Annotated in this window: 52 protein-coding genes, 4 tRNA genes and 1 riboswitch (1 of these 57 only partly in view); of the genes, 12 read left to right on the top strand and 44 right to left on the bottom strand. The window is 67.5% G+C overall.

Annotated elements, in window-relative coordinates:
• The 3 genes in view from AC1D1W_RS09345 to AC1D1W_RS09335 are tightly spaced (each overlapping or abutting the next) and all read right to left on the bottom strand, a layout consistent with a single transcriptional unit that may run on beyond the window.
• On the bottom strand, positions 1–23 hold the 5' end (the start) of the coding sequence (locus tag AC1D1W_RS09345; protein ID WP_476943515.1) for a class I SAM-dependent methyltransferase. Its footprint begins 1,378 nt before the window's first position; only the first 23 of its 1,401 coding nucleotides appear in the window; the start codon lies at positions 21–23; the stop codon falls past the left edge of the window.
• Complete coding sequence (locus tag AC1D1W_RS09340; protein WP_243177246.1) at positions 20–781, bottom strand: DUF1365 domain-containing protein; 762 nt, start codon at positions 779–781, stop codon at positions 20–22. Before AC1D1W_RS09340 ends, AC1D1W_RS09345 begins: the two co-directional genes overlap by 4 nt.
• Complete coding sequence (locus AC1D1W_RS09335) at positions 778–2,223, bottom strand: NAD(P)/FAD-dependent oxidoreductase (RefSeq protein ID WP_476943514.1); 1,446 nt, start codon at positions 2,221–2,223, stop codon at positions 778–780. The genes AC1D1W_RS09340 and AC1D1W_RS09335 overlap by 4 nt, the downstream gene beginning before the upstream one ends.
• Before the next feature lie 317 nt (positions 2,224–2,540).
• Between AC1D1W_RS09335 and AC1D1W_RS09330 the strand changes: the two genes are divergently transcribed.
• Complete coding sequence (locus AC1D1W_RS09330) at positions 2,541–3,461, top strand: LysR family transcriptional regulator (protein WP_476943513.1); 921 nt, start codon at positions 2,541–2,543, stop codon at positions 3,459–3,461.
• Positions 3,462–3,490: 29 nt separating this feature from the next.
• Here AC1D1W_RS09330 and AC1D1W_RS09325 read toward each other — a convergent pair whose 3' ends face one another.
• Positions 3,491–4,888 (bottom strand): aldehyde dehydrogenase family protein, encoded by a 1,398-nt coding sequence (locus AC1D1W_RS09325; protein ID WP_476943512.1) that lies wholly within the window; start codon positions 4,886–4,888, stop codon positions 3,491–3,493.
• A 112-nt stretch (positions 4,889–5,000) separates the two neighbouring features.
• Here AC1D1W_RS09325 and AC1D1W_RS09320 point away from each other — a divergent pair, with 112 nt between their 5' ends.
• On the top strand, positions 5,001–5,507 hold the full coding sequence (locus AC1D1W_RS09320; protein ID WP_026537142.1) for a DUF2004 domain-containing protein: 507 nt from the start codon (positions 5,001–5,003) through the stop codon (positions 5,505–5,507).
• 194 nt (positions 5,508–5,701) lie between these two features.
• Here the strand turns inward: AC1D1W_RS09320 and metE are convergent, their stop codons facing one another.
• Complete coding sequence (gene metE / locus AC1D1W_RS09315; RefSeq protein ID WP_476943511.1) at positions 5,702–8,044, bottom strand: 5-methyltetrahydropteroyltriglutamate--homocysteine S-methyltransferase; 2,343 nt, start codon at positions 8,042–8,044, stop codon at positions 5,702–5,704.
• A 58-nt stretch (positions 8,045–8,102) separates the two neighbouring features.
• The gene (locus AC1D1W_RS09310; RefSeq protein WP_476943510.1) at positions 8,103–9,092 is read right to left on the bottom strand and encodes a methylenetetrahydrofolate reductase; all 990 of its coding nucleotides are present in this window, start codon (positions 9,090–9,092) and stop codon (positions 8,103–8,105) included.
• Between the two features lie 429 nt (positions 9,093–9,521).
• Here AC1D1W_RS09310 and AC1D1W_RS09305 point away from each other — a divergent pair, with 429 nt between their 5' ends.
• Complete coding sequence (locus AC1D1W_RS09305; RefSeq protein ID WP_018773338.1) at positions 9,522–9,719, top strand: hypothetical protein; 198 nt, start codon at positions 9,522–9,524, stop codon at positions 9,717–9,719.
• Positions 9,720–9,737: 18 nt separating this feature from the next.
• On the opposite strand, the gene AC1D1W_RS09300 is transcribed toward AC1D1W_RS09305, so the two are convergent.
• From AC1D1W_RS09300 to AC1D1W_RS09205, 20 genes are all read right to left on the bottom strand, one after another.
• Positions 9,738–10,940, bottom strand: coding sequence for an ROK family transcriptional regulator (locus AC1D1W_RS09300; RefSeq protein WP_043436509.1), 1,203 nt, complete (start codon positions 10,938–10,940; stop codon positions 9,738–9,740).
• A 155-nt stretch (positions 10,941–11,095) separates the two neighbouring features.
• On the bottom strand, positions 11,096–12,241 hold the full coding sequence (locus AC1D1W_RS09295; RefSeq protein WP_243177241.1) for a class I SAM-dependent methyltransferase: 1,146 nt from the start codon (positions 12,239–12,241) through the stop codon (positions 11,096–11,098).
• Positions 12,242–12,356: 115 nt separating this feature from the next.
• Positions 12,357–13,472 carry an NAD(P)-binding domain-containing protein gene (locus AC1D1W_RS09290; RefSeq protein ID WP_243177240.1) on the bottom strand — a complete coding sequence of 372 codons (1,116 nt, stop codon included), beginning with the start codon at positions 13,470–13,472 and terminating at the stop codon, positions 12,357–12,359.
• A gap of 14 nt (positions 13,473–13,486) precedes the next feature.
• Positions 13,487–13,846, bottom strand: a complete 360-nt coding sequence (locus AC1D1W_RS09285; RefSeq protein WP_028277874.1) for a zinc ribbon domain-containing protein YjdM — start codon at positions 13,844–13,846, stop codon at positions 13,487–13,489.
• A 108-nt stretch (positions 13,847–13,954) separates the two neighbouring features.
• A complete protein-coding gene (locus AC1D1W_RS09280) occupies positions 13,955–14,752 on the bottom strand; it encodes an amino acid ABC transporter ATP-binding protein (RefSeq protein WP_476943509.1) in 798 nt (265 codons plus the stop codon).
• A complete protein-coding gene (locus tag AC1D1W_RS09275) occupies positions 14,739–15,404 on the bottom strand; it encodes an amino acid ABC transporter permease (RefSeq protein ID WP_018773344.1) in 666 nt (221 codons plus the stop codon). The genes AC1D1W_RS09280 and AC1D1W_RS09275 overlap by 14 nt, the downstream gene beginning before the upstream one ends.
• 36 nt (positions 15,405–15,440) lie before the next feature.
• Positions 15,441–16,262 carry an amino acid ABC transporter substrate-binding protein gene (locus AC1D1W_RS09270; protein ID WP_476943508.1) on the bottom strand — a complete coding sequence of 274 codons (822 nt, stop codon included), beginning with the start codon at positions 16,260–16,262 and terminating at the stop codon, positions 15,441–15,443.
• 219 nt (positions 16,263–16,481) lie between these two features.
• Positions 16,482–16,557 (bottom strand) — tRNA-Ala (locus AC1D1W_RS09265).
• Between the two features lie 156 nt (positions 16,558–16,713).
• A tRNA-Ala gene (locus AC1D1W_RS09260) sits at positions 16,714–16,786 on the bottom strand.
• A 162-nt stretch (positions 16,787–16,948) separates the two neighbouring features.
• Entirely contained in the window at positions 16,949–17,350 is a 402-nt protein-coding gene (gene rsfS, locus AC1D1W_RS09255; RefSeq protein ID WP_018773346.1) for a ribosome silencing factor, read from the bottom strand.
• 64 nt (positions 17,351–17,414) lie between these two features.
• Entirely contained in the window at positions 17,415–18,704 is a 1,290-nt protein-coding gene (locus tag AC1D1W_RS09250; protein ID WP_476943507.1) for a hypothetical protein, read from the bottom strand.
• Between the two features lie 7 nt (positions 18,705–18,711).
• The gene (gene nadD, locus AC1D1W_RS09245; RefSeq protein WP_476943506.1) at positions 18,712–19,395 is read right to left on the bottom strand and encodes a nicotinate-nucleotide adenylyltransferase; all 684 of its coding nucleotides are present in this window, start codon (positions 19,393–19,395) and stop codon (positions 18,712–18,714) included.
• Positions 19,396–19,450: 55 nt separating this feature from the next.
• Positions 19,451–19,690, bottom strand: coding sequence for a hypothetical protein (locus tag AC1D1W_RS09240; RefSeq protein ID WP_476943505.1), 240 nt, complete (start codon positions 19,688–19,690; stop codon positions 19,451–19,453).
• Positions 19,691–19,770: 80 nt separating this feature from the next.
• Positions 19,771–21,156 (bottom strand): glutamate-5-semialdehyde dehydrogenase, encoded by a 1,386-nt coding sequence (locus AC1D1W_RS09235; protein WP_476943504.1) that lies wholly within the window; start codon positions 21,154–21,156, stop codon positions 19,771–19,773.
• A gap of 26 nt (positions 21,157–21,182) precedes the next feature.
• Positions 21,183–22,400: a glutamate 5-kinase gene (gene proB, locus AC1D1W_RS09230; protein ID WP_476943503.1), complete on the bottom strand. Its 1,218-nt coding sequence runs from the start codon at positions 22,398–22,400 to the stop codon at positions 21,183–21,185.
• On the bottom strand, positions 22,390–23,979 hold the full coding sequence (gene obgE, locus AC1D1W_RS09225) for a GTPase ObgE (protein WP_028277867.1): 1,590 nt from the start codon (positions 23,977–23,979) through the stop codon (positions 22,390–22,392). The genes proB and obgE overlap by 11 nt, the downstream gene beginning before the upstream one ends.
• 117 nt (positions 23,980–24,096) lie before the next feature.
• The gene (rpmA, locus tag AC1D1W_RS09220; RefSeq protein ID WP_009372867.1) at positions 24,097–24,360 is read right to left on the bottom strand and encodes a 50S ribosomal protein L27; all 264 of its coding nucleotides are present in this window, start codon (positions 24,358–24,360) and stop codon (positions 24,097–24,099) included.
• 61 nt (positions 24,361–24,421) lie between these two features.
• Complete coding sequence (gene rplU, locus AC1D1W_RS09215; protein WP_018773353.1) at positions 24,422–24,730, bottom strand: 50S ribosomal protein L21; 309 nt, start codon at positions 24,728–24,730, stop codon at positions 24,422–24,424.
• A 402-nt stretch (positions 24,731–25,132) separates the two neighbouring features.
• Entirely contained in the window at positions 25,133–26,815 is a 1,683-nt protein-coding gene (locus tag AC1D1W_RS09210; RefSeq protein ID WP_476943502.1) for a bifunctional hydroxymethylpyrimidine kinase/phosphomethylpyrimidine kinase, read from the bottom strand.
• Positions 26,798–26,895, bottom strand: a riboswitch (TPP riboswitch). Its footprint overlaps the gene before it by 18 nt.
• Before the next feature lie 148 nt (positions 26,896–27,043).
• Positions 27,044–30,304 (bottom strand): Rne/Rng family ribonuclease, encoded by a 3,261-nt coding sequence (locus tag AC1D1W_RS09205; protein ID WP_476943501.1) that lies wholly within the window; start codon positions 30,302–30,304, stop codon positions 27,044–27,046.
• Between the two features lie 483 nt (positions 30,305–30,787).
• Between AC1D1W_RS09205 and AC1D1W_RS09200 the strand changes: the two genes are divergently transcribed.
• From AC1D1W_RS09200 to AC1D1W_RS09185, 4 genes are all read left to right on the top strand, one after another.
• Positions 30,788–31,459: a vitamin K epoxide reductase family protein gene (locus AC1D1W_RS09200; RefSeq protein WP_028277864.1), complete on the top strand. Its 672-nt coding sequence runs from the start codon at positions 30,788–30,790 to the stop codon at positions 31,457–31,459.
• Positions 31,460–31,624: 165 nt separating this feature from the next.
• Positions 31,625–32,170, top strand: a complete 546-nt coding sequence (locus AC1D1W_RS09195) for a flavodoxin domain-containing protein (RefSeq protein ID WP_243177232.1) — start codon at positions 31,625–31,627, stop codon at positions 32,168–32,170.
• A 64-nt stretch (positions 32,171–32,234) separates the two neighbouring features.
• Positions 32,235–32,957 carry a dienelactone hydrolase family protein gene (locus AC1D1W_RS09190; protein ID WP_476943500.1) on the top strand — a complete coding sequence of 241 codons (723 nt, stop codon included), beginning with the start codon at positions 32,235–32,237 and terminating at the stop codon, positions 32,955–32,957.
• 173 nt (positions 32,958–33,130) lie between these two features.
• Complete coding sequence (locus tag AC1D1W_RS09185; protein WP_476943499.1) at positions 33,131–33,619, top strand: hypothetical protein; 489 nt, start codon at positions 33,131–33,133, stop codon at positions 33,617–33,619.
• 139 nt (positions 33,620–33,758) lie between these two features.
• On the opposite strand, the gene ndk is transcribed toward AC1D1W_RS09185, so the two are convergent.
• The 4 genes from ndk to ileS form a co-directional block, all read right to left on the bottom strand.
• Entirely contained in the window at positions 33,759–34,172 is a 414-nt protein-coding gene (gene ndk, locus AC1D1W_RS09180) for a nucleoside-diphosphate kinase (protein ID WP_018773361.1), read from the bottom strand.
• 84 nt (positions 34,173–34,256) lie between these two features.
• Positions 34,257–34,712 (bottom strand): DUF4233 domain-containing protein, encoded by a 456-nt coding sequence (locus AC1D1W_RS09175; RefSeq protein ID WP_028277860.1) that lies wholly within the window; start codon positions 34,710–34,712, stop codon positions 34,257–34,259.
• Between the two features lie 3 nt (positions 34,713–34,715).
• Entirely contained in the window at positions 34,716–36,074 is a 1,359-nt protein-coding gene (locus AC1D1W_RS09170) for a bifunctional folylpolyglutamate synthase/dihydrofolate synthase (protein ID WP_476943498.1), read from the bottom strand.
• A gap of 3 nt (positions 36,075–36,077) precedes the next feature.
• The gene (gene ileS, locus AC1D1W_RS09165) at positions 36,078–39,452 is read right to left on the bottom strand and encodes an isoleucine--tRNA ligase (RefSeq protein WP_476943497.1); all 3,375 of its coding nucleotides are present in this window, start codon (positions 39,450–39,452) and stop codon (positions 36,078–36,080) included.
• A 480-nt stretch (positions 39,453–39,932) separates the two neighbouring features.
• Here ileS and AC1D1W_RS09160 point away from each other — a divergent pair, with 480 nt between their 5' ends.
• Complete coding sequence (locus AC1D1W_RS09160) at positions 39,933–40,955, top strand: endonuclease/exonuclease/phosphatase family protein (RefSeq protein ID WP_476943496.1); 1,023 nt, start codon at positions 39,933–39,935, stop codon at positions 40,953–40,955.
• On the opposite strand, the gene AC1D1W_RS09155 is transcribed toward AC1D1W_RS09160, so the two are convergent.
• The 3 genes from AC1D1W_RS09155 to AC1D1W_RS09145 all read right to left on the bottom strand — a co-directional run bounded on the left by AC1D1W_RS09155 (position 40,952) and on the right by AC1D1W_RS09145 (position 43,397).
• Positions 40,952–42,016, bottom strand: coding sequence for a glycerophosphodiester phosphodiesterase family protein (locus AC1D1W_RS09155; RefSeq protein WP_476943495.1), 1,065 nt, complete (start codon positions 42,014–42,016; stop codon positions 40,952–40,954). The two genes, AC1D1W_RS09160 and AC1D1W_RS09155, sit on opposite strands and share 4 nt — an antisense overlap.
• A gap of 171 nt (positions 42,017–42,187) precedes the next feature.
• Positions 42,188–42,979 (bottom strand): SDR family oxidoreductase, encoded by a 792-nt coding sequence (locus AC1D1W_RS09150; RefSeq protein ID WP_243177226.1) that lies wholly within the window; start codon positions 42,977–42,979, stop codon positions 42,188–42,190.
• Positions 42,972–43,397 (bottom strand): DUF488 domain-containing protein, encoded by a 426-nt coding sequence (locus AC1D1W_RS09145; protein WP_476943494.1) that lies wholly within the window; start codon positions 43,395–43,397, stop codon positions 42,972–42,974. Before AC1D1W_RS09145 ends, AC1D1W_RS09150 begins: the two co-directional genes overlap by 8 nt.
• Positions 43,398–43,503: 106 nt before the next feature.
• Here AC1D1W_RS09145 and valS point away from each other — a divergent pair, with 106 nt between their 5' ends.
• Positions 43,504–46,122 (top strand): valine--tRNA ligase, encoded by a 2,619-nt coding sequence (gene valS, locus AC1D1W_RS09140; protein WP_476943493.1) that lies wholly within the window; start codon positions 43,504–43,506, stop codon positions 46,120–46,122.
• Positions 46,123–46,212: 90 nt separating this feature from the next.
• Here the strand turns inward: valS and AC1D1W_RS09135 are convergent, their stop codons facing one another.
• Positions 46,213–46,506 (bottom strand): putative quinol monooxygenase, encoded by a 294-nt coding sequence (locus tag AC1D1W_RS09135; protein ID WP_243177223.1) that lies wholly within the window; start codon positions 46,504–46,506, stop codon positions 46,213–46,215.
• Positions 46,507–46,793: 287 nt separating this feature from the next.
• On the opposite strand from AC1D1W_RS09135, the gene AC1D1W_RS09130 reads away from it, so the two are divergent.
• Complete coding sequence (locus AC1D1W_RS09130; RefSeq protein WP_243177222.1) at positions 46,794–47,267, top strand: DUF6325 family protein; 474 nt, start codon at positions 46,794–46,796, stop codon at positions 47,265–47,267.
• A gap of 1 nt (position 47,268) precedes the next feature.
• Positions 47,269–47,415, top strand: coding sequence for a hypothetical protein (locus AC1D1W_RS09125; protein WP_155855732.1), 147 nt, complete (start codon positions 47,269–47,271; stop codon positions 47,413–47,415).
• Between the two features lie 496 nt (positions 47,416–47,911).
• On the opposite strand, the gene AC1D1W_RS09120 is transcribed toward AC1D1W_RS09125, so the two are convergent.
• The 6 genes from AC1D1W_RS09120 to AC1D1W_RS09095 form a co-directional block, all read right to left on the bottom strand.
• Complete coding sequence (locus AC1D1W_RS09120) at positions 47,912–48,517, bottom strand: mycothiol-dependent nitroreductase Rv2466c family protein (protein ID WP_243177972.1); 606 nt, start codon at positions 48,515–48,517, stop codon at positions 47,912–47,914.
• A 113-nt stretch (positions 48,518–48,630) separates the two neighbouring features.
• Positions 48,631–49,914 (bottom strand): ATP-dependent Clp protease ATP-binding subunit ClpX, encoded by a 1,284-nt coding sequence (clpX, locus tag AC1D1W_RS09115; RefSeq protein WP_243177221.1) that lies wholly within the window; start codon positions 49,912–49,914, stop codon positions 48,631–48,633.
• A 131-nt stretch (positions 49,915–50,045) separates the two neighbouring features.
• Complete coding sequence (locus AC1D1W_RS09110) at positions 50,046–50,705, bottom strand: ATP-dependent Clp protease proteolytic subunit (protein ID WP_026266422.1); 660 nt, start codon at positions 50,703–50,705, stop codon at positions 50,046–50,048.
• A gap of 38 nt (positions 50,706–50,743) precedes the next feature.
• Positions 50,744–51,382: an ATP-dependent Clp protease proteolytic subunit gene (locus tag AC1D1W_RS09105; protein WP_243177971.1), complete on the bottom strand. Its 639-nt coding sequence runs from the start codon at positions 51,380–51,382 to the stop codon at positions 50,744–50,746.
• Positions 51,383–51,689: 307 nt separating this feature from the next.
• Complete coding sequence (gene tig, locus AC1D1W_RS09100) at positions 51,690–53,084, bottom strand: trigger factor (RefSeq protein WP_243177220.1); 1,395 nt, start codon at positions 53,082–53,084, stop codon at positions 51,690–51,692.
• A gap of 68 nt (positions 53,085–53,152) precedes the next feature.
• Positions 53,153–53,227: transfer RNA gene (locus AC1D1W_RS09095), tRNA-Pro, on the bottom strand.
• A 132-nt stretch (positions 53,228–53,359) separates the two neighbouring features.
• Here AC1D1W_RS09095 and AC1D1W_RS09090 point away from each other — a divergent pair.
• A tRNA-Gly gene (locus AC1D1W_RS09090) sits at positions 53,360–53,430 on the top strand.
• Positions 53,431–53,546: 116 nt separating this feature from the next.
• On the opposite strand, the gene AC1D1W_RS09085 is transcribed toward AC1D1W_RS09090, so the two are convergent.
• The 4 genes from AC1D1W_RS09085 to AC1D1W_RS09070 form a co-directional block, all read right to left on the bottom strand.
• Entirely contained in the window at positions 53,547–54,464 is a 918-nt protein-coding gene (locus AC1D1W_RS09085) for an Fpg/Nei family DNA glycosylase (RefSeq protein ID WP_028277846.1), read from the bottom strand.
• Positions 54,464–54,955, bottom strand: coding sequence for a ribose-5-phosphate isomerase (locus tag AC1D1W_RS09080; protein WP_028277845.1), 492 nt, complete (start codon positions 54,953–54,955; stop codon positions 54,464–54,466). The genes AC1D1W_RS09085 and AC1D1W_RS09080 overlap by 1 nt, the downstream gene beginning before the upstream one ends.
• A 228-nt stretch (positions 54,956–55,183) precedes the next feature.
• The gene (locus tag AC1D1W_RS09075; protein WP_243177219.1) at positions 55,184–56,185 is read right to left on the bottom strand and encodes a hypothetical protein; all 1,002 of its coding nucleotides are present in this window, start codon (positions 56,183–56,185) and stop codon (positions 55,184–55,186) included.
• A gap of 234 nt (positions 56,186–56,419) precedes the next feature.
• A partial coding sequence (locus tag AC1D1W_RS09070; RefSeq protein ID WP_476943492.1) for an IS30 family transposase occupies positions 56,420–56,634 on the bottom strand: 215 nt, incomplete at its 5' end.

Here is a 56,634-nt window from a genome sequence, read left to right as displayed (position 1 = left end):
CCGGTCGCTTCGGTCATTGTCACTGAACTGCCTCCTGTGAAGGGTGGTGTGGTTTTTTGATGATGGGCAGGCGGCGCGCCCACAGCTTGATGCCTTGCCAGCGGATCTGTGCCGCGACACGCAGCGGGGCCGCGGGTACGGCGAGCGCCGCGGACACGATGTTCCGCACGCTCGCTTCGTGCCGGACGCCGTCCATGGTGGCGATGAAGGGCTGCTGTCCCTCCCGTTCCAGGACGATCGATACGGCGAGCCGTTCGCCGGGTTCGGGGAGCTTCATGCGGTACTCGCCGTCGACGTCGTTGAACGGCGAGACGTAGAACGCCTTCGGGACGCTCGCCCTGCCCGTGGCGTCGGTTTCGAGGAGGTAGCAGTGCCGCTCCCCGTACGTGTTGTGGACCTCGGCGACGACGCCGCGCAACTCACCGGAGGCGCTATGGCACCAGAACACGCTCAACGGGTTGAACACGTGCCCGAACACCCGGGCGCTGGCAAGCATGGTGATGCGTCCGCCGTCGAGCTTTATCCCCTGGGTGGCAAGGTAGCTTTCCACGTTGCCGCGCAGGGTGCCGTCCGGATCGCCGAGGTGGTCCTCCACCCGGAATCCCGCCAGCGGCCGCAGCAGGCGCGGCAGCTGCGGGAGATGGTCGACGTCGACATACCAGCTGTAGCTGCGGTAGGTGAACGCGTTGCGCAGCGGAGTCCGCCGCACATGGGCGATGGCAGTGCGGTAGATGGCCGCGCCGTGGAGGGCGGCCGGATGGATGGTGGCCGGCGCGCTCATGGCACCTCCACCGTGGCCGGCTGAGCTGTGGCCGGCTGGACTGCGGCCGGGGCGAGGTCCGGGTCTACGGCCCCTGCGTCGATGTTGACCGTGCCGATGTTAACAGCGTCGCTGTTGACCGGGTCCCAGTCGCGGCCGAGCCGGGCGGCGGCCTTGAGGCCGGACAGGGCGCCGTCCTCATGGAATCCCCAGCCGTGGTACGCGCCGGCGAAGGCCAGCCGCCCGTCGCCGAGTCCGAGGATCCGCTGCTGCGCCGCCAGCGACTCCGGGGTGTACTGCGGGTGTTCGTAGACCATCCGGTCCAGGACCGTGGCGTCGTCGATCAGCTCGGATTCGCCGAGGCTGACGATGTACCGGCCGCCGTCGACGGGTTCCAGCCGTTGCAGCCGCGTCATGTCGTAGCTGACCAGGACCTTGTCCGGCCGGGCGTCGCAGGACGGCAGCCGGTAGTTCCAGGAGGCCTGGGCGTTGGGGCTGGCCGGCAGCACGGCCTCGTCACGGTGGAAGAGCGTCTGGTTCACCGAATACGGCATGCCGCCAAGGGCGGCCCTCTCGGCAGCCGAGGCGTCGGTGAGCATGCGCAGGGCCTGCGCCGGGTGGGTGGCGATGACGACGGCGTCAAAGGTCTCGCGCACGGTCCCGGCACCGAGCGCGGACGTGACGTCGACGCCGTCGGCGTGCCGGTGCACCGTGGTGACCGGGTTGGCGAGCCGGATGTCCGGCAGGGTCGCGGCGACCTTGTCGACGTAGCTGCGCGAGCCGCCGGTGACAGTCCGCCATTGCGGGGAGCCCTTGACGCCGAGCAGGCCGTGGTGGCCCAGGAAGGTGAACAGGTAGCGGGCCGGGTAGGCCAGCGCGGTGGTGGGGTCGCAGGACCAAACGGCGCTGACCACGGGGGTCATGAAGTGCGAGATGAAGTAGCTGCTGAACTTCTCCTGGGCCAGGAACTCCCCCAGGGTGAGCTCGTGTCCGGCGGCTGCCGTGCCTGCGGCGGGTTCGGCCAGCAGTGCGCGGGCCCGGCGGTGGAACCGGGTGACTTCCAGCAGCATCCGCAGGTAGCGGCCACGCAGCAGGGTGGACGGCCGGGGAATGATCCCGCGCCCCTTGGCCCGTGCGCCGGCGTATTCCAGCCCGCAGCCGTCGCAGCGGACGGACATGCTCATTTCGGAGTCCTGGGTTTCGACGCCGAGCTCGGCGAACAGGCGCAGGAGCGTGGGATACGTCCGCTCGTTGTGGACGATGAAGCCGGTGTCCACGCCCAGCGTGGGTCCGTTCTGCTGCGTCACATCGTGGGTGTGGGCGTGGCCGCCGAGCCGGGAGTCGGCCTCGAAGAGCGTTACCCGGTCCTGCCCGTTCAGCACGTACGCGGCGGTCAGCCCCGCCACTCCGCTGCCGATGACGGCGACGCGCCGGCCTGCCGGTATCCCTGCTGCTTGCGACACTGATCTGCTCCTGTTGTCTGGCCCGAAGTCTCTTATGGGCAATTCGATGCTGTCGGGTGGCCGGATGAGTATGAATGTGGAATTTTTAAGTTTTGCTGTCAGACCGTCGCCAGTGACGCCGTCATCTGCCACGTGAGCTGGGTTCCTCGGATTCTCCTGCATGGGCCCGGCCGCGCAGCGCAGACTTTCCGTGCGGACATTCAGGCAGACACATCAGCACGCAGACCGGCACGGCCGCCGGAGGGCCGGATATGCCACAATGAAGCGGGAATTCCGGTCCCGTCTCCGTGGACCCGCAACCAGGCGAAGGGCAGCCTTTGATCAACCCCGTCCATCTCCGGACCCTTGTGGAAGTGATCCGGCTTGGCTCGTTTGCGGCCGCCGCCACCCGGTTGGGCTACACGGCTTCGGCCGTCTCCCAGCAAATGTCGGCACTGGAACGCGACACCGGCGTCACCTTGTTCCAGCGCGCGGCCCGCAGCATCCAGCCGACCGAAGCCGCCGTCGTCATGACCCGGCACGCCGCCAAGGTCCTGACGGACATCGAGACGCTGATGGCCGCCGCCTCCCGGGCGCAGGAGAGTCCCAGCCAGGAGCTGCGGCTGGGCATCTTCCCGAGCCTCGCCACCTATGTGCTGCCGCCGATCCTGCAGAACCCGGCCTGGAAGAAGCTCGGCATCGACCTGCGGGTCTCGGTCGCGGAGCCGGCCCAGACCATCCAGGGGCTGCGGACCGGCGGCGAACTCGACGTCGCCCTGGTGTACCAGGTGGGACAGTCCGGCCTCGCCTGGCCGCACACCGTGGACCGGCAGTGGATCGGCGACGACGACTTCCGCGTGGTGCTGCCGGCAGCCTGGGGCATCGGCACGGATTCCAAGGTCGCCGCGCCGCACCTATCGGACATGCCCTGGATCATGCACCACCCCGGCACGTCCGACGCCACGGTGATTGAACGGCTCTTCGCGAGCTGCAACCTGCACCCCCGCGTGGTGGCCTACAGCGATGACTTCCACGCGAGCCTGGAGATGGCCGCCGCCGGGCTCGGCGCCGCCTTGGTCCCCGACCTGGCCTTGCGGCACCGGCCTGCCGGGGTGGTGGTCCTCGATGTGCCGGAGATCCGGCTGGCACGGAATGTTTTCGCCCTGCTGATCAACGAGAAACGGACGGCCCAGGTCCAGCTCTTCGTGGAGCTGCTGGCCGAGACGATGCACCGGTCCGGGACCGCGCGAAAGGACTGAGCTGAAGCCCCCGTTAGCCCTGCGTGCGTTCAGCGCTTCCTGGCCCGCTTCCCGACCGGCGCCACCAGCGCGTCGATGATCCGGTGCTTGGTCCGGGTGTACGGCGGATAGATCAGTTCCAGCGTGTCCGGCCACAGCGGCTTGTCCAGGGTGGGGCGCTCATGCGAGAACGTCCGCACCGAATGTTCCCCGTGATAGGCCCCCATGCCGCTGCCGCCGACCCCGCCGAACGGCAGCCCGGGGACGGACAGGTGGGCCGCCGGAACGTCGAAGCACAGGGCCCCCGACGAGGTCCGCCCGGCGAAGGCGCGGCGCGTCTGCGGATCGTTGCTGAAGACGTAGAGTGCCAGCGGCTTGGCGCGCCCGTTGACCTCCTCGATGGCCTCGTCGAGCCCGTCCACGGGCACCAGTGGCAGCAGCGGTCCGAAGATTTCTTCCGCCATGACGGCGTCGCCGGGCGCCGGGCGCAGCAGGGTCGGCGCAAAGTAGCGGCTGGCGGCGTCGCGCTGTCCGCCGTGCACCACCGTGCTGGCGTCGGCGAGGGCCGCGAGCCGTGCGAAGTGGCGGTCATCGACTATCCGGCCGTACGACGGGCTCGCCGCCGGGTCCGGTCCGAAGAGCGCCGTAACGGCCTTGATCAGCTCGGCCTGCAGCGGCTCCAGGATCTCCTCCCGGGCCAGGACGTAGTCGGGTGCGACGCACGTCTGCCCGGCGTTCATGAACCGGCCCCAGGCGATGCGTTTGGCCGCCGTGGCCAGGTCCGTGGATGCATCGACGTAGGCCGGGGACTTGCCGCCGAGCTCCAGCGTCACCGGGGTCAGGTGCTCGGCCGCCGCGCGCATGACCACCTTGGCCGCGGCTTCTCCCCCGGTGAAGAAGATGTGGTCGAAGCGTTCGGCCAGGAGGGCGGTGGTCTCCGGGATGCCGCCCTCAACCACTTCGGCGGCGCCGGCCAGGTATTCGGGAATCCAGCGGGCCAGTACGGCCGACGTGGCCGGGGCATGTTCGCTCGGCTTGAGGACCACGGTGTTTCCCGCGGCCAGGGCGCCGGCGAGCGGGGCGAGCAGCAGTTGCAGCGGGTAGTTCCACGGCCCGATCACCAGCACCACGCCCAGCGGGGTGAGTTCGGTCCAGGCGCGGGCCGGCCGCACTGCCAGCGGCACCGGCACGCGGCGGGGCCGCAGCCAGCCTTCGAGGTGCCGCTCCAGGTGCGCCGCCTCGGCGTCCACGAACCCGATCTCCGCGAGCTGCGCCTCGGTGTGGTGCTTGCCCAGGTCGCGGGCGAGGGCTTCGGCGAAGTCCGCCTGCCGCTCCGCGAGCATGCGCCGAAGCCGGCGCAGCTGATCCAACCGCCAGGCGAGCGGGCGGGTGGTCCCGGCGTCGAACGCGGCCCGGGCACGGCCGACGGGTGAGATTACATGCTGCATCCGATCAATGTACAGTCATGCGGCCGTCCGCCGGTCCGGTACCGGATATTGCTCCGGTAGGGAAAACTCTTCAACGCTGGAATGGTCCGGTTTTCAGGACTATGTTGAAGATATGAACAAGGTAGCGAGCAAGCACTTCGGAGAGGTCGAGCTCAACCACGGACGGGAGCATAATCTCACCGCCACGCATGAGCTGGCGGGCCAGACCGTGGAGCTTGACCTGAACGTCAACGCGCATGACCATTTCGATGAAGCGGCCATGCATAAAGTTGACTACCGCCTGCGCTTTCTGCCCGAACTCGTGGACCAGGTCCGCGAAATGATCGCCGAGGAACTGGACCAGGAAGGCACCAGTCCCCAGGAGTACCGCCACTTCCATTGCAACGCGATCAAGGACGAACACCTCAAAAAGGTCTTCGGCGTCGAGGACAAGAGCCAGCTGACCGACGAGGTCTTCCTCAAGGCGCTCAAGCTCGGCCACGTGGGCATCTACCCCGGCCAGCCGGAACGCTACTTCGTCCTCGATTTCACGCTGGGCCAGCACTTCACCGACGAGGTCCTCGTCGCTTCCGCGGATGAGGACGGCGTCGTCGACGACGAAATCCTCTGGGAGTCCTGACCCGGGCATCCTGAGTCGCCGGTAGTCCTGCATCGACTGCTCCGTAGATGCCCTTCCGGGTGCTCAAAACGGCAGCTGCTCAGCAATCGATGATCAAGAAACGTACGACGCCGGCCGGTCACCTTGGAGGGTGACCGGCCGGCGTCGTTTGTGTGTGGAGCGGGCTCCTTGTCGGCTGCTTGCCTGGTGGCCTGTTACTTGGCGGCTGAGAGCAGTTCGGCTCGGACCGTCCTGGTGGCCGTGACGAGGTTGCGCAGGGACTCTTCAGTCTCGGCGTAGCCGCGGGTCTTCAGGCCGCAGTCGGGGTTGACCCAGAGCTGGCGGGACGGGACGTGCTTGACGGCGGTGCTGAGCAGTTCGGTGACTTCCTGTTCGCCCGGGACGCGGGGCGAGTGGATGTCGTAGACGCCCGGGCCAACGCCGCGGCCGAAGCCGTGGGACTCGAGGTCGTGGACGACCTCCATGCGGGAGCGGGCGGCCTCGATTGAGGTGACGTCGGCGTCGAGGCCGTCGATCGCGTCGATGATGGCGCCGAACTCGGAGTAGCACAGGTGCGTGTGGACCTGGGTGGCGTCCGCGGCACCTGCGGTGGAGAGCCGGAAGGACTTCACGGACCAGTCCAGGTACGCGGCCTGGTCGGCCTTGCGCAGCGGCAGGAGCTCGCGCAGCGCGGGCTCGTCCACTTGGATGACCTTGATGCCGGCGGCCTCGAGGTCGGCGATCTCGTCGCGGAGGGCCAGCGCCACCTGGTTGGCGGTCTCGCCGAGCGGCTGGTCATCGCGGACGAAGGACCAGGCCAGGATGGTGACCGGGCCGGTGAGCATGCCCTTCATCGGCTTGCTGGTCAGGGACTGCGCGTACTCGGCCCACTTCACCGTGATCGGGGCGCTGCGGGTGACATCGCCCCACAGGATGGACGGTCGGGTGCAGCGCGAGCCGTAGGACTGGACCCAGCCGTGGACGGTGACGTCGAAGCCTTCGAGGTTCTCGGCGAAGTACTGGACCATGTCGTTGCGTTCGGGCTCGCCGTGGACCAGGACGTCGAAGCCGAGCTCTTCCTGCAGCTCCACGACGCGCTTGATCTCGTCCTTCATGAGCTGCTCGTACTGCTCCGTGGTGAGGTCGCCGCGGTTGGCGCGGGCCCGGGCGGTGCGGATTTCGCCGGTCTGCGGGAAGGAGCCGATCGTGGTGGTCGGCAGCGGCGGCAGGTGCAGCGCCTTGTCCTGGGCTGCCTCGCGGACGGCGTAGGCGGAGCGGTTGAAGTCGGCGCCGGTCAGGGCGGCGGTGCGGGCCCGGACGTCGCCGCGGCGGACGCCTTCGGCCTCGGCGCGGGAGGCGATGACGCGGGTGGCCTCGTCGATGGCGGGCTGGACGGCTGCCTCGTCGGTCAGCAGACCGGCGAGGGTGACGACTTCAACGGCCTTCTGGTCGGCGAAGGCCAGCCAGCTGCGCAGCTGCTCGGAGAGCTGGACTTCCTCGTCGACGTCGTGCGGGACGTGCTGGGTGGAGGTGGAGGTGCTGATGGCCAGCTTGGCCACCGACTTTTTCAGTTCGGCGATCTTCTTCGCGGAAGCGGCGAGGTCGTTGCGCCAGATGTTGTGGCCGTCCACGACGCCGGCGACGAGGGTCTTGTTGCCCAGCGCGGCCAGGGCTGCGGCGGACGGGACCTCGCCCTTGAAGACGTCCAGGTGCAGGGCGTCGATGCCGGTGGCGGCGAGGGTTCCGAGCTGGCCGTTGAGCGCGCCGTACGGGGTGGAGACGAAAAGCTGCGGGCGCTGGGCCGCGGCGGCCAGGGCCTCGTAGGAACGGGCGACGGCGGCCTGGATTTCCACGGCCGGGGTGTCCTGGTCCACCACGAGGGCGGGCTCGTCGAGCTGGACCCAGCTGGCGCCGGCGGCGGCGAGCTTCTGAAGCAGCGCGGTGTAGACGGGGAGGATGTCCTCCAGGCGGGACAGCGGGCTGAAGCCGGCCGGGGCGTCGTCGGATGCCTTGCTCAGCAGCAGGAACGTGACCGGGCCGACGATGTACGGGCGGGTCTCGACGCCGTTGGCGAGGGCGTACTCGAATTCCTCGACGATCCGGTTCGAGGTCAGCGCAAAGTTGGTTTCCGGCCCGATTTCCGGCACGAGGTAGTGGTAGTTGGTGTCGAACCACTTGGTCATTTCCAGCGGCTGCTGGTCCTTGTTGCCGCGGGCCAGGGTGAAGTAGCCGTCGATGTCGAGCTGGCCCTGCGCGTTGAGGAGGTTCCCGAAGCGGGCCGGCACGGCGCCGAGGTGGGCGGCGGCGTCGAGCACCTGGTCGTAGTAGGAGAAGGTGCCGGGCACCGCGGCGGCTTCGGTCAGGCCCAGGCCCTGGAGCCGCTTGGCGCTGCCGAGCTGGATTTCCTTGGCGGCCGCGTCCAGGGCTGCGGCGTCGATCTTGCCGGCCCAGTAGGCCTCGACGGCCTTCTTGAGTTCGCGGCGGCGGCCGATGCGCGGGTAGCCCAGGATCGAGGCAGCCGGGAACGGAGTGGGGTTGGGGGTGTTCAGTGCAGTCATGGGAAGTCCTAAGTGTTGGTGGTGTGGTGCGGAGGGAAGTTGTGTTGTCTTGGCGCGGTCAGCTGGCGAGCTGGCGGCGGCTGGCCGTGTGCCGGTTTCCGCTGTTCTTGTTGCCACTGTGCCGGTTGCCGCGGTGCGGGCGGGGCAGCGCGAGTTTGTCCAGCACATCCAGTGCCGCGGCATGCTCATTGAACGTGTAGAGGTGGATGCCGGGGGCTCCGGCGTCCAGGGCTGCGTTGGCGAGATCAACGGTGGCGCTGACCCCGATCCGGGTCCGGTCGGCGTCGGTATCGGCAGCCGCGAGGCGTTCGATCAGTTCCGGGGCCGGTTCCACGCCGGTCAGTTCGCCGAGCCGGGCGAGCCGCCGGAGGCTGGTGAGCGGCATGACCCCGGGAATGATCGGGATGGTCACCCCGGCCCGGCGGGCCCGGGCGAGGAGGTCGGCGTACTGCTCGGTGTGGAAGAAGACCTGGGTGATGGCGAAGTCGGCGCCGGAGCGCTGCTTGGCCAGCAGGACCTCGACGTCGTGTGCCTCGCTCGGGGATTCCGGGTGCCGGGTCGGGTAGGCGGCGACGCCGACCGCGACCCTGCCGGCGCACAGCAGCGCCGAGCGGCGTTGCTCCACGCGGCGGATGAGTTCGATCAGGTCCTGGGCGTACCGGAGTGATCCCGGCGGCGGGGTTTCTCCATCCTTGGGCCGGTCGCCGCGGAGGGCGAGGATGCCGCGGACGCCGACGTCGAGCAGTTCGCCGATGATCTCCGCCAGTTCCTGCGGGGAATTCCCCACGCAGGTCAGATGGGCCAGGGGCCGGAGCGTCGTTTCCTGCACGAGCCGGTTGACGAGATCGACGGCGGTGCTGCGGTTCGAGCCGTTGGAGCCGTAGGTCACGGACACGTAGTCCGGGTCCGTGGCTTCCAGTTCGCCGATGGTGGTCCAAAGGGATTCCGCGGCTGCGGGAGACCTCGGCGGGAACAGCTCGTAGGACAGCGCAACAGGGGCCGCGCCGGCAAGATTGGGATGGGTATCGATAAGGCTTGGTGGTGACATTTGCGTCCTTGGCTTTGAACACTGCCGCCGGGAGATCCGGAATCCCGGAGGACCGGAACCAGAAACGGAAACTCCGTCGTCAGTGAATTGAGTTTGGGGAACACGGAGGGAACTTCAGCAGGGCGCAGCCGCGACTGTTACGCCTGATACGAAGTTGTCCGTGAGCAAATGTCAGGCCCACATGGGGGCACCCACACCCTCCTGGGCCGCCCGGGGGCAGCTTTCAGCGGAGGATCGCTGACACGTTACTGAGGTAACTTGTATAGAACTCTAAGGCCGGGCCGTGGGGCCCTTCAAGTCGGTCCCCGAATTAAGACGCACCTTTACGGCCGTTTGCGGCGCCGGGCAGAACAATGTTCGCCCAAGACGGCATTTTCGCCCCGCGCGGCTGCTCTCCCCAACGCACCCCGGCAGGACTATCCTGTTGCCATGATCCAGCTTCCAGCCAGCTACCAGCAGTACCTCGCCGGCAAGAGCGAGAGCTTCATCAACACCGTCCGGCCCGTGCTCATGCAGTCGGCCGCAGAGAGGTTGCACGGGGTCCGGATTCTCGTGCTTCCGCATGGCCACCAGGCGCATCTGGATGACACCATCCCGTATGGGACGGTGGTTGAGGACATCGACTGAGGCCCGGTTAGCCCCTGTCTAGTCGCCCAGGAGCAGCCGCTGGGAACGCGGGGCCAGCGTGTGTTCGAGCACCAGGCAGGCCGCACCGACGGCGCCGACGTCCTCGCCTACCCCCGTGCCCACGACTTCGATCCCGTGAATCCTCCGGGTGGCACTGTTCGCCTCAACCAGTCCGGGGACCAGCTCGAGGTAAGCCGCTGAGAGGCAGGTCCAGAACGGGCCGCCGAACACTACCCGGTCCACGTCCAGGGCGTTGGTGACGACCGACACCGCACGGGCCACGAGCACTGCGGACCCACGAATGATTTCCTTGGCTGCGTCGTTGCCGGCTTCGGCGATCGCGCACAACTCGGCGAAACGTTCCTGAACTGCCGGCGCGCTCCTGTCCTGGAGTGAACCATTCAATATCCCGGCTGCCTCAGCCTGCGCCACGAGGACCTGCGGAATGGCGGAGGACTTCACGCAGCCGTGTTGCCCGCAGTCGCAGAGGGCACCGCCCGGGTCGACGATGATGTGCCCGATTTCTCCGGCGTTGCCCGAGGTCCCGCGGACGACTTCGTCGTTGAGCACGATCCCGCAGCCGATCCCGGTCCCCATGTACATGAAGACGAAGCTGCCCTCGCCGCTGGGGCCCCCGGCCCAGGTTTCGGCCACGGCTGCGCTGGTGACGTCCTTGTCCATGAGTGTCGACAGGCCCGTGGCCTCCGCGAGGCCATCCCGCAGCCCCACGTGGTCCCAGCCCGGCAGCAGCGGCGGGTCCACGACGGCGCCCTCGTTGAGGTCGATGGGCCCCGGCGACGCAACCCCGAGCCCGGCGATCCGGTCCGGGTCCACCCCGGAGTCCAGGATGATTCTCTTGATTTCGCCCGCGATGGTGTCAATGACAGCCCTGGGGTCGGTGCCGGGCGGGGTGGTGATCCGTGAGTGCCGGACGACGGCACCGAGCAGGTCCAGCACGACGAACGTGAGGACGGCCGGGTCCAGGTGGACGCCCACGGCATACATCCCCGAGGGATTCAGCCGGAGCATGGTCCTGGGCTTGCCCGGCCCGGTGCCTTCCTTGCCTGCCTCGACGATCAGGTGCTGGTCCAGCAGGCGGCGGGAAATGTTGGAGATGGTCTGCGGCGAGAGTCCGACAATCTGGGCGAGTTCCACCCGGCTCAGCCCGCCCGGCGTGCGGCGGATGGCGTCGAGGATGACTGTGAGGTTGAAGTCGCCCATCTTCGGTAGGTTGGTCCCTCGCCTCGGCGAGGGTTGCCGGAACTCGGTCACTGATACCTCTAAACGTTTTGGCCACGCACAGCAGTTGTCAGAATCGTACGTTACGTGCAGGCGTGCGCCCACACTTGCGCTTTACCGACACAAAGTTTCTTGCGTCAAGGCCGCCGGGTGCTGGCCGTGACGGTGAATTTTGGATTCCTGCCGGCCTCGCGGGTGGGACCGATCAGCCGTTCCAGGGCCGGCCGGTAGTGCAGGTGGCTGTTGAACACGGTCCAGAGCTCCCCGCCCGGGGCAAGCACCCTGCCGGCCGCTTCGATCAGCTTGATCCCCGCGCCGGAGTGGACCGCCGCTTCCAGGTGGAAGGGCGGGTTGAGCAGCACCAGGTCCGCGCTGGCGTCCGGGAGGGAGCTCATGGCGTCGTCCTGAAGCACGTCGATCCGACCGTCCAGGCCGTTGGCCCGGGAGGTGGCCAGGGCTGAGTCGACGGCTGCGGCGGACCGGTCGGTCGCGGTGACGCGGGCGCCGGGGTTGGCGCGGGCGTACATCGCGGCGAGGATTCCGGTCCCGCAGCCAAGGTCGACGGCATGGGTGGCGTGCGGCATCCGGGGCAGGAAGTCCAGCAGGAACCTGGTCCCGATATCCAGCCCGGTGCCGGCAAAGACGGCGCCCCGGGCGCAGACCGTGAGGCCCAGTTCGTCGTTGACCTCAGTGACCGGGAAGGGCAGCGCGGCCGGGACCGGCCTGGGGTTCCGGGCCAGCAGGAGCCGTGATTTCTGCCGCGCCAGCTGGGGCTGGACATCCTCGAAGCAGCGCGCCAGGACGGCGTTCATGCCCAGGCTCATGTGTTTGACGCGTCCGCCCGCGACCAGCACCACCTCGGGCGCCGCGTAGCGGGCCACGGCGTCGGCGATTTCCTCAAGTTCCGCCAGGGACCGCGGCAACTGCAGCAAAACCAGGGAGGCTCCCTCCAGCAGTTCGGCACCCAACGGGAGCTGCTCGAAGCCGCCGTCGATGCCCAGGGCCTCGGCGTTCGCCCGCAGTGCCCGTTCACCGGTGATGAGGTCCTGCTGGACGCGCACGCCTTCCGCCCCGAGGGTCAGGGCGCCGAGGGTGAGGGCACCGTACCGGTCCCCCACCACCGCGAGCCTGCCCCCGGGCTGCAGCAGGCCGGCCGCGGGCATCTCCAGGGCAGAGTCGAGCAGGAGCCTGTCCGTGGCGTCCCAGGCCTGCAGGTTGTCGGCCTCGACGTCCGGGAATCTTCTCAGCCGGGCAAAGAGGGATTCGAAGCTGTTGTCCGCCACGCGCGTTGTGCCGCCGTTTCTTCTCGGGCTTGGGTATGGGTGCTGGCAGTGGGAGCCGGGTGTGAGGCCTCCCCCGGTGCTGCTCTGACCTGATTTACCTTTTAGGTCTTACGTTTTACGTTATACCGGACCGGGCCAGCAGGGTGCCGATTCCGGCGACGGCGGCCCGGCCGGCCCGGTTGGCGCCGATGGTGGACGAGGAAGGCCCGTAGCCGACGAGGTGCACCCGCGGCTCGCCCGCGACCTGGGTGCCGTTCATCGCGATGCCGCCGCCGGGTCCGCGCAGGTGCAGCGGGGCGAGGTGTTCGAGTTCGGCCCGGAATCCCGTGGCCCACAGGATGACCCCGGCGGCCAGGAAGCTGCCGTCAGCCATCCGGACCCCGTCGGGTTCGATCGCGGTGAACATGGGGTGCCGGTCCAGGGCGCCGCGCGCGGCGGCGGCGCGCAGGGCCGGGGTCCAGATCAGGCCCGTCACGGAGACGACGCTCTGCGGCGGCAGGCCCTGGCGCACCCGCTCCTCGACCAGGGCGACGGCGTCGTGGCCGGCCTGCCGGTCGAACGCGGCCTCGCGCCAGACCGGCACCCGGCGCGTGAACCATGTGGTGGTGGTGACCTTGGAGATCTCATCGAGCAGCCCGACGGCCGAGATCCCGCCGCCGACCACGATGACGTGCTGCCCGCGGAATTCGTCGGCGGAAACGTAGTCGGCGACGTGCAGCTGCCGGCCGCGGAAGCTGGCCTTGCCCGGATAGATGGGCCAGAACGGCCTGGTCCAGGTGCCGGTTGCGTTGATGAGGGCGCGGGCAGAGAAGCGGCCGCGGGAGGTTGCGATGCTCAGTCGCCCGGCGGGGTCATCGTCCTCGCGGCTCACCGACTGCACTTTGACCGGCCGCTCAATCGCGAGGCCGAGGTCGTGCTCGTACCCGCCAAAATAGCGGGTGAGGAAACTGGAGCTGGCCTCGGCGGGGTCCACATCGGGCTGCGGGATTCCCGGGAGATCGCTGATGCCGTTCACCGTGGCCATGAGCAGGCTCTTCCAGCGGTGCCGCCAGGCTCCGCCGGGCCCGTCCTCGGCGTCGAGCACGATGTACGTCCCGGCCGGTGGCGGGCCGGCCGCGTCAGCGCCGGCCGGGACGAAGCCGCGGCGCAGAAGATGGTAGGCCGCCGACAGGCCCGCCTGGCCGGCGCCGACCACGACGACGTCGGCGGCCCGCACCGTCTCTGCGGTCACGGTCGCGTCCCCGGTCAGATCTTCTTGACGACGCTGGACTTGAGCTGCATGGGACCCACGCCGTCAACCTTGCAGTCGATGTCGTGGTCGCCAACACCGTTGACCAGGCGGATACCGCGGACCTTGGTGCCGACCTTGATGACGGTGGAGCTGCCCTTGATTTTCAGGTCCTTGACCACGGTGACGGTGTCGCCGTCGGCGAGGACGTTGCCCACCGCGTCCTTGATGACGGCGGCCGCAGGGGCGTCGGCCTCTGTGTCAGTCTCCGCGGATGCGGACCATTCGTGCGCGCACTCCGGGCAAACCAGGAGCGCCCCCATTTCGTAGGTGTATTCGCTGGAGCATTCGGGGCACGGAGGCAGGGAATCGTTCACCCAACCAAGTTTAGTCGCCGCCTGTGCCCGCCCGTGTGCCCGCCCGTGTGTCCGCCCGAATTCTCGCCACTTTTTCTCGCCCCTTTTTCCCGCCGCTGGCGGGGCGCCCTAGAACGGGTTCAGCAGGCGGTCCACGAACTGCCGCGTGCGTTCCTCCCGCGGGTCCCGCAGAACGGTATCGGGGTGGCCGCGTTCGACCACCACGCCGCCGTCCATGAAGATGACCTCGTCGGCCACCTGACGGGCGAACGCGAGCTCATGGGTGACCACCACCATGGTCCAGCCTTCGTCCGCGAGTTCCTTGATGACGGCCAGGACCTCGCCCACGAGCTCGGGGTCCAGCGCAGAGGTGGGCTCGTCGAAGAGCAGCAGTTGCGGGCGCAGGGCGAGGGCACGCACAATGCCGACGCGCTGYTGCTGGCCGCCGGAGAGCTCGAACGGGTAGCTGTTCTCCTTGCCGGTCAGGCCGACGCGGGCCAACAGGTCCCGGGCCTCCTGGATCGCATCCGCCTTGGGCCGCTTCTGCACCTGGACCGGGCCCTCGATCACGTTCTCCAGGACGGTCTTGTGCGGGAAGAGGTTGTAGTGCTGGAACACCATGGCGCTGCGGTCCCGCAAGGCCAGAACCTGCTTCTTCGCCACCGGCGTGGCAAAGTCCACGGTCAGTTCCCCCGCGAATTCGGCGACGCCGGCGTCGGGCACTTCGAGGCCGTTCAGGCAGCGCAGGACTGTCGTCTTTCCTGATCCGGACGGCCCGATCAACGTGACCACTTCGCCGCGGCGGACTTCAAGGTCGATGGATTTGAGCACAACATGGTGGCCGAACGACTTGCGCAAGCCGGTGACGGTCAGGAGCGGCTCGTCCGGGACAGGAACGTCAGAGGGTTGCGGTTCAGTGGGCGACATAGCGGTCCAATCTCTTCTCCAGGGCGGACTGTCCGCTGGCGAGAACGAGGCAGATGATCCAGTAGATCACGGCCGCCTCCAGATACAGCAGCATGAACTCCTGGCTGAAGGCCGCCACCTGCTGCGCCACGCGGAACAGTTCGGTGACGAGGATCAGCGACGCCAGCGACGTGTCCTTGACCAGGCTGATGAAGGTGTTCGACAGCGGCGGAACCGAGACCCGGGCGGCCTGCGGCAGGATGATCCGCACGAGCGTCTGCCGGCGCGACATTCCGATGGTGTGGCCGGCCTCCCACTGGCCCTTCGGAACCGACAGGATGGCCGCCCGGATGACCTCCGCGGCATAGCCGCCGACGTTCAGGGAGAACGCGATGATGGCGCTGGGCCAGGGGCTGATGGTGATTCCGACGGAAGGGAGCCCGTAGAAAATGACGAACAGCTGGACCAAAAGCGGGGTTCCGCGGATGACGGAGATGTAGGTCCGCGCCACCGCCGAAACCAGGCGGTTGCGGCTCAACCGCATGAGGGCCACCACCAGTGCCAGCAGCAGGCCCAGGCTGAACGAGGCCAGCGCCAAGGGAATGGTGCCGAAGATCGCACCCGTCAGGAGCGGGCCCAGCGATGACCACACGAGTTCCCAGTTGATGCTCATGCCCGGACGCGGCGTTTCTCTGCGGCTTGCACAGGGCTACTTCGAGACGTCGGCGTCGAAGTACTTCTGGGAGATCTTCGTCAGCGTGCCGTCGGCCGCCAGCTCGCCGAGCGCCTTGTTGATGGCATCGGTCAGGCTGGTGGATCCCTTGCGCAGGGCGAACGCGCTCAGCGACTTGTCGGTGGTCTCGGCGGCAATCTTGATGCCGGCGTCGTGGTCGGTCTTCTGGGAGTCCAGGTAGGTCAGCTTGTCGTTGATGGTGGCATCGACGCGGCCCTGCTTGAGCAGCGTGATCGCCTGCGCCCAGCCCTCCACGGCCTCGACATTCGCGCCGCTCTGCTGCGCCAGCTTGTACCAGTTGCTCGTCAGGGACTGCGCCGTGGTCTTGCCCTTGAGGTCGTCAAAGGAGTGGATGCTGTCGTTGTCCGACTTCGTGACGATCACGCCGGTGCTCACCGTGTACGGGGTGGAGAAGTCGTACTTCGCCTTGCGCTCGTCGGTGATGGAAACCTGGTTGGCGACGACGTCGAACCGTTTGGCGTCGAGGCCGGCAAAGATGGCGTCGAACTGCGTCTCCTGGTAGGAGGGCTTAACGCCCAGCTTCGCGGCGACGGCGTTCATGATCTCCACGTCGTAGCCCGTCAGTTCACCGCTGCCGTTGGCGTGGAACGTGAACGGCTTGTAGGTGCCTTCCGTGCCGACCTTGAGCACGCCTGCGCTCTTGACGTCGCTGAGGGAGGTGTCCGCACCGGCTGCCGGCGCTGAGCTGGCCGGGGTGGTGGACGCCGACCCGCAGCCTGCCAGGGCGAGTCCTGCAGCAGCGATGAGGCCAATAACGGAAAGTCGTGTGCGCTTCATGATGTTCCTTAGTCGTGGAGCCGGAAATGGCCTTCCAGCTAAGCCGCATGGCGGCTGTCTCCTAGCGACGATAGCAAGGTCCAGCTCAGGGTGGAGAGCCTAAATGACAGTTTATGACGTCCAGTCATGAGACGGTCTTGACGGATGCGGCTTTCGAACTCCCGCATAGCTGCGGAGGGTACGAAAAAGGGAACCACCGCCTAGCGGTGATTCCCTTTCTGGTGGAGCTGAGGGGACTCGAACCCCTGACCCCCTGCATGCCATGCAGGTGCGCTACCAGCTGCGCCACAGCCCCTCATTTGCCTGGAAGTTTCGTCCTCCCTGAAGCAACCTGAATAGCCTAAACCACAAATCGCGTTCGCGCTAATCGGCGCGCTGACTCATGGAACAGGGTGCGGAACAGGGCACAAAAAAATCCGCCGGAATCTTTCGATTCCGGCGGATTATCCGGTGGAGCTGAGGGGACTCGAACCCCTGACCCCCTGCATGCCATGCAGGTGCGCTACCAGCTGCGCCACAGCCCCGAATTTTCGCTGCTCCGAGCATGTCTTCCGACGTGCGATGTTCCGGTTTTTTGTCCGGATTTCTCCGAAGCAACTCAAATATCTTAGACCGGCCCTCCGGAAAATTCCAAATCGCGCATATTCGGCTCGGTTTAGCGTCCGGAGGTGGCCTGAACGCGGGGGCTACTCCGTGTCGGTGCCGGCGGTGGCCTTGGCGGAGGCGTCGTCGCCGAGCTGCAGATCGACGACGGGGCAGTCCTTCCACAGGCGCTCGAGGGCGTAGAACACGCGGTCTTCCTCGTGCTGGACGTGGATGACGACGTTGGAGTAGTCCAGCAGCACCCAGCGACCGCCGGAGCGGCCCTCGCGGCGGACGGGCTTCTGGTCAAACTTGGAGAGCTCGTCCTCGATGCCGTCCACGATCGCGTTGACCTGGCGTTCGCTCGGGGCCGAGGCAATCAGGAAAACGTCGGCCAGGGCCAGCCGTTCGCTGACGTCCAGGGCCACGATGTCCTCGGCAAGCTTCTCCGAGGCAGCGCGGGCTGCGTGGCGGGCGGTAGTGATGGATGAATCGGTTGCAGTCACGGGACTCCTTGTAGTGATGAAAAATTATGGTGTTGAAAATGTGGCGCCAGTGGCGGCCTGAGACCTAGTGGGCCAGCCCGGTGACGATCAGCGTGATGCCGGCGATGAGGGCAACGATCCCCACCGCCAGGACGCCGAGCTGGAGCATGCGCAGGCGGCGCGCCCGGCCGAGCCCGGCGGTAGCGGCATCCAGGGGTTCGAGCCCGTAGGCGGCATTCGCGGCTACGGGTTCCCCGCCGACGAGTCTTTCCTCGGCCTCCCCCGCCGAATTTGCCGCGTTTGCCGCGTTCGCAGCGTTTGCCGCGTTTGCAGCGTTTGCCGGCCGTGCCGTTCCGGCTTTTGCGGCTGCTTCCGCACGGGCCAGGACGCCGGCCCTGCCAGCGGCAGAACCCGTCGCGGGACCTGCGGCCTTCTGGCGGGAGATGCCCGGTCGCCGCAGGCCGGGTTTCCGTGGCGTGTCCACGCGCGGACCCGGGTTGGTGACAACCGGAACGTACGACGTGGCAGGGCGCTTCATGACGGGCCGCTCCACGCCGGGAACCTTCTCGAATTCCAGGGGTGTGACCATGGCCAGGTTGTTGGCCGTGGTCGGATCGTTGCGGGGCGCCGCCGGCTGGCTGTTTTGTTCGGCGAGCTTCTGCTTGGCGGCGGCGCGGCGGTTCAGGATCGCGGCACGCTCGGCGAGGGCGATCTGCTCGGCCAGGACGGCCGGATCAACGGCATCCGGATCCGTGGCCGCAATGTGTTCCATCTTGGCCACTTGGTTCTTGGCCTGCTCCGCGAGGAGTTCGCGGGCGGCCAGCGCCTGCTCCACGGTCATGCCCTCGGGCGTCGCCCCGCCCGGTCCGGCGCCGTCGGCCGCGGGAGCCTTGGGCGCAGCGGGGGCCTTGGGCGCCGAGGCAGCCGCGCCAGCGGGGGCCTTGGGCGCCGGGGCCGCGTCCTTCGCGGCGGCGTCCTTCGCGGCCGGGGAAACCACCGGGGTGGCCCGGGTCCGCGGCGACACCGGGACAATAGTGTTGGCCTGGGTAGCCGGGGCCGTTTCGGTCGCCAGCTCCAAAAGCCTCAACTGGCGTCGCGTGGGCGGTCCTCCGCCGGCCAGCTGGCCTTCCTTCTCTGCGAGTTCCTTGATGGTGCGCAGCGCGGCGCGGTCCCGTGCCCGGACCTGGGAAGACCGCTCCGTGCCAGCGGGCACAGAATCAGCACGCACAGAGTCCACCGGGGCGTCGGCAACGCGACGGCTCCGGCCGGTGATTTCGGCCTCCGTCGGCTCGCCCGGGCCCGGAGTGTCCAGACGTTCATCTCTGGCCTGCCGCAATTCGCGGCGGCTGCGGATGGGAGGCTGTTGCTGACTCATGGCAAACTCATTCAGTGCTGGCTGGTTGGGTTATCTCAAAGGCTGGATCGTGCTGTGCGGAGGCAGTCCCGGCCGCGCCGTTTCCGTCGTTGGCGGTCGCGGCGTGTCCGGCTTCGAGGCGATCGGCGTTGGGGCTGGCGTGGTACAGGCCGTACTTGGCGATGTACTGGACCACCCCGTCCGGTACGAGGTACCAGACCGGGTTGCCTTCGGCCACCCTCGTGCGGCAATCCGTGGAGGAAATGGCCATGGCCGGGACCTCCAGGAGGCTGACGTCTTTGCGGCCCATGCCGTCCAGGACGTGGCCTGGCCGGGTTACGCCCACAAAGTGCGCGAGGGACCAGAGTTCATCGATGTCTTTCCAGGACAAAATCTGGGCCAGGGCGTCTGCGCCGGTGATGAAGAACAGATCGGCGTCCGGACGCAGGGTCCGCAGGTCACGCAGGGTGTCGATCGTGTAGGTCGGTCCCGGACGGTCCACGTCCACCCGGCTCACGGTGAAGCGCGGGTTCGAGGCCGTGGCGATGACTGTCATGAGATACCGGTGCTCGGCTTCGCTGACCTTCTTGGCCATCTTCTGCCAGGGCTGGCCGGTGGGCACAAAAACGACTTCGTCGAGGTCGAACTTGGCCGCGACCTCACTGGCCGCGACAAGGTGTCCGTGGTGGATGGGGTCGAACGTGCCACCCATCACACCCAGACGCAGGCGGCGCTGGGCGCCGCGCTGCTTCGTGGGGGCGGAAATATTAGTGACCTTGACCGTGATCGTGCTTGTTCGGGTGCTGGCGGTGCGGGTCCGCGTGCTCCTCGACAGCCACGTGGCGCCGGCCCAGGTTGGAGTAGGACAGGGTGATCATCAGCAGGACCACCAGGATCGCGAACATGGTGCCGCCAATGACAAACGGCGGTGCAATGAGCGGTGCGAGTTCCTCGTGGCCCGATTCGCCGGCGGCGGCGACGAAAGTGGCGATCTGCTGCGACAGCATGTTCTCCCCTAGTGAGTTCAAAATTTGACGACAGCGGAGGTGTCCGCCGTTCCGGTCTTCCGTTCCATGTTACAGCGTTGCTAGCCCCGGATCTGGCCCTCGCCCTGCACGATCCACTTGGTTGTGGTCAGCTCGGTCAGTCCCATGGGGCCGCGGGCATGGAGTTTTTGGGTGGAAATGCCCACTTCGGCGCCGAGGCCGAGCTCGCCGCCGTCGGTGAAGCGGGTGGAGGCGTTCACGATCACGGCGGCCGAATCGACCTCGGCGATGAAGCGCTCGGCGTTGGCGAGGTCGTTGGTCAGGATCGCTTCGGTGTGGCCGGTGGACCACTTCCGGATGTGCCTGACGGCCTCGTCCAGGCTGTCCACCATGGCCACGGCGAGGTCCAGGTTCATGTATTCGGTGGCCCAGTCGTCTTCCGTGGCCGGCACGGAGTGGACCGAGGCCGGCAGGGCGGCGCGGATGCGCTGGTCCACGTGCAGGGTGACCCCGGCAGCCCGCAATGCGGCGGCGACCGCGGGAAGGACGGTGGACTTGGAGTGCACCAGGAGCGTTTCGACAGTGTTGCAGACGCTGGGCCGCTGGGTCTTAGCGTTCAGGAGGATGTCCACGGCCATTTCCTCGCTGGCGGAAGCGTCCAGGAAGATATGGACGTTGCCTTCACCGGTCTCGATGACCGGCACGGAGGAGTTCGTCACAACGGCCTGGATCAGCTCGCGCCCGCCGCGGGGAATGAGCACGTCCACCCGGCCGCGCGCCCGCATAAGCGCGTTGGCGCCGTCGCGGCCGTATTGGTCCACGGTCTGGACGGCGTCGGCGGGCAGGCCCACCGATTCCAGCGCATCCCGGAGGATGGTGATCAGGGCGGCGTTGGTGGCAGCGGCGGCGGATCCGCCGCGCAGGATGACGGCGTTGCCGCTCTTGAGGGCCAGTCCGGCGATGTCGACCGTGACGTTCGGGCGGGCCTCATAGATCGCGGCCACCACGCCCATGGGTACGTTGATCTGGCGCAGGCGCAGCCCATTGGGGAGGGTCTGGCCCCGCACGACGTTGCCGACGGGATCGGGCAGGGTGGCGAGGTTTTCCAGTGCGGCGGCGAGGGCCGTGATGCGTGAGTCGGTCAGCGTCAGGCGGTCCAGCAGGGCGGCGCTGGTGCCGGCGGCCCGGCCGGCCGCGACGTCCTTGGCGTTGGCGGCCAGGATCTGGTGCTTGTGATCCACCAGCGCCTTGCCGACGGCGCGCAGGCCCCGGTCCTTCCAGGCCCGGTTGGCGCGTGCCATCCTGTGGGCGGCGTGGCGTGAGCGGTCTGCGACCGCGTGGACGGCTGCTTCGGTCTCCGTTGCCGTGCCCGGGACCGCTGCCGGATCCGGTACCGCGGCGAACCCTTGGGCGGGCGCGGCGTTGTCGGCAGGAACGGTGCCGGCAGGCACATCAGTCACGGTAGCGGAAGTCAGGGCCTCAGTCATGCTTCCAGTTTAGGCGTCGGGGGAACCTAGACCAGCACCAGGTCGTCAACATGAACAACTTCGCGGTCATATCCGCGGCCCAGTGCCCTGCCGAGCTCATGGGTGGAACGGCCCAGCATTTGGGGCAGCTCGGCGGCCGAATAGTTGACCAGCCCGCGGGCAATCACGGTGTTGTCCACGGACACCATCTCCACGGCGTCGCCGGCCTCGAAGTCGCCTCGCACCKCGGCGATTCCGGCCGGCAGAAGCGAGGTGCGGCGGTCGCGGACGGCCTTGACGGCACCGTCGTCGAGCACCAGGGTGCCGCGCACGGATGCCAGGTGGGCCAGCCACAGGAGCCGGATCGGCTTGCGCGCGCCGTTGACGGAGAACCATGTGCCCACGTCCTCGCCGGCCAGCGCGGCGGCCGCGTTGGCCGTGGATGTTACGAGGGCGTGGATGCCCGACCCAGCGGCGATGCTGGCGGCTTCGACCTTGGTGACCATGCCGCCCGTGCCCACACCGGCCTTTCCGGTGCTGCCGATCGAGACGCCGTCGAGGTCGTGGGGGCCGGAGACGTGCGGAATCCGCTTGGCGCCGTGCGACGGCGGACCGTCGTACAGGGAGTCGACGTCGGACAGCAGCACGAGCGCGTCGGCGCGGACCAGGTGAGCCACCAGGGCCGCGAGGCGGTCGTTGTCGCCAAAGCGGATCTCGTGGGTGGCTACGGTGTCGTTTTCGTTGACCACCGGGACAACGCCGAGGTTCAGCAGCCGGTCCAGCGCGCGGAACGCGTTGGTGTGCTGGCTGCGGCGCATGAAGTCATCGGCGGTCAGCAGCACCTGGCTGACGGTAACCCCGTGCGCGCCGAAGGCGTGGGTGTAGCGGGCCATCAGCAGGCCCTGGCCCACACTGGCGGCGGCCTGCTGGGTGGCGAGGTCGCGGGGGCGCTTCTCGAGGCCGAGCGGGGCGAGACCGGCGGCGATCGCACCGGAGGACACCAGGATGATCTCCGCGCCCGCGTTGCGCTTGTGCGCCAGGGCGTCTGCGAGCCCGGTCAGGGCCTCTTCGGAGATCCCGCCCTTGATGGACGTCAGCGAGGACGAGCCGACCTTGACGACGATCCGGCGCGCCCCGGACAGCGCACTGCGGTCCGGGGCGTTGATGGTCTGGGCACCGATGTTTTGGGCACCGATGTTTTGGGCACCGATGTTTTGAGCGCTGGGCGGCTGGGACCCGTGCTCGACGACGGTCTTACTCGTCATCGGCTTCGCCCAGTCCACTCTCCTTGAGCGGCTGCCGCGCGCGGCGGCCGCTGACGGATTCGGTCCAGATGCCGGCCTTGCGTTCGGCTTCGAGCTCGGCGCGGGCGGCGGCCTTGGCGTCGCGGCGTTCCTGCTGTTCGTCGCGCTTCTGGCCACGCGTCGGGCGGTCGCCGATGTCGGCGAAGCGCACGTCGGTGCCGCGGGGCGAGGCGAGCAGCTCGGCACCGGCCATCATGGTCGGCTCCCAGTCGAAGACGACGCCGTCGTCCTCGCCGATGACCACCATGTCGCCCGGCTTGGCGCCCTGCTTGAACAGTTCATTTTCAACGCCGAGCTTGGCCAGGCGGTCGGCGAGGTAGCCGATCGCCTCCTCGTTGGTGAAGTCTGTCTGCTTGACCCAGCGCACGGGCTTGTCGCCGAGGACGCGGAAGAGCGGCTCGAGGTTCTTTTCTTCGCGGCGGATCGTGAAGCCGGTCTCGTTGACGGCGCGGGGGCGCAGCACGGGGGCGTGTACCTTCGGCGGGGTCGCGGCGACGGCGTCGCGGGCGGCCTTGACGATTTCGGCCATGGCGAAGCCGAGCTGGCGGAGGCCTTCGTGGCTCGTCGCCGAGATTTCGAAGACCTTGTAGCCCCTGGATTCGAGCTCCGGGCGGACGAACTCGGCCATGTCCTTGCCGTCCGGCAGGTCAACCTTGTTCAGGGCCACGAGGCGGGGGCGGTGGTTCAGCGGAACGACCTCGCCGTCGGACCCGCTGTAGCTCATGTCCACAGCGTACTTCTCCAGCTCGGCCTCGATGATGGCGAGGTCGGAGAGCGGATCGCGGTCCGATTCGAGCGTGCCGCAGTCCAGCACGTGCACCAGGGCGGCGCACCGCTCGACGTGGCGCAGGAAGTGGTGGCCCAGGCCCTTGCCCTCGCTGGCGCCCTCGATCAGGCCGGGGACGTCGGCAATGGTGAAGCGGACTTCACCGGCCTGGACGACGCCGAGGTTGGGGATGAGGGTGGTGAAGGGATAGTCCGCGATCTTGGGCCGGGCGGCGGACATGGCGGCGATCAGGCTGGACTTGCCGGCGGAGGGGAAGCCGACGAGGGCGATGTCGGCGATGGACTTCAGTTCCAGGACGACGTCGCTGGATTCGCCTTCGATGCCGAGCAGCGCGAAGCCGGGCGCGCGGCGCTTCTGTGAGGACAGGGAGGCGTTGCCGAGGCCGCCAATGCCGCCGGCGGCGGCGATGTATTCGTCGCCTTCGGCCACGAGGTCGGCGATGACGTCGCCGGACTTGGACTTCACCACGGTGCCCACCGGCACCGGAAGGATCAGGGTTTCGCCGTTTTTGCCGCCGCGCCAGTCGCCCATACCGGGGCCGCCGTTGGTGGCGTGCCGGTGGGGCGCGTGGTGGTAGTCGAGCAGGGTGGTGGTCTGGGGGTCCACGCGAAGGATGACGTCGCCGCCGTTGCCGCCGTTGCCGCCGTCGGGACCGCCGAGGGGCTTGAACTTCTCGCGGTGGACGGAGACACAGCCGTGACCGCCGGTACCGCCGGATACGTGCAGTACTACCCGGTCTACAAAGCTCGCCACGTGGATCTCCTCAGTGCTGTTCCCCGGACCCCCAAAGGGGCCCAAGATGATTGTAATGCGGTTAAAACACCGGTGGAGCGGACCTAATGGCCCGCCCCACCGATTTAGAACTTATTGTTACTCTGCAGCTGCAGCAGCCACGATGTTCACAACGCGGCGACCACGGCGGGTGCCGAACTCGACAGCACCGGGGGTCAGGGCGAACAGGGTGTCGTCCCCGCCGCGGCCTACGCCGGCGCCCGGGTGGAAGTGGGTGCCGCGCTGGCGGACGATGATCTCGCCTGCGGAAACTACCTGGCCACCGAAGCGCTTGACGCCGAGGTACTGGGCGTTGGAGTCACGACCGTTGCGAGTGGAACTCGCGCCTTTTTTATGTGCCATTTGAAATGCCTGCCTTCAAAAATTCTGGGGAATCTGCTGGAACCTGAACAGTAACGAAGAGTTACTTGATACCGGTGATCTTGACCTTGGTCAGTTCCTGACGGTGGCCCTGACGCTTCTTGTAACCGGTCTTGTTCTTGAACTTCTGGATGACGATCTTCGGACCACGGAGGTCTTCGAGGATCTCAGCCGTAACCGTTACCTTGGCCAGGTCCGCAGCAGCAGACGTGACTTTGTCACCGTCCACCAGGAGCAGTGCGGGCAACTCAAAGGTGCTGCCGGCTCCACCGGGGACGCGGTTCAGGGTAACGAAGTCTCCAACGGAAACCTTCTCTTGGCGGCCGCCTGCGCGGACAATCGCGTACACCACTGGGGAACTCACTTCTCTCGACGTTTATTACTAGATTTGCGTGCGGAACCAGGGGCCAAATTGTTTGGACCGGCTCACGCTGTGCCTCAACGCCGGTGGATTCCCCGGGGGAACCCATGAGCTACCCCCGGAACAAATCCATTTGGAATTCCAAGTGGACTGTTCTCAGGGTCATAACCCAAGTGTTGGCGTAAGCACCGAAGATCTAGAATACGCTAATTTTGCCTTCGGCCGCAAATGAGGCTGGTTCCGGCGGGTAGTCCGTGATAGGCGCCACAGTGTCTTGATGCAAAGTCCCCGCCAATGTTCTTGGCCGGGATCTTGACCATCCTGAGCTGTGTTGCCGCAACGACTTCCGGAACCGTGCCCCACCATCGTACCGGTAGTCCGGACCAGCTCGCGTCAGGCGTACAACCGCGGCGCGTCGAAGAAGTCCACTTCGTAGCGCGATGACTGCCGGAAGGCCAGGGCCATGGCCTCCCGCTCGCTCTCCGATGCCCGCCCGGCCGCCGTGTCCGTGTACGCGATGGCCTGCCGGGTCGCGGCGGCGAAGTCCTCGTCGGCGTAGGTCCGCAGCCAGCCGGCGTAGGGGTGCTCCCCGGGGGCGCCGCCGGCCAGGAACTCCCGGTGCAGCGTGGAACCGACCTCGGCGTAGAGCCAGAAGCAGGGCAGTGCCGCCGCCACGAGGACGCCATAGCTGCCGGAGACCGAGGCGGCCAGCAGGTGGTCCACATACGCTTTCGTGACCGGGCCCAGGGTGGAGGCCGTGGGGCGGGCGCTAAGCCAGGACCGGTGCAGCTCGGATTCGACTTCCAGGCAGGTCTGCGCCGAACGGGCCCAGAACAACTGCTCGGCCTCGGTGGGGGCAATCGCCGCGGCCCGGGCCAGGACCCGGGAGTAGCCGTTGAGGTAGATGGCGTCCTGGGCGAGGTAGTACGCGAACTCGTGCTCGGGCAAGGTGCCGTCGGCCAGTCCGCGGACGAAGTCCAGGGCGTAGATCGCCTCAAGATCGCCCGCGGCTCCTGCGCGCAGGGCTGCGGCGAACTCCCCCGCCGCCGGACCGTGCCCGGCCGGGCGGTGCTGGCCGCGCTGGCCGTCTTTGAGGGCCTGCCCGCCCTGGAGGTGCTGGAGGTGGTGGAAGTGGTGGACCGGGCCGTTGCCGGTGCCGACGTCCAGGGCCGAGGCTTCTCGGAGCGCGCCCAGCAGCCACGGTTTGACTTCACGCAGCGCCGCTTCCCAGTCCCCCACCCGGGCCTGCACGGTGGCCATAGCCGAGGACAGGGAGCAGCCGGTGCCGTGGCTGTTGCGCGTCGCGATCCGCTCCCCCGGCACCACCACCGTTTCCTGGCCGAGCAGGCCGCCGGTGTTGACCAGTGCGTCCGGGCAGCCGTCCGTGTCGCCGTTGCCGGCGGCGTGGCCGTCGGCGCCGGCGCCGTGGGCATGCCCGCCCCCCGGCCCGCCGCCCTGGAGGTGTCCGCCCTTAACCAGGACAGTGGTGCCGGTCAGGGCGGCCAGCCGCTTGCCCTGCGCCAGGGCCTCGGACCAGTCGGCCACGACGGGCTCCTTGAGCAGGATGGCGAGTTCGGCGAGGTTGGGCGTGATGAGGTCCGCCAGCGGCAGGAGGCCCTGCAGGGCGGCCTCGGCGGATTCCTGCAGGAGCCGGTCCCCGCTGGTGGCGACCATCACCGGGTCCAGGACCACGACGGCGGGGCGCACCTTTTCCAGCCAGACGCGGACGGCTTCGATCACGGCGGCGTCACCGAGCATGCCGATCTTGACGGCGTCGATGCCGATGTCGTCGCTGATGGCGTCCAGCTGCGCCGTGAGGAACGCCGCCGGGGGAACGTGGACGGCGCGCACGCCCTGGGTGTTCTGCGCTGTCAGGGCGGTGATGGCGGCCATGCCGTAGCCGCCGTTCGCCGCGATGCTCTTCAGGTCGGCCTGGATTCCGGCCCCGCCGGAGGGATCGGAGCCGGCGATGGCCAGCACACGGGGAATGCGCGGCGGGGCCGGCAGAGACTCGCAGTGCAAAAAATTGAGCGGGAGGAACTCGGACGGATTCGGTCTCGCGGACAAGGCAGACATCCCTTCGCCGGTGCTAACCGGACAGGTTCAACGGGTCTGGATCTCAGCCGGCCCGATGCCCGGCACCCCGTGTCAGTGTTCCAGCCTAGCCGCTGCCACCCTGCGGACCCGTTAACGCACGAGCGGGCCCGGGCCTGGGCGGACGTATGTTACGTCTGCCCCGACCCGGACCCGCAACCCGACCAGTCGAAATAATGACCGGACGGGGACGTGGTCAGTCGCGGAGGACTACAGCTCCGACGCCGGCACGCCGACGCCGAGGATGATCGGCTCGTTGCCGGCCGGGAGGGACGCAGGCCTGGCCGCAGCGGGAGCCTTGGCCTCGTGGACCGATCCGGCCGCGGCCGGCCGGGTTGCCTCTCGGTGCTCCACGGAGGTTTCGTTGGCTGCGCCCTGGGCGCGGCTGGCACTCCGGTTGCGGCGTGCGCGGCGGCCGCGCAGCGTCGTGGTGTCAGCTGTGCGTGACGCCGGCGCCTCCGCAGCGCGGACGGCCGCCGGCGCCTCGGGCGCCGTGGCTTCCGGTGCGGCAACAGCCGCTGCCTGACCGGCCGCCAGGCCGGCGGCCTGGTCCGGCTTGCCGGCCTCTGCTTCGCCCAGGTTTGCGAAAGCCTCGGTCAGCAGGTCCAGGGTCAGGGCCGGTGACGGCGCGTCCTCCGCGTGCTCGACGAAGGGCAGGGCCACCTGCTCGCCGCCAAACGTCAGCACCGTTGCGGGGCGGCCGGCTGCCTCGTCGGCGGCTGCGAGCTGCGTGACGGCGTCGACAGCGGCCTGGCGGGCCCCGGCGTCGCTGGCTGCGGCTGCCTCCCCGTCGTGCAGGTGCGCGGCATGCGCTGCGGCAGCGATGTTGGCCAGCGCTGCCCGGGTGGCCTCGGCCTTGGCGTGGCGTTCGGCCTCGGTGGGTTCGGCGTGGACGGGCGCGGGTGCGGCCGGCGCGGTCTCTCCGCCCTGGCCTCCCCTGCCGCGGCGACGGCTCTTGCGTTCCGGTCGGGCAGCAGGCTGCGCCTCGGTGCGCGGCACATAGTGCTCCGCGGCGACCGTGTTGGCGCGGCGGTGCTCCACCGGCTCGTCGTGGGTGACGATGCCGCGGCCCGCACATGTTTCGCACTGTTCGCCGAAGACTTCCAGCAGCCCGGTGCCCATCCGCTTGCGGGTCATCTGCACGAGGCCCAGCGAGGTCACCTCGGCCACCTGGTGCTTGGTCCGGTCCCGGCCCAGGCACTCCACCATGCGGCGCAGCACGAGGTCGCGGTTGGATTCGAGCACCATGTCGATGAAGTCGATCACGATGATGCCGCCAATGTCGCGCAGGCGCAGCTGCCGGACGACTTCCTCAGCCGCTTCCAGGTTATTCTTGGTGACGGTTTCCTCAAGGTTGCCGCCGGAGCCGGTGAATTTGCCGGTGTTGACGTCGACCACGGTCATGGCTTCGGTGCGGTCGATCACGAGCGAACCGCCCGAAGGCAGGAAGACCTTCCGGTCCAAGGCCTTGTGGATCTGCTCGTCGATGCGCCAGGCCGCGAAGATGTCCGTGTCCTTGGTCCACTTCTCGAGCCGGCCCACGAGGTCCGGTGCGACGTAGGTGACGTAGGCCTCGATGGTGTCCCAGGCTTCCTCGCCGGAGACGATCAGCTTGGAGAAGTCCTCGTTGAAGACGTCCCGGACCACCTTAATGGTCAGGTCAGGTTCGCCGTAGAGCAGCTCGGGGGCGAGGATCTTGGTGGACGTCGACTGGCTCTCGATGCCTTCCCACTGCGCGCGGAGGCGGTTGATGTCGTGCGTCAGCTCTTCCTCGGAAGCTCCCTCGGCCGCGGTGCGGACAATGACGCCCGCGTCCTCGGGCAGGCGGTCCTTGAGGATCCGCTTGAGGCGGTTGCGTTCGACGTCGGGCAGCTTGCGGGAGATGCCGGTCATGGAACCGCCGGGCACGTACACGAGGTACCGGCCGGGCAGTGATATCTGGCTGGTGAGACGGGCGCCCTTGTGGCCGACCGGGTCCTTGGTGACCTGGACCAGCACGGAGTCGCCGGACTTCAGCGCGTTCTCGATGCGGCGCTGCTTGCCCTCGAGGTTGACGGACTCCCAGTTCACTTCACCGGCGTAGAGCACGGCGTTGCGGCCGCGGCCGATGTCCACGAAAGCGGCTTCCATGGAGGGCAGCACGTTCTGGACCTTGCCCAGGTAGACGTTGCCGATCAGGGAGTCCTGCTGGGTCTTGGACACGAAGTGCTCGGCCAGGACGCCGTCCTCAAGGACGCCGATCTGGATTCTGTCGTCGCGCTGGCGGACGATCATCTGGCGGTCCACGGACTCGCGGCGGGCCAGGAACTCGGCCTCGGTGATGACGGTACGGCGGCGGCCGGTGTCGCGGGATTCGCGGCGGCGCTGCTTCTTGGCTTCCAGGCGGGTGGAGCCCTTGACGGATGTGACGCGGTTGTTCACCGGCGCCTCGGCCATGGCCCGCGGCGCACGGACGCGGGTCACCGTGTTGGGCGGATCGTCGCCTTCCCCGCCGGTCAGCTCCAGGTCCTGGTCTCCACGGCGACGGCGGCGGCGGCGGCGGGAGGTCACACCGTCTTCGAGGATTACCTCGGAGCCTTCGTCGCCCTCTTCTTCGGTGCCTTCCGACTCGGTGTCGGACTCGGCAGAGGTGCGGGTGCGGCCGCGCCGGCCGCGGCTGCGGCGCCGACGGCGATTGCCGGCGTCCTCGTCCTCGTCGCCTTCCTCGTCCTCGGGCTCAGCTGCTGCGGCGGCAACGGGGGCCGGACGCACCACAGTGCTCAGGTCCGGGGCCTGGAAGATGACGGAAGTGAGGGCACCCGGTTCCATGAACAGCGACGCGGCCGGGCTTTCCTCGGGGCGGGCTTCCGGCTCTTCAGGCTGGGCTGCGGCGGCTTCCGCGGTGGGTGCTTCCGCCGCGGCGGCTTCTTCGGCCGGGAATACTGCCGCGGGTGCTTCTTCGGCCTTCGGGGCGGCCTTGGCACGGCTGGCACGGCGGCGGACCGGCTTCTCTGCAACCGTCTCTGCGGCCGTTTCTGCGGCGGCAGCTGCGTCAGTGCCAGCTGCTGCCGGGGCCTCAGCCGCGGCAGGTGCGCCGGCTTCGGCGTCGCCGGCGAAGGCAGGCAACGGTTCCGGGGCTGCTACAGCTTTCCGGGTCCGGGTGCGCCGCGCGGGCGCCTTGGCCGCAGTCTGGGCTGCAGCAGTTTCAGATACAGCAGCTTCGGGTTCAACAGTGTCAGATCCGGCTGCTTCGACGTTGGCCGGCTTACGGCGGCCCCGGACGGGCTCATCTGAACCGGCCGCGTCGGCCAGGGCCGCGGCTTCGGCAACAGCCTCGGCCGCCTCCGCGGCGTTGACCTTGGCGACGGGCGCCTTCCGGCGGGTCCGTACGGCCCTCTTCGGCGCTACCGGAGCCTCTGCTTCCGCAGTTCCCTGCGCTTCCCCGGTGACTACTAGTTCTTCGTTTCCGGCTACTACCTGGTCATTATCCATATGTGGCGACACTCCTGCCCCTGATGCGCCGCCACATTCGGCGCCCCTTGGGGGCAAATATGCGTCAACACCCGCAGGCATTGACAGAAGTCAATTGGATACCCTCAGGTTCGCACCGGCAGTGGGGTGCGGCAGCCCTGGAGGGCCGGCGAGATTGTTTTGGAACCCGTTGACCTACACGCCACAACCAGGTGCCGTCCAATGGCATTGCGGGACAGCTGGAATCAGAGGATCCGCAGCTCCCTGCTCATCATTGGCGGTCTTGAAACAAAATCGCCGGACCGGAATCCGGATGTGGATCGGGTTCCAGCCACGATCATTGTCTCACAGGAGCCGTGAAAGCAGGGGCAGGCGGGGCCGGAAGTGCAGCAGGTGCGGCCGGGCGCGGCGGGCGGGGCCGTTCTCCGGCGCTGTTCAGCCTCCGGCGTTACAATCGGGGCAAGAAGCACCCGGTCAAGACGACTAAAAAAGGACTCAATTTCCATGCCCAGCATCTCCAGCACTGCCGGCGACGCGACCGTGCACCAACCGGGTTCCGGCCCGGCCCCTGCGGCGCGGCCCCTTCCCACGATGACCCGCGACCGCCCGTTCGCCTGGCTCCTGCTGATCACCGGCGTCATCGGCTGGCTCGCGTCCGGGGCCCTGGTGCTGGAGAAGCTGGAGGTCCTGAAGGACCCGAACCACGTCACGGTCTGCGACGTGAACCCGTGGATCTCCTGCGGCCAGGTCATGCAGACACCGCAGAGTTCCGTGTTCGGCTTCCCTAATATGTTCATCGGAATCGTCGCCTTCGCCGTGATCATCACCACGGCCATGGGTATCCTGGCCGGCGCCCGGTTTTCCCGGTGGTATTGGCTGGGGCTCCAGGCGGGCGTGACGCTGGGCTTCGCCTTCGTGGTCTGGCTCTGGTCCCAGGCCCTGTACGCCATCCACATCCTCTGCCCGTTCTGCATGATCGTCTGGGCCGTGATGATCCCGCTGTTCGTCTGGGTGAGCGTCCGGAATATCTCCCACGGCGTGATTGCCCTGCCCGCCGGTCCCACCAAGGTGATCGGCGACTCCGGCTGGATCATTACGGCGCTGCTGTACGTCGCCGTCGTCGCGACGATCTTCTTCGCCTTCATCCAGGTTTTCATCGGAACCTCCGGCTACTAAACGCCCCAACCGCACCGAAGAGACGGTTAAGGCCAATGCTCGCGCTGGGCATTGGCCTTAACTGTCACTTCGGTGAGACGGCACGGGCCTATGTCGGGACTTATGGCACGACCCCGCGCGCGCAGGTTACATAAGGCTGGAGGAAGGAAGACCGGAGGCCTCTTGATGACTGTTCTTATTGCGTATGCAAGCGCCTTGGGGTCCACCCGGGAGATGGCACAACATATGGCATCCCGCATGGCTGGTGCACTGGGCGAGGTGGAGTGCCGGTCCGTGGAGGACGTCGGGGCCCTCTCCCGCTATGAGGCTGTCGTCGTCGGCAGCGCCGTCCACAACCAGGCCTGGCTGCCCCCGGCTTTGCTGTTCTTCAAACACCATGCCCGCGAGCTGGCCAATCGGCCCGTGTGGGCCTTCAGTGTAGGGATGGCGGATGCGCTGCCTAAGCCCATTCGCCGGCGCGGCGCGGCACTGCAACAGGAACGTCTGGCAGAAGTCCTGATCAAAGAAGTTCCGCTTCGAGGCCACAAACTCTTCTCCGGCGTCTACCAGGCCGGCCAGATGCCGGCACCGCTCCGGGTGTTGTTCAGGCTCACCGGCGGCCGATTTGGGGATTTGCGGGACTGGGCGGCAGTCGACGAATGGACGGATCAGATTACGGCCCAACTTGCTAAACCTGCTTCGTCCACGTCTTCAGGCAGCATCACAGGCTAATGCCATCGAGACTGCGCATCCCGGCCGCGGCGCCCGGCGCGGTGGTGCGTGCACGGGAGGACCCATGACCGTTGTGAGCATTCACGCCGAACGAGGGGACATGCCTGCCTACGCGGCGACGCCGGCCGGTGCCGGTCCGTGGCCCGGCGTCGTCGTCATCCATGACGCACTCGGCCTGAGCCGTGACACCAGAGACCAGGCCGACTGGCTGGCCGGGGAGGGGTTCCTCGCCGTGGCACCCGACCTGTTTTACTGGGGCAGCAGGGCGGCCTGCTTGTGGTCCCTCATCCGCGGCTGGCGGCCCCTCGGCGACCTGGACCTCACCCGCGCGTGGCTGGCCGGACGGGACGGCTGCACCGGCCGGATCGGCGTGATCGGCTTCTGTATGGGCGGCGGGTTCGCCCTCATGCTGGCCCCGGACCATGACTTCGCCGCGGCAAGCGTCAACTACGGCGGACTCGATGACGGGACTGCCCGCGCAATGCCCCGGGCCTGCCCCATCGTTGGCAGCTACGGCGCCAGGGACCGCTGGCCCGGAGTGCGCAAGGTCCCGGCGCGTCTGGAGCCGCTGCTCGCCGACGCCGGGATAGACCATGACATCAAGGTCTATCCCGACGCCGGTCACGGCTTCCTCAACAGGCATGGCCCGTCGGAGCTCACATTCGGGGACAAGGTGCTCGCGAAGCTGGTTGGGGCCGGTTACCACGAGCCCTCCGCCGAGGACGCGCGTCTGCGCATCCTCGGCTTCTTCCGGGAACACCTGACCAATGAAGGGGAAGCGCGATGATGCACCCTGCACCGAGGGGAGCCTTGCTGGCAGCGGGCGCTGTGGCCGGTTTCGCTGCCGGCTACCTGACACTCGTGCGGCCACGCCTGCTTCGCTGGGGCGCGACCGTTGACGAAGTGCGGGGACCTTACCCGGGGGCGGGGTTGATTCCGGGCAGCACGCGAGGGGCGACCATGGCGGTGACCATCGATGCGCCCCCTTCGCACGTGTGGCCCTGGCTGGTGCAGATGGGAACGGATCGCGCCGGCTGGTACAGCTGGGACCGTCTCGACAACTTCGGGCGCCGCAGCACAGAGAGCATCCATCCCGAGTGGCAGGAGATCGCCGCTGGTGACCGACTGGCGGCGACGCCCGACGGCAGCGAGTGGTGGGCGGTCGCGGCGCTTGAACCCGAGCGGTTTCTGGGCCTGCGTATGTCGATCGATCTCCGGGGGCGTCCCTTCGACCCGGCACGAACCCGGCCACGCTATTACACCGACTCGCTCTGGGGATTCGAGCTGCGGGAGTCCGCGGGTGAGCRCACCCGGCTGGTAGTCAGCGGGTACTGGTCGCTACAGCCACAATGGCTGCAACCCATCCTGAGCATCACCATGCTGGAGCCCGCGCATTGGGTCATGCAGACCCGTCAGTTCTCGAATCTAGTGCGCCTCGCCAGCCGCTGAGAGTTCCCCGCGGCCCGGAGCGGGCCGCGAAGCCCCAACCGCCGCGAGGTGCCAGAGCGCGAGGGGACAGTTAAGGCCAATGTCCGGTACGAACATTGGCCTTAACTTTCCCCTCGGTGGGGGTGTCCCGAAATTCGGGCTAGAACCAGATCTTGATCTCGCGCTCGGCGGATTCCGCCGAATCCGAGCCGTGTACCAGGTTCTGCTGGACCTTCAGGCCCCAGTCGCGGCCGAAGTCGCCGCGGATGGTGCCGGGCGCTGCCGTCGTCGGGTCCGTGGTACCGGCCAGGGTGCGGAAGCCCTCGATGACGCGGTGGCCCTCGAAGATCGCGGCGACCACGGGGCCGCTGAGCATGAACTCAACCAGCGGCTCGTAGAACGGCTTGCCGACGTGCTCCTCGTAGTGCTGCTCCAGCAGTTCGCGGCTCGCGTCGACTTTCTTGAGCTCGGCCAGGGTGTAGCCCTTGGCTTCGATCCGGCTCAGGATGGCGCCGGACAGGTTGCGGGCGACTCCGTCGGGCTTGATCAGGACGAGGGTGCGCTCAATGCTCACAGCTGCTCCAATGTGTTGGGGTGGGATTTGGGTCAAGTCTACGGGGTTCGGGCCAGGTGCCCGGGCACAGGTTCAGGCTCTGTTTCAGGCGCTGTTTCCCGGCGCGGGGCCCTGGGGGTGGGCGGCATCCCAGTCGGCCTGCTCGCGCTCCCGCTGGGCAGCTTCCCGGTCAATCCGGATGCCGGTCCGGATCCCGTACCACCACGCCACGGCGAAGAGCGCGCCGACGAGGTACATGGCCGGTTCCACGATGCCGCCCAGGATCAGCACGAGCTGCAGGACCCAGCCCAGGGCCACTCCCCACGGCTTCGAGAGGACAGCGCAGGTGAAGACGAAGACCAGGCACAGGCCGATCCCGACCGAGAAGACCAGGGCCGCAGGGTATTCGTTCCGGTGCAGTCCAAAAACGGCCAGTGTCCCGAAGAGCACCACGAACGCTTCCAGCAGCAGGACCGTGGAGGCAAACATGACCTTCGTGGAACGTCGTTTCTTGGGCATGCCCGGGCGCCATTCGCGTTGGGCTTTGGTGAGTTTCGCCATCGCTTACACGTCCGCCTTTCCGAGCAGGATCCGGGCGTCCGCGACGAGCGTGATGGAACCGGTCACGAGGACCCCGCCGGCGGGCTCGTCGTCGGCTTCGGCCCGTTCCACGGCCCATTCGAGGGCGTCATCGAGCTTCCCGGCGACGTGGATGTTCTCCTCGCCGAAGCCCAGGTCAACCGCGATTTCGGCCAGGTCCTCGGCCGGGACGGCCCGGGGCGAGTTGGACTGGGTGAAGCAGTATTCGGTGGCGAGGCCGCCCAGGGATTCCTTGAGCTGGCGCAGGATCTCCTCGGCGTCCTTTTCCCGCAGCACGCCGACCACCACCACGAGCTTGGTGAAGTTGAAGGCCTCGTGGATGGCCTCGGCGGAGACCCGGATGCCCTCCGGGTTATGGGCGGCGTCCACGATGATGGTCGGCGCGGTGCGGACCACCTCAAGCCGACCCGGGGAGGTGACGGAGGCGAAGGCCTCCTGCAGGATCTCGGCGTCGATCGCCTTTTCCCCGCCAAAGAACGCTTCCAGCGCGGCAATGGCGACGGCGGCGTTCTCGGCCTGGTGCGCGCCGTGCAGCGGCACCAGCAGGTCCTCGTAGCGTCCGGCGATGCCCTGGATGGTGACCATCTGGCCGCCGACCGCGACGGTGCGGGATTCGACGCCGAACTCCACGCCCTCGAAGCGGAACGGCACGTTGACTTCCTTGGCCTTCTCCAGCAGGATCTGGGCCGCGTCGACCGGCTGCGCCGCGCTGATGAGGAAGCTGCCGGGCTTGATGATGCCGGCCTTCTCGTAGGCGATGTCCCCGGTGGTGTCGCCCAGCAGATCGGTGTGGTCCAGGGAGATCGGGGTGACGACGGCCACCTGACCATCGCCGACGTTCGTGGCGTCGGTGATGCCGCCCAGGCCCACTTCGATCACGGCGACGTTGACCGGCTGATCGGCGAAGACCGCGAAGCCCAGGATCGTCAGGCACTCGAAGTAGGTCAGCCGGGGCTCGCCCGCCGCCTCGAGTTCGCCGTCCACGATCTGCAGGTAGGGACGGATCTCGTCCCAGATCCGGACGAACGTCTCATCCGGCACCGGGGCGCCGTCGATGCTGATCCGCTCGGTGACCTTGGACAGGTGCGGGCTCGTGTAGCGGCCGGTGCTCAGGCCGTGGGCGCGCAGCCCGGCCTCGATCATCCGGGCCGTGGAGGTCTTGCCGTTGGTGCCGGTGACGTGGATGATCGGGAACGCCTTGTTCGGCTCCCCCAGGATTTCCATGGCCCGGTGCAGCGGGGCGAGCCGCGGCTCCATTTTGTTTTCCGGCGCCCGGCCCAGCAGCTCGGCGTAGACGCTTTCAACGGAGAATTCGTCGGTCATGGTTTAGGCTCCAACTTTCTTGGCAACGCTGACCTGTGGGTCCTTGACGTCGGCCGCCAGGGTTTCCAGCTCGACGGTCAGGGTTTCAGTCTTGACCAGCTCCGCGTTGGCCAGCAGCGCCTCGACGACGTCCTGCTTCGCCGTGACGGACGTGCTGATCCGGTCGCTGACATTGAGTCCGGCGTCCTTGCGGGCCTGCTGGATGGCGCGGACCATGTCACGGGCCATGCCTTCGGCTTCCAGCTCCGGGGTGACCTCGGTGTTGAGCACCACGAACCCGCCGCCGGGCAGGACCGCCGCTGCGCGGGATCCTTCGCCTTCCGCGGCCTCGGCCACGACGGTTTCCAGGGTGTACTCCTGCGGTTCGAGGTCGAGGCCGCCGGCGGTGACCACCCCGGCGTCGCTGACCGACCAGTCGCCGGACTTGGATCCCTTGATGGCCTGCTGGACGTTCTTGCCCAGGCGCGGGCCGGCGGCCCGGGCATTGACCACGAGCTTCTGCTCGATGCCGAACTCCTCCGGGGAGGCGTTCTCGGCGTCCAGCAGGCGGACCGAGCGCAGGTTCAGTTCATCGGCGACGACGCCGGCGAAGCCGCCCAGCGCGTCCGCGCCCGGTGCCACGACCGTGAGTTCCTGCAGCGGCAGGCGCACGCGCAGGTTCGCGGCCTTGCGCAGCGAGGAGCCGGCGGAGCAGATCTGCTGCACCCGGTCCATCGCCTCGACCAGGCCCGGGTTGGCAGGGAACAGTCCGGCATCCGGCCAGTCGGCCAGGTGCACGGAACGCCCTCCGGTGAGGCCACGCCAGATCTCCTCGGAGATCAGCGGCAGCAGGGAGGCGGCCACGCGGGTGACCGTCTCCAGCGCGGTGTAGAGCGCGTCGAAGGCGTCCACACTCTCGTCGAAGAAGCGCTGGCGGCTGCGGCGGACATACCAGTTCGTGAGCATGTCCAGGTAGCTGCGCAGCTCGTCGCAGGCGCCGGAGATGTCGTAGCTGTCCAGCTGGGCGGTCATGTTCCGGACCAGGTCCCCGGTGTTGGCCATGAGGTACCGGTCCAGGGTGTCGGCGTAGCCGTCGTAGCGGAGCTTCGCGTCGTAGCCCGACGCTTGTCCTGCTGCAGCGTTAGCGGCGTTCGTGTACAGCGTGAAGAAGCTGTACACGTTCCACAGCGGCAGGATGACCTGGCGGACGCCGTCGCGGATCCCCTGCTCGGTGACCACGAGGTTGCCGCCGCGCAGGATCGGGCTGGACATCAGGAACCAGCGCATGGCGTCGGAGCCGTCGCGGTCCAGGACCTCGGAGACGTCCGGGTAGTTGCGCAGGCTCTTGGACATCTTCTGCCCGTCCGAACCCAGCACGATGCCGTGGCTGATGACGTTCCGGAAGGCCGGACGGTCGAACAGCGCGGTGGAAAGGATGTGCAGCATGTAGAACCAGCCGCGGGTCTGGCCGATGTACTCGACGATGAAGTCCGCCGGGTTGTGCGTGTCGAACCATTCCTCATTCTGGAACGGGTAGTGGACCTGGCCGTAGGGCATGGAACCTGAATCGAACCAGACGTCCAGGACGTCCTCAACGCGGCGCATCACGGACTGGCCCTCTTCCGGGGTGCGCGGGTCATCCGGATTCGGGCGGGTGAGCTCGTCGATGAACGGCCGGTGCAGGTCCACCTGGCCGGCCTTGTTCAGCGGCAGGCGGCCGAAGTCGGCCTCGATCTCGGCCAGGGAGCCGTAGACATCGGTGCGCGGGTAGTCCGGGTCGGTGGACTGCCAGACGGGGATCGGGCTGCCCCAGTAGCGGTTGCGGCTGATGGACCAGTCGCGGGCGTTGGCGAGCCACTTGCCGAACTGGCCGTCCTTGACGTTGCCCGGGATCCAGTTGATGTCCTGGTTGAGCTCGGACATGCGGTCCTTGAACTTGGTGACCTCGACGTACCAGGAGGACACGGCGCGGTAGATCAGCGGGTTGCGGCAGCGCCAGCAGTGCGGGTAGCTGTGCTCGTAGCTGGCCTGGCGGACCAGGCGGCCCTGGGCGCGGAGCACCTGGGTGATGGGCTTGTTGGCCTCGAACACCTGCAGCCCGGCGATTTCGGCGAGGTCGCCGTGGCCGAAGAGCGGCAGGAACTTTGCGCCTTCGTCGACCGAGAGGACCACGGGGATGCCGGCCTCTTCACAGATCTTCTGGTCGTCTTCGCCGTAGGCGGGGGCCTGGTGGACGATGCCGGTGCCGTCGGTGGTGGTGACGTAGTCGGCCACGAGGAAGCGCCAGGCGTTCTCGGTGCCGTACTTTTCGGCGTCGTGGAAATAGTCCCAGAGCGGCTCATAGCTCAAGCCGTTGAGCTCGGCGCCGGTGTGGCGGGAGGTGATGGCGGCCTCCGCGGCGGCGGCGCCCTCGGCCCCGTCGCCGTAGCCGAGGTCCTTGGCGTAGGCGGCCAGGAGGTCCGCGGCGAGCAGAAAGCTGCCCGTGACGGGGGCGTCGGCCGCGGCGGCCTTGATCCCGTGCGGGCCGGCCGGCAGGACCACGTAGCTGATGTCGGGCCCGACGGCGAGCGCCAGGTTGGTGGGCAGCGTCCAGGGTGTGGTGGTCCAGGCAAGTGCCTGTACCCCGGCGAGCTGCCTGGACAGCTCCGAGTCCCCTGCCGTGATGGGGAACGTGACCGTGACGGTCTGGTCCTGGCGGTTCTTGTAGACGTCGTCGTCCATGCGCAGCTCATGGTTGGACAGCGGCGTCTCGTCCTTCCAGCAGTACGGCAGGACGCGGTAGCCGTTATAGGTCAGGCCCTTTTCGTGCAGCTGCTTGAAGGCCCAGAGCACGGACTCCATGTACTCGACGTTGAGCGTCTTGTAGTCGTTTTCGAAGTCCACCCAGCGCGCCTGGCGCGTGACGTAGCTCTTCCATTCGTCGGCGTACTTCATGACGGAGGCGCGGCAGGCGTCGTTGAACTTGTCGATGCCCATGGCCTCGATCTGGGTCTTGTCCGTCATGCCCAGCTGCTTCATGGCTTCCAGCTCGGCGGGCAGGCCGTGGGTGTCCCAGCCGAAGCGGCGCTCCACGCGGCGGCCGCGCTGGGTCTGGTAGCGGCCCACGAGGTCTTTGGCGTAGCCGGTCAGGAGGTGGCCGTAGTGCGGCAGGCCGTTGGCGAAGGGCGGGCCGTCGTAGAAGACGAACTCGTTGGACCCGTCCTGACCAGCATCCCGCTGGTCGATGCTCGCCTGGAAGGTGCCGTCCTGGTCCCAGTATTTGAGGATGCGCTCTTCGATCTCCGGGAATTTCACGGAGGCAGACACACCGGAGGTGTTGGAAACTGCGTTGGAAGTTGCGTTTGACGCAGAGGTGGTGGAGCCGGCGCCTGAGGCGGAGGCCTTGGGGTAATAAGTCATCTCGACATCCTGGGTTGAGCTGGTGAACACTTGCATTCAGGATGCGAGGACGGCCCTGTTGTCTTCCGACACCACGGACCGCGGTACCACCTCACTTACCGCCACCGGTCCGCTCCCCTTCGCGAAGGGTCGTGCACCGGCGTCGGCCGCTCATTACTGCTGTGACGGGCTTACCCGTCCGGTTCTACTGGCCCGCGCACGCACCGTGGCGACTAAGTCTCCACCTCACGCGAGGGTGTTCTTCCGGAAGCTCACCGGTGATGGCCGGGTCAAAGCTGCTACGTCGATGGTACCGGAGAAAATAGTGCGTTTCACTGCCCCGCTGCAGCGACGGGCAGTGCCACTGCGTTTCCCGGTGCGGCAAACTCCGCTGTCAGGGGGCGACGCCGGCGGCCCGACTGCATAGACTCATGCCATGACCGTCCCTCGGCCGCCCCGGGCCTACCCGTGAAGCGCCGCAGCGCCAGCCGCCGGTGGCACGTGTCCTCTGCCCTTTGCGCCGCGCCCGTTGCCGTGGTGTCCGTGTTCCGGGCGGTCCCGGCGCCGTGGCCTGCCCCGGTGGTCCAACTCGTGGCCTTCACACCCTGGTTCGTGCTTCCCGCCGGCGCGGCCTTCCTGCTGGGGCTGCGGGCGCGCCGTCCCTGGCTTGCACTCCCGGCCGGCGCCCTCCTGGCCTTGCAGTTGCTCTGGCTGTTCCCGCCGGACCAGGTGGCGGACCGGCTTCTGGCCCGGCAGACGGATTCGCTGCCTGGAGAGCAACGGAGCACGGGGCAGGCGCAGTCCTCAGCGCCGTCGGCCGAACTGAAGGTCATGACCCTCAACGCCTGGAAGGGCCAGGCGGACGCCGCGGAGGTGGTCCGGCTGGTACGCGAAAACGGCGTCGCGCTCCTTGCCGTCCAGGAGCTCTCCCCGGCCCTGGAGAGACGGCTGGACGCGGAGGGACTGGGCGCGCTGCTTCCGCACCGGGTCAGCCGCTCGAGGGACGGCGCGGGCGGCGGCGCCGTGTACTCCGCCCGCCCGCTCGTTCCAACCGACTCCGTGGACGGTTCCGCCTTCCACATGCCTACGGTGCAGTTGGAGCTCGACGCCGGCGGCCGTCCGGTCACACTCGCCGTGACCAACGTGCACACCAAGGCGCCGGTGTGGGGCCGGGCCGGGCAGTGGCGGAGCGAATTGGCCGCCCTGGGCCGCCTCGCCGCCCGTCCCGGCAACATGCTGCTGCTGGGCGACTTCAACGCCACCCTCGACCACGCCGAGTTCCGGCAGATGCTTCAGGGCCAGGACAGGACCCGGCAGGGCGGCCCCCTCGTCGACGCGGGCGCCTCGGCCCTGGCCCGCCTGGTTCCGACCTGGCCCATGGCCGGTCCCCCGTTGCCGGGCGTCGTCATCGACCACATCGTGACCGGCCCGCAGGTGCACAGCAGCGGCTATGCCGTGCTGCCGGTGGCCGGGTCGGACCACGCGGCGCTCCTGGCCACGCTGTCCGTCCCGGCGGAGGGCTAGCTGCGCGGCAGTTTCATGCCGGACTCGGCCATCACGTCCCGGAGCCGGTCCGGGTAATCCGTGATCAGCCCGTCCACTCCGGCACCGATGAGCGCCCGCATGGTGGGTTTGTCATCAACGGTCCACGGGATGACCTGCATGCCTGCCGCGTGGGCACGGCGGACCATGTCGGCGGTGACGTAGGGAACATAGCCCGGATCCGTCACGGCGCCGTTCTGCGGCGTGCCGTGCACCGGAGAGATGGCGTCGAAGCCGAGGGAGGAGGCTGCGGCGACGAGGTCTCCGCCGAAGTCATCGGCGTCGATTCCGCCCAGCCACGGCGACTTGCCGGGCTGGCCTGCCTGGAGGAAGTCCTTGTTGGTCAGGGCCACGGTGCGAATCTGGGGATCGCGCTGTTGGACCAGGCGCAACGAGCCCCAGTCGAAGCTCTCAATCGAGACACGGCTCTGCATGTGGGCGGCCGTAATTTCACGGAGTGCGACGTCGACGAACTGCTCGCGCGGCGCGGTTTCCTGCGGCGCGCCCGCTTCCACCTTGGTTTCGATGTTGAACTTCACCTGGCTGGCCCGGTGAGAATCCGCCAACGCGAAGACCTCGGCCAGCGTGGGCATCTGGGCGCCCGGCGAGGCCGCCTGGCCCGGGAACTGGGGAAGCGTGAGGCTGCCGCAGTCCAGGCTGCGGACCTGCGCGAACGTCAGGTCCTTGACGTACTTGCCGACGTAGGGGAACTGGGGGTCGTTCGGCGTGACAGGAGCCGTGTCCAGGCACTTCTGGCCGCTGATCTTGCGGTCGTGGGTGATGACCTCGTTGCCGTCTTTGGTGATCTGGAGGTCAAGTTCGAGGGTGGAGACGCCGGTCTCGATCCCCTTCGCGAAGGACGCCAGAGTTGACTCGACAGTCAGGCCGATGCCGCCGCGGTGGGCCTCGAGGTCAAAGTGGTTGTCCTGGCCGTTGGTGTTCGTGTCGGCCGCGTGGGCCTGGGCGGCGTTTGCCTGGGCGGCGGCGGTGAGGAGCAGGGCTGCGCTGAGTACGGCAGCGCCGAGCTTCGTCGGGGTTCGCATGGGAAAGTTCTCCACTCTGGTGGTGTGCAGTTGCACGGGCCACCTTGCCCCGCCGCGGCCAACTCCGGACCAGCGCAGCCTGACCACCGCACCACGCCAGGGTGAACGTCCGGTGTCGCCACCGGACGTCCCGGCCCCTGGCCCCGCCCTTGGCCCCGCTCCTGGCCCGCCCTACTGGTTCTTGCGGATCAGCTTGTAGTTGGCCGCCTGCGCCACCGGGCGGATCACGATCTGGTCCAGGTTGATGTGGTGCGGCGCGACGACGGCGTAGCGGACCACGTCGGCCACGTCCTCGGCGGTCAGTGGCTTCTCGACTCCCTGGTACACCTTGGCCGCCGCGTCCTGGTCGCCGAGGCGGTTCAGGGCGAATTCCTCGGTCTGCACCAGCCCGGGGGCCACCTCGATCACGCGGAGGTTGTGCTCGGCCTCTTCGAGCCGCAGGGCGCCGGTCAGGGCGTGCTGGGCGAACTTGGCCGCGTTGTAGCCGCCGCCGCCCTCATAGGCCGAGAGCCCTGCGGTGGAGGTCAGGTTCAGCACGGTGCCCTCGCCGCAGGCACGCAGCATGGGCAGGAACGCGCGGATCAGCTTCATGCTGCCCAGCACGTTGACCTGGAACATCCATTCCCAGTCCTCGGTCTTGGCCCCGGCGACCTTGTCGGCGCCGCGGGCACCACCGGCGATGTTGATCAGCGTGTCGATGCCGCCGGCGCGGGTCACCTCATCGAGCAGCCGGGCCACATCGGCTTCATCGGTCACATCGGCGGGAAGGGCGACGGCGCCGGTTTCGGCGGCGAGCGCTTCGAGCCGGTCGGCACGGCGGGCGACGGCGAACACGGTCCAGCCTTCCTTGCGGAGCGCACGCACGGTGGCCTCGCCGATTCCGGTGCTGGCGCCGGTGACTACTGCTGCTTTGGCTCCTGCTGCAGTGAATTCTTGTGTGTTGTTGTCGATTCCCTCAGTCATGGCACCACAGTAACGGCAATGCCGGGCTCATTTCCTGCTGTTGCTGCCCCGCTCGAGGAACTCCTGCAGCACCCGGGCATGGTTGGTCTCCGGGTCCCGGGCGCCGAAGAGCAAGCGTCACTTTCCCGTGCTCCGCCGCGAGGTCCCGGAGTGTCTGCACGGCCGGGTTGCCCTCGAGCTCGGCTTCGTAGGCCGCCCGGAAGTCCGCGAACCGTTCCTGCATATGGCCGAATTCCTTGCGCAGCGGCGGGGAGGGCGCCACGTCCTTGAGCCAGAGCTCCAGTTGGGCCCGTTCCTTGCTGACTCCGCGCGGCCAGAGCCGGTCCACCAGGACCCGGCAGCCGTCGTCGTCGGAAGGGTCCTCATAGATGCGTTTGACCGCAAAGGTTCCGGCAGAATTGCGCTGAGAATTGCCCATCTGCGCATGCTACTTCACGTTACTTGGGCGGCTCCCACACCCGGCGAACCCGCCGCCGGCCGCATCCCGTACATCAGGGAATGGGAGTTAGTGGAAGAATTGGCCCATGGCTGAAGACAATCAGGGTACAGACACGCCCACCACCGCCCCCATCAACGTTCCGGACAAGCCCGCCCTGGAGGGGCTGGAAGAAGCGCTCACGCGGCGCTGGCTTGACGAAGGGACCTACAAGTTCAACCCGGACACCACCCGGGAGCAGGTCTACTCGATCGACACTCCCCCGCCCACGGCGTCGGGATCCCTCCACGTCGGACACATGTTCTCCTACACGCAGACCGACGTCCTGGCGCGCTACCAGCGTATGACCGGCAAGAACGTCTTCTACCCCATGGGATGGGACGACAACGGCCTGCCCACCGAGCGCCGCGTGCAGAACTACTACGGCGTGCGCTGCGATCCCGCGATTACCTACGATGCCGGCTACCGTCCCCCGGCCGAGCCCGCCAAGAACCAGCGCGACTTTGACGTCATCTCCCGCAAGAATTTCATCGAGCTGTGCGAGGAGCTCGCGGTCGAGGACGAGAAGGTCTTCGAGCACCTCTTCCAGACCCTGGGCCTGTCCGTGGACTGGGACCTGACCTACCGGACGATCGATGACAAGTCCCGCGCCATCTCGCAGCGGGCCTTCCTGGCCAACCTGGCAGCAGGCGACGCGTACATGGCCGAGGCCCCCACCCTGTGGGATGTCACGTTCCGCACCGCCGTGGCCCAGGCCGAGCTCGAAGACCGCGAGGTCGCTGGCGCCTACTACCGCTACCCCTTCTTCACCGAAGACGGCGAAAAGATCTTCATCGAGACCACCCGCCCCGAGCTGCTGGCCGCCTGCGCCGCGCTCGTGGCGAACCCCGACGACGAGCGCTACAAGGCGCTGTTCGGCAAGAAGGTCACCTCTCCCCTGTTCGGTGTCGAGGTAGAGGTCAAGGCCCACCCGCTGGCCAAGGCGGACAAGGGCTCCGGCGTCGCCATGGTCTGCACCTTCGGCGACCTCACCGACGTCACCTGGTGGCGCGAGCTGCAGCTGCCCACCCGCGCGATCGTGGGCCGCGACGGCCGCATCATCGGCGAGACCCCGGAGTGGATCACCACCGAAGAAGGCCGCGCCAACTTCGCGGCCATCTCCGGCAAGACGGTATTCAGCGCCAAGGAGTCCGTGGTGGAGCTCCTGGCCGGCGCGGAGCTGCTCGACGGCGAGCCCAAGAAGATCATGCACCCGGTGAACTTCTTCGAAAAGGGGGACAAGCCGCTCGAGGTCGTTACCTCGCGCCAGTGGTACATCCGCAACGGCGGCCGCGACGAGGACCGGCGCGAACGGCTGATCGGCCGCGGCAACGAGATTGAGTTCCACCCGGCGTTCATGCGCTCGCGCTACGAGAACTGGATTTCGGGGCTCAACGGCGACTGGCTCGTGTCCCGCCAGCGCTTCTTCGGCGTGCCGGTACCGGTCTGGTACCCCCTGGATGCCGACGGCAACCCCGAATACGACGCGCCGATCGTCCCGTCGGACGCGCAGCTGCCCGTGGACCCAGCGGCGGATGCGGCCCCCGGCTACGAGGAAGCCCAGCGCGACGTGCCCGGCGGTTTCACCGGGGACGCGGACGTCCTCGACACCTGGGCCACGTCCTCCCTGACCCCCCAGATTGTGGGCGGCTGGAGCACCGACGAGGCGCTCTTCGCCAAGGTCTACCCCTTCGACGTGCGCCCGCAGGGCCATGACATCATCCGGACCTGGCTGTTCTCCTCCGCCGTCCGCGCCGACGCGCTGCAGAAGACCGCACCGTGGAAGCATGCAGCCATCTCCGGCTGGATCCTGGACCCGGACCGGAAGAAGATGTCCAAGTCCAAGGGCAACGTCATTGTGCCCACGGATGTGCTGGAGGAGTACGGCTCCGACGCGGTGCGCTACTGGGCTGCCTCGGCCAAGCTCGGCGCGGACACCGCCTACGAGATCGCGCAGATGAAGATCGGCCGCCGCCTGGCCATCAAGCTGCTCAACGCCTCCAAGTTCGTCCTGAACCTGGGCGCCACCGAGGACTCGGTCGTCTCCGGCGACCTGTCCGTGCTGAGCAACCCGCTGGACCGGGCCGTACTGGCCCAGCTCGCCGACGTCGTCGAGCAGGCGACCAAGGCATTCGAGGGCTACGACTACGCCCGGGCGCTGCAGATCACCGAGAGCTTCTTCTGGAACTTCACCGACGACTACGTGGAGCTCATCAAGGACCGTGCCTATGGTGCGGCCGGCGAGGAGCAGCAGGCGTCCGTGCTGGCCGCCCTCGCGACGAGCCTGGACACCCTCCTGCGGCTCTTCGCGCCGTTCCTGCCGTTCGCCACGGAGGAAGTCTGGAGCTGGTGGCGCACCGGTTCCGTGCACCGCGCCCAGTGGCCCTCCGCCATCGCCGTCGACGGCGACACGACCCTCCTGGCCACGGTGGGCACCGCGCTCAGCGGCATCCGCAAGGCCAAGTCCGAGGCCAAAGTCAAGCAGCGCACCGAGGTGCTGTCCGCGACGATCACCGCCTCGGAGTCCCTCACGACCCAGCTCAAGGCCGGCCTCGCCGACCTCAAGGCCGCGGCCAACGCCCGTGAACTGGCGCTCGTCGCCGGCGAGGGTGAACTGGCCGTCAGCGACGTCGTGCTGGCACCGGCCGAGCCGCCCGTCCAGGCGTAGTCTCCGGCGGAAACAACACGAAGGGGCCCTCGGTCCGGTTCAGAGAAGCAATTCTGATCCGGCGGGGCCCCTTCGGCGTCGCGGGAAGGCTCAGACCGCGAAGGACGTCTCGAAGTGCGTCAGCACCGGCGGGGCGGCCAGGAGTTCTGCCAGCCCGCTCGCGCCGTCGCCTGCGCGCCAGGCGCGATAGGCGGCGTCGTGTTCCATCGATACCCACTGTTCGACCACGAGAAAATGCGCCGGATCCTGGCTGTCGACCAGCACGTCGACCCCGAGGCAGCCATCAAAGGCGCGCGTATCGGAGAGAATATCGCGGAGCACCGCGGGAGCCGTGGGCAGGGCTTCGGCTTTGACGTTCAAGTCGAGATGGGCTGTAACGGGCATGGCGCTCCAATGTTCGCAGGTGGGGACAGGACAAAACCGGGTACAACCGGGCGGGTTGCCCGGAGATCACGGCACGGGGACCGCTGCCCCGTCATTGGAAGCAACAGCCGGGCCGCCGGGCTTGTTCCTTCGGCCCGGAACCCGGGGCAGCACAAAGCAAGTCCTATCGCTGAGGCGTGAGGTCACCCGGCACGGGTGAGGCGCCGCACCTCACCGGGGGCACAGAATGAAGATGCAGCGGTCCGTCGGATCGCCTCGAACCCCAAGAAGAAGCGGAGGTCATACGCATGACTGAGACACTCGATGAACTGGGGCCGGTCGACTGGATCGTCGTTGAATTCCCCGGACCCGATTTCGGCAAGGGCCAGATCGCCCCGTTCCTGGAGGACCTGGTCCAGCGTGACCTCGTCAGGGTGCTCGACATGGTGTTCCTGAGGAAGATGGAGGACGGCACACTCGAGACGGCGGAGATCTCCGACCTCGACCCGAGCGAGCTCGGCGAGGTGCGCACGGCCGAGGCCGACCTGGCCATGGTGCTCTCTGAACAGGATGTCATGGACCTGGCCGAGACGATCGCGCCCGGCCACTCCGCCGCGGTGCTCGTCTGGGAGAACCTGTGGGCTGCCCCGTTCGGCACGGCAGTCCGCAAGGCCGGCGGCCAACTCGTGGCCAGCGGCCGGATCCCGACCCAGGCCGTCATCGCCGCCTTCCAGGCGGACGCCGAAGACCAGTCCCCTGAAGAAGCGATAGAAGGAGCCTGACATGCCACTGGCAGCACGACGCAGACGCAGGACCGCAGCCGCCGTCGGCGGGGCCGTTGTCGTCGCCCACGGGATCAACCGTCGCGGCGACCGGCGGGAAGACCGCCGTGACGACCGCGGCGACCGCCGGGAGGACCGCCGCGACTGACACCACGGAGCCAGTCCCCTGGCACCCTCAGGTGCGCATGACCCGCCCCGGGTCGTGCGCACCTGCACAATGCCCACTCCCCCAACCGGGGAAACATCCCGGGACGGCGATCTGACGAATTTGGGCACACTGCTTTGGGCCCACTGTTTTTGGGCAAGGTGTTTTTGGGCAAAGGGGAAGCCCCATCAGCGTTTAGCGGTTGGTGGGGCTTCGACTTTTCGATTGTCACGTGACGTCTTAGACAATCTGGCGGGATCCTTAGACTTTCAGGTCTTCCTACCTCGTCACTGGTAGCCATCATCTGACTTTGCCGAAGGCTGCGTCGGATGAGTGTCACTGAATCTTTGGTTCCTGCGTCCCTCTTCTTTCGAAGTGGGTAAGTTCTATTGTTGTCCCCCGGCCTGCCGTGCACAAGAGCCCCGGCAGAACTACAACAGAGTAGTTCTGCCGGGGCTCCCGGGAGGCCGGGCAGCGGCCCGGCCCGGCCTGTTCAGGCCTAGTTAAAGACCGGGCTTTCGGTACGGCTGCGCTTGATTTCGAAGAAGTACGGGAAGGATGCCAGGGTCACCGTGGCGTCCCAGATCTGTCCTGCTTCCTCGCCGCGCGGGATGCGCGTCAGAACCGGGCCGAAGAAGGCCGTGCCGTTGAAGGCGACGACGGGTGTGCCCACGTCCTGACCGACCAGCGAGATGCCTGCCTCGTGGCTGGCGCGCAGCTTTGCATCAAATTCGTCGCTCTGGCCCGCGCCCGCAAGCTCGGCCGGCAGTCCGGCCTCGGCCAGCGACTTGGCGATGACCTCGTCAATGTCCTTGATGCCTTCGTTGTGGATCTTGGTGCCCATGGAGTCGTAGAGCGCCTTGATGTATTCGGCACCGTGCTGTTCAGCGGCGGCGGTGATGACGCGGACCGGAGCCCACGCCTTCTTCAGGAACTCGCGGTACTGCTCGGGCAGTTCCTCGCGGCCCTCATTGAGCACGGCGAGGCTCATGACATGCCACTCGGTCTTGATGTCGCGGACTTCTTCGACTTCGCCGATCCAGCGGGAGGTGACCCACGCGAAGGGGCACATCGGGTCGAACCAGAAGTCGGCTTTGTTGGTCATGGTTTCAGACACAGGTGTTCTCCTTAGGGAAGTCTGCGGGGAAAGCGCCGGGGCGGATCACGCACACGGCGCGCTAAAGATTACAGCGACCTTGGCCGCGATAATATTCCGGATCAGGCGGAYTTGCGCCGTTTGACCTCGTCGTGGGCGATCATCGTGGGCGCTGCCTTCTTGGTCACGACCTCTTCGGTGATCACGACGCTGGCGACGTCGTCGCGGCTGGGGAGGTCAAACATGACCGGGAGCAGGACTTCCTCCATGATGGCGCGCAGCCCACGGGCCCCGGTGCCGCGCTCCAGCGCCTGGTCGGCAATGGTGTTGAGGGCCTCGTCCTCGAAGATGAGCTCGACGCCGTCGAGCTGGAACATCTTCTGGTACTGCTTGACGAGGGCATTCTTCGGCGTCGAGAGAATCTGGATGAGCGCGGCGCGGTCCAGGTTGGAGACGGTGGTGATGACGGGCAACCGGCCGATGAACTCCGGGATCAGCCCGAACTTGAGCAGGTCTTCCGGCATGACCTCGCCGTAGGAATCCGTGGTGTTCTTGACCTCGTTGAGCGGGGCGCCGAAGCCGATGCCCTTGCGCCCGGACCGCGAACCGATGATGTCCTCGAGCCCCGCGAAGGCGCCGGCCACGATGAAGAGCACGTTGGTGGTGTCAATCTGGATGAATTCCTGGTGCGGGTGCTTGCGTCCGCCCTGCGGCGGGACCGAGGCCACCGTGCCCTCGAGGATTTTCAAGAGCGCCTGCTGCACGCCCTCCCCCGAAACGTCCCGGGTAATGGACGGATTTTCGCTCTTGCGTGAGATCTTGTCGATCTCATCGATGTAGATGATGCCCTGCTCGGCCTTTTTGACGTCATAGTCGGCGGCCTGGATAAGTTTGAGGAGGATGTTCTCAACATCCTCACCGACGTAGCCGGCCTCGGTCAGGGCCGTGGCGTCGGCGACGGCAAACGGAACGTTGAGGCGGCGGGCGAGGGTTTGGGCCAGATAGGTCTTGCCGCAGCCGGTGGGTCCGATCAGCAGGATGTTGGACTTGGCGATCTCGACGTCGTCGTGGTGCACGCCGTCGGCGAGGCTGCCGCTCTTCGGCGCGTGGCCGGCCTGGATCCGCTTGTAGTGGTTGTACACCGCGACGGCGAGCGAACGCTTGGCGGGTTCCTGGCCAATCACGTATTCCTGCAGGAAATCAAAGATTTCGCGGGGCTTGGGCAACTCGAAACTGCCCAGGTCAGCTACTTCCGCGAGTTCCTCTTCGATGATCTCGTTGCAGAGTTCGATGCACTCGTCGCAGATGTAGACGCCGGGCCCGGCAATGAGCTTGCGGACCTGCTTCTGGCTCTTTCCGCAGAAAGAACACTTCAGCAGATCTGTGCTCTCGCCAATCCGAGCCATGTGTGAACCCCTTTAGTAGCTTGCTGCTGGCTGTGACATGTTCCACTCTAGGTCACTTTGGACCCGTTGGGTGGAAAGCGGACGCCGGTGCGGCCAAGTAAAAATGCCGCACCGGCGCCGCGGAATGCTGATTAGCGCGCGATTGCCTGGGGCTTGATCTTGCGGGAATCGAGGACCTGGTCAATGAGGCCGTACTGCATGGCCTCGGCAGCCGTGAGGATCTTGTCCCGCTCGATGTCGTTGTTGACCTGCTCCGGCGTCCGGCCGGAGTGCTTGGCCAGCGTGTCCTCGAGCCAGGAGCGCATGCGCATGACCTCGGCGGCCTGGATCTCGAGGTCCGAGGCCTGCCCGCCCTGTCCGCCGGACAGCGAAGGCTGGTGGATCAGTACGCGGGCGTTCGGCAGCGCGAGCCGCTTGCCCGGCGTGCCGGCCGCGAGCAGCACGGCGGCGGCGCTGGCCGCCTGGCCGAGGCAGACGGTCTGGATCTCGGGCCGGATGTACGTCATGGTGTCGTAGATCGCGGTCATGGCGGTGAAGGAACCGCCAGGCGAGTTGATGTAGAGCGTGATGTCGCGGTCCGGGTCGGTGGACTCGAGCACCAGCAGCTGGGCCATGACGTCATCGGCCGAGGCGTCGTCGACCTGGACGCCGAGGAAGATGATGCGGTCCTCGAACAGCTTGGTATACGGGTCCTGGCGCTTGAAGCCGTAGGGGGTGCGCTCTTCGAACTGGGGCAGCACGTAGCGGCTGCTCGGCAGGTTGCCGGCAGTCGAACCGAAGTTGTAGTTCATGTTCATTGCTCCTGAATTCATTGCTGTCTACCTGCCGGTCAGTTCTCGGTGGCTGTCGCAGCGCCGCCGCTGTTTCCGGAGCCGTTGGCGTTGGTTCCGCCGCCGCCTGCCACGGATCCGGCGTGTGCGGCGATCTTGTCGAAGAAGCCGTAGTCGAGGGCTTCCGGGGCCGTGAACCACTTGTCGCGGTCGTTGTCCTTGAGGATGGTGTCCACACTCTGGCCGGTCTGGTCGGCGGTCAGCTCGGCCATGACCTTCTTCATGTGCAGGATCAGCTCGGCCTGGATCTTAATGTCCGACGCCGTGCCGCCGATGCCGCCGGAGGGCTGGTGCATGAGGATGCGGGCGTTGGGGGTGGCGTAGCGCTTGCCCTTGGTGCCGGAGGAGAGCAGGAACTGGCCCATGGACGCGGCGAGGCCGGTGGCAACCGTGACAACATCGTTCGGGATGAACTGCATGGTGTCGTAGATGGCCATGCCGGCGGTGACGGAGCCGCCGGGTGAGTTGATGTAAAGGTAGATGTCCCTTTCAGGATTCTCCGCCGAGAGCAGCAGCAGCTGGGAGCAGATCGCGTTGGCGTTATCGTCGCGGACCTCGGAGCCGAGCCAGATGATGCGCTCTTTCAGCAGGCGGTTGTAAATGTAGTTATCCTGGGCTGCCGGATCGACCGTGGCCATCCGGGGTGCCCCTGCTTGCTGTGACATATGTACTTACCTCTCGCTGGCGACGGTGACGCCACTGGACGACATCACTGAACTTTCCTACAGCGACACTAACCGTTTTCACGCCCGCTTTGTTCGCTGGTGCCGGGCTGTTCGCTGACGGCGCACGATTGCCGGGACCCCGCGAGCCGGGTCCTGGATGCGGGCCCTTTCCGGCTCCCGAACAGACCGTGCCGGCCGGGCATGGCTGCAGGCGGGGCTTAAAACAGTCGGCCCCCGGATCGGTGATCCGGGGGCCGACTGTTCTACGTCTCAGTGACTGCTAGAACTTCACTGCTGCGGGGTCATCGCTCGGCGTGGCCTCGGTGGTGGCTTCTGCCGAAGCTGCTTCGTCCTCAACGGTCTCGGCGGCCGGGGCGGCTTCGTCACCGGGGCGGACGAAGTCGCTCAGGTCAACCTTGTTGCCCTCGGAGTCGGTGACCTCGGCCTGGCCCAGCACGACGGCCAGTGCCTTGCGGCGGCGGACCTCGGAAACCATCATGGGCACCTGGCCGCTCTGATCGATGATCTGGGCGAACTGGTTCGGGTCCATGCCGTACTGGCTGGCGGTGGTGACGATGTAGTCGATCAGCTCGTTCTGGCTGACGTTGACTTCTTCCTTCTCCGCGATGGCGTCGAGGATGATCTCGTTCTGGAAGGCGCGCTCGGTGTTGGCCTTGACCTCGGCGCGGTGCTCCTCGGTGTCGTGCTCGCCTTCACCGTGGGCGTTTTCGGCGTTGAAGTGCTGCTCGAGCTGCTCTTCGACGATCGACGCCGGGACGGGAACCTCGACGAGCTCAACGAGCTTGTCCAGGACCTTGTCGCGGGCCTCGACGCCCTGGTCAACAACCTTGGACTCGGCGGCCTGCTTGGCCAGGTCCTCACGGAGTTCCGCGAGGGTGTCGAACTCGCTGGCGAGTTGGGCGAAGTCGTCGTCGGCGACGGGGAGCTCGCGCTCCTTGACGGCCTTGACGGTGACCTTGACCTGAGCGGACTCGCCGGCGTGCTCGCCGCCGACCAGCGTGGTGTCAAAGATGGCGTCCTCGTCGGCGCTGAGGCCGGTGACGGCCTCGTCGAGGCCTTCGAGCATGGTGCCGGCGCCAACCTGGTAGGACAGGCCGGAAGCGGAGTCAACATCGGCGCCGTCGATCGAGGCTGCGATGTCGATCGTCAGGAAGTCGCCATCGGCGGCCGGGCGGTCCACGGACTTCAGCGTGCCGAAGCGGCCGCGGAGCTCGTCCAGGGCCTTGTCGACGTCGGCGTCGGAGGACTCGGCGGCGGCGACCTCAACCTTGATGCCTGCGTAGTCGGGCAGTTCGATCTCGGGGCGGATGTCAACCTCGGCGTGGAACTTGAGCTCGCCGTCGGTGGCGGACGGGTCCGGAACCTCGGTGATCTCGACCTCGGGACGGCTCAGGGGGCGGATGCCGGTTTCCTGCACGGCGGCCTGGTACCAGCCGTTGAGGCCTTCGTTGATGGCCGTCTCCAGGACGTAGCCGCGGCCAACGCGCTGGTCAATGAGCTTGGAGGGGACCTTGCCCTTGCGGAAACCGGGGACCTGGATCTGCGAAGCAACAGTCTTGTATGCCTCTGCGATGCTGGGCTTCAATTCCTCAAAGGGGACCTCAACATTGAGCTTGACCCGCGTGGGGGTGAGGTTCTCGACAGCGCTCTTCACAGTCTAAGTACTCCTGGTGTGGGGGGTATGGGGTTCTGCATTGCCACGTGCTGGCAGTGCTTGCAGAGTCGGGGTGACAGGATTTGAACCTGCGACTTCCTGCTCCCAAAGCAGGCGCTCTAGCCAAGCTGAGCTACACCCCGTAAGTGCACAGAACAGTCTACGGTCATACTGTGCCGATTTGCACATTTGACACCGGGGCCTTGAATTGGGTTTAGTTGTATCCGGCTTGAACAGCCGCCCGGAAGTTTTACTGGAGTTCCAGTGAGATCCCCGGGGACGTAGCTTAATGGTAAAGCCTCAGTCTTCCAAACTGATTACGCGGGTTCGATTCCCGTCGTCCCCTCAGAAATATGACGAAAAAAGCCCCTCTCCGGAGGGGCTTTTTTCGTTCCCTCCAGGCCCCGGTGGCCGGAGCTTCGGAGCTTGGAAGGGTTGGCTTGGAAGGGCAGGCTTACCGGCTCAGGCCTGCTGGCAGGCCGGGCACCAATAGAGCTTCCTGGCGCCGAGCTCGGTCAGCGCCACCGGCGTTCCGCAGTCCCTGCAGCCGAGTCCGTGCCGCCGGTAGACGAAGTGGGCCTCCTCCGGGGCCGGCAGGACGCCGCGGGATACGCCGGCTCCGGCCCCGTTCCAGTACTGCGGCGGCGTCGTGATGATCCGGCCGTCCCGGACGCCGTCGGTCATCATTGCCGCGGTGTCGTCCCAGAGCCGGCGGGCAGCGTCCGGTGACAGTTCGGCGCCGGGCAGCCAGGGGTTGAGCCGCTGCCGGAACAGGAGTTCGGCCCGGTAGACGTTCCCGACGCCGGCAATCACCTTTTGGTCCATCAGCAGGGCCGCCAGCGGTGTACGTTTGGCCGCCACGGTGGCGCTGAAGGCGTCCCGGTCGCCGGGAAGGTTCCGCAACGGGTCCGGGCCGAGCCGCGCCAGTACGGCCGCCGCTTCCGCGTCCGTGATCGCCTCGCACGTGGTCGCGCCGCGGAGATCGGCCCAGCCGTGCGCGCCGGCGAGCCGGACGCGGACGGCACCGACCGGCGCGGGCGGGCCCTCATATGAGGCCGGCCCGGCCGCCTCAGCGTCGTCGTAGACTTCCCGCTCCCCCACCTTCCGGGGCGCGCCGATGCTGGAGGCGCCACGGAAGGTGGCGTCGCCGCCGAAATCCCAGGCGCCATAGAGGCCCAGGTGGACGTGCAGGAGAAGCCCGTGCCCGAACTCCAGGAAGAGGTGCTTCCCGTGCGCCACGGAACTGACGAGGGTGTGGCCGTCCAGCAGCGCAGCGCCCTGGGCAAACCGGCCCTGCGGACTGGAGACCGCGAGCCGCTCCCCCGCGAAGACGTCCCCGAACTGGCGGGCCAGACGGTGGACGGAATGCCCCTCCGGCACTAGTCGATGACCTCGCCGGTGCGCTCGTACGTGGCGATCTTGCCGATCCGGCGGACGTGGCGCTCATCGTTGCTGAAAGGTTCGGCCAGGAACGCCTCGATGATTTCCGTGGCCTCGTCGACGCTGTGCTGGCGGCCGCCGACGGCGACGACGTTGGCGTCGTTGTGCTCACGTGCCAGCTGGGCGGTGGACAGGTTCCAGGCCAGCGCGGCCCGGACGCCCTTGACCTTGTTGGCGGCGATCTGCTCGCCATTGCCCGAGCCGCCGAGGACGATGCCGAGGGCGCGGGTTCCGGCTTCCTGGTCCGCGACGACGGCGAGGGCGGCGTTGATGCAGAACGACGGGTAGTCATCCAGGGCGTCGTAGACCTTCGGTCCGTGGTCCACCACCTCGTAGCCCTTGGCGCTGAGGTGGCTGACCAGGTGGGCGCTGAGCTCCATTCCGGCGTGGTCGGTGGCAATGTGCACGCGGGGCAGGTCAGAAATGGTCACGGCTGTTCCGTTCGGTTGCGGCGCCGGGCGGCGGCCGGGGCGGGTGGGGTCTGGTCCAAGCGTACTAGGCCGGGCCTCCCGGGACCGTGCTGCAGCCCGCCGGAACCCTCACTGGACGGTCGTGTTACACAGGCCCGGCACGCCGTCGTACTCCACCGTCTTGCCCCACCGTATAGCTCCACCGGGGACCGACACTGAGGACCGACACTGAGGACCGACACCGCGGTGCTAGACGGCGGGGGTCCCGCCGTTCCGCCGGGCCCTGTCCGCCACCCGGGACAGCGTTTGGGCGATATTGTCCGCCGCGGTGGCACTGCCGCCGCTGACCGCCAGCCGGCGCCCGTCCGAGCGGTCGATGACCACCGCGGGGCCGCTGCTGACCAGCATCGCGGTGGTGTTGCCATGGGTCCGGTAGCCCCACCCGCCATAGTCCGCCGCCGTGACGTCCCTGGGCGTCGCGGCGTCGATGGCCGCGGCCGGAACCTCCATGACCCGGACGAAGCCTGCCGCGAAGACGTGGAGGCCGCCGCGGTCAACCCGGATCCGGGCCACCAGGAACGCCGCGGCCACCAGGGCCGCCGCCACCAGGAGGACAGACAGCCACGGCACGGCAATGGTCAGGAGGGCGGCCGGCAGAAGCGTTGCGATGCCGAGCATGACGAAGATGGAGCTGCGGGCGTGGACCCAGAGGCTGACCCGGTCCCTGGCCAAATCCGGATCCTGTTCGCGCTCAAGGGCCTGCCGGACGGCGACGTCGTCATCGACGGACCAGCGCTCGTCGGCCTTGAAGACAAAACCCATCACGATGCCCAGGCCGAGGGCCGCGCCGCTGCCGAGCGCCAGGACCGAGACATCCACATGGGATCCCCGCGCATCGGGCAGGCCCAGCTGGCCCACGAGCACCGCGGCAAGGACTGTGGTGACGAAGAGGCTCATGGACAGGCCGGCGCCCATCATGATGCGGCGCATCATCGCGGGGCGCGACAGCGGCACGGCCTGCAGCAGCACGGCCCAGCCGATCACCACGATCAGCGAGGCTCCGGCTCCCGCGACTGTCACGAACGGCGCGAAGTCGGCGGCACCGGCGGCGGTCCAGCGGACGGCCAGCGGCTCGGGCAGATCCGGGCGCACCAGAAGCGCACACACCACGAATCCTGCCGCCAGCATCAGGGGGAAACCGATGGCAAAGCGCAAAGCCCTGGCATCGACGGAGTCACGGATCTTTCCCATGCTCCAACGCTACCCCGGACGCACCTTGATGGATCTGGGGACGTGCGCGCAGGTCAGGAGGTGGACGGGAAGCAAATGTGGGATCAGACACGTAGTCCGGCGCCCGGACCTCGCCACGACCAAGAAGAGATCGCCGGGGCAGCGTCAACGTGGCCGCCCCAACCGCACCCATCTGACACGAATGGCCGCCAAGGGCATCGGGCGGTTTCTAGGGGTCGTTGCAACACCTGCTGGTTAGGTGGTCAGTAGTAAATCACGTAGACGCTCGGCTGGAGTATTCCAGCCGAGCGTCTTGCGTGGGCGTCCGTTGAGTTCCTGCGCGACGTGCTCAAGGTCTTCGGGTCCGTAGACGGACAGATCGGTGCCTTTGGGGAAGTACTGGCGCAGCAGCCCGTTGGTGTTTTCGTTGGAGCCGCGTTGCCAGGGGCTTCCCGGATCGCAGAAGTAGA

This window comes from Arthrobacter sp. P1_B4, from assembly GCF_056406555.1.
The sequence above is the reverse complement of the archived record's forward strand: the minus strand, read 5'-3'. Positions and strand labels throughout refer to the sequence as shown.

Excerpts from the sequence above, each read along its gene's own strand:
- AC1D1W_RS09110 (WP_026266422.1), bottom strand. The coding sequence starts at position 50,705 with ATGAACTACAACTTCGGTTCGACTGCCGGCAACCTGCCGAGCAGCCGC.
- AC1D1W_RS09195 (WP_243177232.1), top strand. The coding sequence starts at position 31,625 with ATGACTGTTCTTATTGCGTATGCAAGCGCCTTGGGGTCCACCCGGGAG.
- AC1D1W_RS09175 (WP_028277860.1), bottom strand. The coding sequence starts at position 34,712 with ATGGCGAAACTCACCAAAGCCCAACGCGAATGGCGCCCGGGCATGCCC.
- AC1D1W_RS09340 (WP_243177246.1), bottom strand. The coding sequence starts at position 781 with ATGAGCGCGCCGGCCACCATCCATCCGGCCGCCCTCCACGGCGCGGCC.
- AC1D1W_RS09210 (WP_476943502.1), bottom strand. The coding sequence starts at position 26,815 with ATGTCTGCCTTGTCCGCGAGACCGAATCCGTCCGAGTTCCTCCCGCTC.
- AC1D1W_RS09120 (WP_243177972.1), bottom strand. The coding sequence starts at position 48,517 with ATGACCAACAAAGCCGACTTCTGGTTCGACCCGATGTGCCCCTTCGCG.
- AC1D1W_RS09130 (WP_243177222.1), top strand. The coding sequence starts at position 46,794 with ATGACTGAGACACTCGATGAACTGGGGCCGGTCGACTGGATCGTCGTT.
- AC1D1W_RS09270 (WP_476943508.1), bottom strand. The coding sequence starts at position 16,262 with ATGAAGCGCACACGACTTTCCGTTATTGGCCTCATCGCTGCTGCAGGA.
- AC1D1W_RS09300 (WP_043436509.1), bottom strand. The coding sequence starts at position 10,940 with ATGGGCGACTTCAACCTCACAGTCATCCTCGACGCCATCCGCCGCACG.
- ileS (WP_476943497.1), bottom strand. The coding sequence starts at position 39,452 with ATGACTTATTACCCCAAGGCCTCCGCCTCAGGCGCCGGCTCCACCACC.
- rpmA (WP_009372867.1), bottom strand. The coding sequence starts at position 24,360 with ATGGCACATAAAAAAGGCGCGAGTTCCACTCGCAACGGTCGTGACTCC.
- valS (WP_476943493.1), top strand. The coding sequence starts at position 43,504 with ATGGCTGAAGACAATCAGGGTACAGACACGCCCACCACCGCCCCCATC.
- AC1D1W_RS09200 (WP_028277864.1), top strand. The coding sequence starts at position 30,788 with ATGCCCAGCATCTCCAGCACTGCCGGCGACGCGACCGTGCACCAACCG.
- AC1D1W_RS09105 (WP_243177971.1), bottom strand. The coding sequence starts at position 51,382 with ATGGCCACGGTCGATCCGGCAGCCCAGGATAACTACATTTACAACCGC.
- AC1D1W_RS09125 (WP_155855732.1), top strand. The coding sequence starts at position 47,269 with ATGCCACTGGCAGCACGACGCAGACGCAGGACCGCAGCCGCCGTCGGC.
- AC1D1W_RS09235 (WP_476943504.1), bottom strand. The coding sequence starts at position 21,156 with ATGACTGAGGCCCTGACTTCCGCTACCGTGACTGATGTGCCTGCCGGC.
- AC1D1W_RS09145 (WP_476943494.1), bottom strand. The coding sequence starts at position 43,397 with ATGGGCAATTCTCAGCGCAATTCTGCCGGAACCTTTGCGGTCAAACGC.
- AC1D1W_RS09250 (WP_476943507.1), bottom strand. The coding sequence starts at position 18,704 with ATGAGTCAGCAACAGCCTCCCATCCGCAGCCGCCGCGAATTGCGGCAG.
- nadD (WP_476943506.1), bottom strand. The coding sequence starts at position 19,395 with ATGGGTGGCACGTTCGACCCCATCCACCACGGACACCTTGTCGCGGCC.
- AC1D1W_RS09275 (WP_018773344.1), bottom strand. The coding sequence starts at position 15,404 with ATGAGCATCAACTGGGAACTCGTGTGGTCATCGCTGGGCCCGCTCCTG.
- AC1D1W_RS09170 (WP_476943498.1), bottom strand. The coding sequence starts at position 36,074 with ATGACCGACGAATTCTCCGTTGAAAGCGTCTACGCCGAGCTGCTGGGC.
- AC1D1W_RS09150 (WP_243177226.1), bottom strand. The coding sequence starts at position 42,979 with ATGACTGAGGGAATCGACAACAACACACAAGAATTCACTGCAGCAGGA.
- metE (WP_476943511.1), bottom strand. The coding sequence starts at position 8,044 with ATGACTGCACTGAACACCCCCAACCCCACTCCGTTCCCGGCTGCCTCG.
- AC1D1W_RS09310 (WP_476943510.1), bottom strand. The coding sequence starts at position 9,092 with ATGTCACCACCAAGCCTTATCGATACCCATCCCAATCTTGCCGGCGCG.
- AC1D1W_RS09155 (WP_476943495.1), bottom strand. The coding sequence starts at position 42,016 with ATGCGAACCCCGACGAAGCTCGGCGCTGCCGTACTCAGCGCAGCCCTG.
- AC1D1W_RS09075 (WP_243177219.1), bottom strand. The coding sequence starts at position 56,185 with ATGGGAAAGATCCGTGACTCCGTCGATGCCAGGGCTTTGCGCTTTGCC.
- AC1D1W_RS09305 (WP_018773338.1), top strand. The coding sequence starts at position 9,522 with ATGATCCAGCTTCCAGCCAGCTACCAGCAGTACCTCGCCGGCAAGAGC.
- AC1D1W_RS09205 (WP_476943501.1), bottom strand. The coding sequence starts at position 30,304 with ATGGATAATGACCAGGTAGTAGCCGGAAACGAAGAACTAGTAGTCACC.
- AC1D1W_RS09135 (WP_243177223.1), bottom strand. The coding sequence starts at position 46,506 with ATGCCCGTTACAGCCCATCTCGACTTGAACGTCAAAGCCGAAGCCCTG.
- AC1D1W_RS09320 (WP_026537142.1), top strand. The coding sequence starts at position 5,001 with ATGAACAAGGTAGCGAGCAAGCACTTCGGAGAGGTCGAGCTCAACCAC.
- AC1D1W_RS09190 (WP_476943500.1), top strand. The coding sequence starts at position 32,235 with ATGACCGTTGTGAGCATTCACGCCGAACGAGGGGACATGCCTGCCTAC.
- AC1D1W_RS09240 (WP_476943505.1), bottom strand. The coding sequence starts at position 19,690 with ATGCTGTCGCAGCAGATCGCCACTTTCGTCGCCGCCGCCGGCGAATCG.
- AC1D1W_RS09325 (WP_476943512.1), bottom strand. The coding sequence starts at position 4,888 with ATGCAGCATGTAATCTCACCCGTCGGCCGTGCCCGGGCCGCGTTCGAC.